Annotated in this window: 56 protein-coding genes, 1 tRNA gene and 1 pseudogene; 38 read left to right on the top strand and 20 right to left on the bottom strand. The window is 34.5% G+C overall.

Going from position 1 to position 48,973, the window contains the following annotated elements; genetic code table 11:
* Nucleotides 1-229: pseudogene (locus tag ACTB0X_RS14910) on the top strand (SIMPL domain-containing protein); the annotation flags it as partial.
* On the opposite strand, the gene ACTB0X_RS14915 reads toward ACTB0X_RS14910, so the two are convergent.
* The 7 genes from ACTB0X_RS14915 to ACTB0X_RS14945 all read right to left on the bottom strand — a co-directional run bounded on the left by ACTB0X_RS14915 (nt 226) and on the right by ACTB0X_RS14945 (nt 6,391).
* Nucleotides 226-1,740: an NAD(P)H-hydrate dehydratase gene (locus ACTB0X_RS14915; RefSeq protein ID WP_463025851.1), complete on the bottom strand. Its 1,515-nt coding sequence runs from the start codon at nt 1,738-1,740 to the stop codon at nt 226-228. The pseudogene ACTB0X_RS14910 and the gene ACTB0X_RS14915 overlap by 4 nt on opposite strands.
* Nucleotides 1,740-2,327: a dephospho-CoA kinase gene (gene coaE, locus ACTB0X_RS14920; RefSeq protein WP_463025852.1), complete on the bottom strand. Its 588-nt coding sequence runs from the start codon at nt 2,325-2,327 to the stop codon at nt 1,740-1,742. Before coaE ends, ACTB0X_RS14915 begins: the two co-directional genes overlap by 1 nt.
* On the bottom strand, nt 2,327-3,313 hold the full coding sequence (locus ACTB0X_RS14925; protein WP_463025853.1) for a CdaR family protein: 987 nt from the start codon (nt 3,311-3,313) through the stop codon (nt 2,327-2,329). Before ACTB0X_RS14925 ends, coaE begins: the two co-directional genes overlap by 1 nt.
* A gap of 177 nt (nt 3,314-3,490) precedes the next feature.
* Nucleotides 3,491-3,814, bottom strand: a complete 324-nt coding sequence (gene yajC / locus ACTB0X_RS14930; protein ID WP_463025854.1) for a preprotein translocase subunit YajC — start codon at nt 3,812-3,814, stop codon at nt 3,491-3,493.
* A gap of 1 nt (nt 3,815) precedes the next feature.
* The gene (locus tag ACTB0X_RS14935; RefSeq protein WP_463025855.1) at nt 3,816-4,289 is read right to left on the bottom strand and encodes a DUF1573 domain-containing protein; all 474 of its coding nucleotides are present in this window, start codon (nt 4,287-4,289) and stop codon (nt 3,816-3,818) included.
* 18 nt (nt 4,290-4,307) lie between these two features.
* Entirely contained in the window at nt 4,308-5,258 is a 951-nt protein-coding gene (locus tag ACTB0X_RS14940) for a transcription antitermination protein NusB (RefSeq protein ID WP_463025856.1), read from the bottom strand.
* A gap of 26 nt (nt 5,259-5,284) precedes the next feature.
* The gene (locus tag ACTB0X_RS14945; protein ID WP_463025857.1) at nt 5,285-6,391 is read right to left on the bottom strand and encodes a Glu/Leu/Phe/Val family dehydrogenase; all 1,107 of its coding nucleotides are present in this window, start codon (nt 6,389-6,391) and stop codon (nt 5,285-5,287) included.
* 137 nt (nt 6,392-6,528) lie between these two features.
* Between ACTB0X_RS14945 and ACTB0X_RS14950 the strand changes: the two genes are divergently transcribed.
* On the top strand, nt 6,529-8,361 hold the full coding sequence (locus ACTB0X_RS14950; RefSeq protein ID WP_463025858.1) for an ABC transporter ATP-binding protein: 1,833 nt from the start codon (nt 6,529-6,531) through the stop codon (nt 8,359-8,361).
* A 161-nt stretch (nt 8,362-8,522) separates the two neighbouring features.
* Complete coding sequence (locus ACTB0X_RS14955) at nt 8,523-8,876, top strand: DUF3276 family protein (protein ID WP_463025859.1); 354 nt, start codon at nt 8,523-8,525, stop codon at nt 8,874-8,876.
* 248 nt (nt 8,877-9,124) lie between these two features.
* Here ACTB0X_RS14955 and ACTB0X_RS14960 read toward each other — a convergent pair whose 3' ends face one another.
* Together ACTB0X_RS14960 and ACTB0X_RS14965 are read right to left on the bottom strand one after the other, a co-directional pair.
* Nucleotides 9,125-9,562: a DoxX family membrane protein gene (locus ACTB0X_RS14960; RefSeq protein WP_463025860.1), complete on the bottom strand. Its 438-nt coding sequence runs from the start codon at nt 9,560-9,562 to the stop codon at nt 9,125-9,127.
* A 4-nt stretch (nt 9,563-9,566) separates the two neighbouring features.
* Entirely contained in the window at nt 9,567-10,088 is a 522-nt protein-coding gene (locus ACTB0X_RS14965) for an NADPH-dependent FMN reductase (RefSeq protein WP_463025861.1), read from the bottom strand.
* Between the two features lie 179 nt (nt 10,089-10,267).
* On the opposite strand from ACTB0X_RS14965, the gene ACTB0X_RS14970 reads away from it, so the two are divergent.
* The 16 genes from ACTB0X_RS14970 (at nt 10,268) to ACTB0X_RS15045 (ending at nt 25,756) form a co-directional block, all read left to right on the top strand.
* Nucleotides 10,268-10,948, top strand: coding sequence for a metal-dependent hydrolase (locus ACTB0X_RS14970; protein ID WP_463025862.1), 681 nt, complete (start codon nt 10,268-10,270; stop codon nt 10,946-10,948).
* A 17-nt stretch (nt 10,949-10,965) separates the two neighbouring features.
* Complete coding sequence (locus ACTB0X_RS14975) at nt 10,966-11,778, top strand: ParA family protein (RefSeq protein ID WP_463025863.1); 813 nt, start codon at nt 10,966-10,968, stop codon at nt 11,776-11,778.
* Nucleotides 11,771-12,664: a ParB/RepB/Spo0J family partition protein gene (locus ACTB0X_RS14980; RefSeq protein WP_463025864.1), complete on the top strand. Its 894-nt coding sequence runs from the start codon at nt 11,771-11,773 to the stop codon at nt 12,662-12,664. The genes ACTB0X_RS14975 and ACTB0X_RS14980 overlap by 8 nt, the downstream gene beginning before the upstream one ends.
* 9 nt (nt 12,665-12,673) lie before the next feature.
* Entirely contained in the window at nt 12,674-13,237 is a 564-nt protein-coding gene (locus ACTB0X_RS14985; protein ID WP_463025865.1) for a DUF5683 domain-containing protein, read from the top strand.
* 78 nt (nt 13,238-13,315) lie between these two features.
* On the top strand, nt 13,316-14,029 hold the full coding sequence (dapB, locus tag ACTB0X_RS14990; protein ID WP_463025866.1) for a 4-hydroxy-tetrahydrodipicolinate reductase: 714 nt from the start codon (nt 13,316-13,318) through the stop codon (nt 14,027-14,029).
* A gap of 5 nt (nt 14,030-14,034) precedes the next feature.
* Nucleotides 14,035-15,567 carry a signal peptidase I gene (gene lepB, locus ACTB0X_RS14995; RefSeq protein WP_463025867.1) on the top strand — a complete coding sequence of 511 codons (1,533 nt, stop codon included), beginning with the start codon at nt 14,035-14,037 and terminating at the stop codon, nt 15,565-15,567.
* Between the two features lie 355 nt (nt 15,568-15,922).
* Nucleotides 15,923-17,500 (top strand): hypothetical protein, encoded by a 1,578-nt coding sequence (locus tag ACTB0X_RS15000; RefSeq protein ID WP_463025868.1) that lies wholly within the window; start codon nt 15,923-15,925, stop codon nt 17,498-17,500.
* Nucleotides 17,501-17,658: 158 nt separating this feature from the next.
* A complete protein-coding gene (locus ACTB0X_RS15005) occupies nt 17,659-18,102 on the top strand; it encodes a hypothetical protein (RefSeq protein WP_463025869.1) in 444 nt (147 codons plus the stop codon).
* Nucleotides 18,103-18,134: 32 nt separating this feature from the next.
* Nucleotides 18,135-18,710 carry a globin family protein gene (locus tag ACTB0X_RS15010; RefSeq protein WP_463025870.1) on the top strand — a complete coding sequence of 192 codons (576 nt, stop codon included), beginning with the start codon at nt 18,135-18,137 and terminating at the stop codon, nt 18,708-18,710.
* Between the two features lie 65 nt (nt 18,711-18,775).
* Nucleotides 18,776-20,032 (top strand): glutamyl-tRNA reductase, encoded by a 1,257-nt coding sequence (gene hemA, locus ACTB0X_RS15015; protein WP_463025871.1) that lies wholly within the window; start codon nt 18,776-18,778, stop codon nt 20,030-20,032.
* A 91-nt stretch (nt 20,033-20,123) separates the two neighbouring features.
* Nucleotides 20,124-20,492, top strand: a complete 369-nt coding sequence (locus ACTB0X_RS15020; protein ID WP_463025872.1) for a hypothetical protein — start codon at nt 20,124-20,126, stop codon at nt 20,490-20,492.
* A gap of 6 nt (nt 20,493-20,498) precedes the next feature.
* Complete coding sequence (locus ACTB0X_RS15025; RefSeq protein ID WP_463025873.1) at nt 20,499-21,353, top strand: DUF5777 family beta-barrel protein; 855 nt, start codon at nt 20,499-20,501, stop codon at nt 21,351-21,353.
* A gap of 1 nt (nt 21,354) precedes the next feature.
* Nucleotides 21,355-22,368 carry a c-type cytochrome gene (locus ACTB0X_RS15030; protein WP_463025874.1) on the top strand — a complete coding sequence of 338 codons (1,014 nt, stop codon included), beginning with the start codon at nt 21,355-21,357 and terminating at the stop codon, nt 22,366-22,368.
* A gap of 90 nt (nt 22,369-22,458) precedes the next feature.
* Entirely contained in the window at nt 22,459-22,923 is a 465-nt protein-coding gene (locus ACTB0X_RS15035) for a hypothetical protein (protein ID WP_463025875.1), read from the top strand.
* Nucleotides 22,924-23,080: 157 nt separating this feature from the next.
* Nucleotides 23,081-24,286 carry an MFS transporter gene (locus ACTB0X_RS15040; protein WP_463025876.1) on the top strand — a complete coding sequence of 402 codons (1,206 nt, stop codon included), beginning with the start codon at nt 23,081-23,083 and terminating at the stop codon, nt 24,284-24,286.
* Nucleotides 24,287-24,340: 54 nt separating this feature from the next.
* Entirely contained in the window at nt 24,341-25,756 is a 1,416-nt protein-coding gene (locus ACTB0X_RS15045) for an ArnT family glycosyltransferase (RefSeq protein WP_463025877.1), read from the top strand.
* Nucleotides 25,757-25,767: 11 nt separating this feature from the next.
* Here ACTB0X_RS15045 and ACTB0X_RS15050 read toward each other — a convergent pair whose 3' ends face one another.
* The 4 genes from ACTB0X_RS15050 to htpG form a co-directional block, all read right to left on the bottom strand.
* Complete coding sequence (locus ACTB0X_RS15050; protein ID WP_463025878.1) at nt 25,768-26,574, bottom strand: TPM domain-containing protein; 807 nt, start codon at nt 26,572-26,574, stop codon at nt 25,768-25,770.
* Between the two features lie 3 nt (nt 26,575-26,577).
* A complete protein-coding gene (locus tag ACTB0X_RS15055) occupies nt 26,578-27,015 on the bottom strand; it encodes a TPM domain-containing protein (RefSeq protein ID WP_463025879.1) in 438 nt (145 codons plus the stop codon).
* Nucleotides 27,016-27,017: 2 nt separating this feature from the next.
* On the bottom strand, nt 27,018-27,596 hold the full coding sequence (locus tag ACTB0X_RS15060) for a LemA family protein (RefSeq protein ID WP_463025880.1): 579 nt from the start codon (nt 27,594-27,596) through the stop codon (nt 27,018-27,020).
* Between the two features lie 76 nt (nt 27,597-27,672).
* Nucleotides 27,673-29,544 (bottom strand): molecular chaperone HtpG, encoded by a 1,872-nt coding sequence (gene htpG / locus ACTB0X_RS15065; RefSeq protein ID WP_463025881.1) that lies wholly within the window; start codon nt 29,542-29,544, stop codon nt 27,673-27,675.
* Between the two features lie 160 nt (nt 29,545-29,704).
* Here htpG and ACTB0X_RS15070 point away from each other — a divergent pair, with 160 nt between their 5' ends.
* From ACTB0X_RS15070 to ACTB0X_RS15080, 3 genes are all read left to right on the top strand, one after another.
* Entirely contained in the window at nt 29,705-30,523 is an 819-nt protein-coding gene (locus ACTB0X_RS15070; protein WP_463025882.1) for an alpha/beta hydrolase, read from the top strand.
* A gap of 19 nt (nt 30,524-30,542) precedes the next feature.
* A complete protein-coding gene (locus tag ACTB0X_RS15075; RefSeq protein WP_463025883.1) occupies nt 30,543-31,046 on the top strand; it encodes a GNAT family N-acetyltransferase in 504 nt (167 codons plus the stop codon).
* Nucleotides 31,047-31,144: 98 nt separating this feature from the next.
* The gene (locus ACTB0X_RS15080) at nt 31,145-31,846 is read left to right on the top strand and encodes a flavodoxin family protein (RefSeq protein ID WP_463025884.1); all 702 of its coding nucleotides are present in this window, start codon (nt 31,145-31,147) and stop codon (nt 31,844-31,846) included.
* A gap of 1 nt (nt 31,847) precedes the next feature.
* Here the strand turns inward: ACTB0X_RS15080 and ACTB0X_RS15085 are convergent, their stop codons facing one another.
* A complete protein-coding gene (locus ACTB0X_RS15085) occupies nt 31,848-32,126 on the bottom strand; it encodes a TIGR03643 family protein (RefSeq protein ID WP_463025885.1) in 279 nt (92 codons plus the stop codon).
* A 220-nt stretch (nt 32,127-32,346) separates the two neighbouring features.
* On the opposite strand from ACTB0X_RS15085, the gene ACTB0X_RS15090 reads away from it, so the two are divergent.
* The 10 genes from ACTB0X_RS15090 (at nt 32,347) to ACTB0X_RS15135 (ending at nt 37,702) form a co-directional block, all read left to right on the top strand.
* Nucleotides 32,347-32,958: an SET domain-containing protein gene (locus ACTB0X_RS15090; protein WP_463025886.1), complete on the top strand. Its 612-nt coding sequence runs from the start codon at nt 32,347-32,349 to the stop codon at nt 32,956-32,958.
* Nucleotides 32,959-32,999: 41 nt separating this feature from the next.
* A complete protein-coding gene (locus ACTB0X_RS15095) occupies nt 33,000-33,941 on the top strand; it encodes a hypothetical protein (protein ID WP_463025887.1) in 942 nt (313 codons plus the stop codon).
* Between the two features lie 170 nt (nt 33,942-34,111).
* A complete protein-coding gene (locus ACTB0X_RS15100; RefSeq protein WP_463025888.1) occupies nt 34,112-34,309 on the top strand; it encodes a CsbD family protein in 198 nt (65 codons plus the stop codon).
* 66 nt (nt 34,310-34,375) lie between these two features.
* Nucleotides 34,376-34,867: a Dps family protein gene (locus ACTB0X_RS15105; RefSeq protein ID WP_463025889.1), complete on the top strand. Its 492-nt coding sequence runs from the start codon at nt 34,376-34,378 to the stop codon at nt 34,865-34,867.
* Between the two features lie 6 nt (nt 34,868-34,873).
* A complete protein-coding gene (locus tag ACTB0X_RS15110; protein ID WP_463025890.1) occupies nt 34,874-35,182 on the top strand; it encodes a phosphoribosylpyrophosphate synthetase in 309 nt (102 codons plus the stop codon).
* Nucleotides 35,183-35,189: 7 nt separating this feature from the next.
* Nucleotides 35,190-35,552, top strand: coding sequence for an arsenate reductase family protein (locus tag ACTB0X_RS15115; RefSeq protein WP_463025891.1), 363 nt, complete (start codon nt 35,190-35,192; stop codon nt 35,550-35,552).
* Between the two features lie 39 nt (nt 35,553-35,591).
* On the top strand, nt 35,592-35,843 hold the full coding sequence (locus tag ACTB0X_RS15120; RefSeq protein WP_463025892.1) for a YtxH domain-containing protein: 252 nt from the start codon (nt 35,592-35,594) through the stop codon (nt 35,841-35,843).
* Nucleotides 35,844-35,909: 66 nt separating this feature from the next.
* Nucleotides 35,910-36,251 carry a phage holin family protein gene (locus tag ACTB0X_RS15125; RefSeq protein ID WP_463025893.1) on the top strand — a complete coding sequence of 114 codons (342 nt, stop codon included), beginning with the start codon at nt 35,910-35,912 and terminating at the stop codon, nt 36,249-36,251.
* A complete protein-coding gene (locus ACTB0X_RS15130; protein ID WP_463025894.1) occupies nt 36,241-36,615 on the top strand; it encodes a hypothetical protein in 375 nt (124 codons plus the stop codon). The genes ACTB0X_RS15125 and ACTB0X_RS15130 overlap by 11 nt, the downstream gene beginning before the upstream one ends.
* Before the next feature lie 7 nt (nt 36,616-36,622).
* On the top strand, nt 36,623-37,702 hold the full coding sequence (locus tag ACTB0X_RS15135) for an AI-2E family transporter (RefSeq protein WP_463025895.1): 1,080 nt from the start codon (nt 36,623-36,625) through the stop codon (nt 37,700-37,702).
* 429 nt (nt 37,703-38,131) lie between these two features.
* On the opposite strand, the gene ACTB0X_RS15140 is transcribed toward ACTB0X_RS15135, so the two are convergent.
* From ACTB0X_RS15140 to ACTB0X_RS15150, 3 genes are all read right to left on the bottom strand, one after another.
* Complete coding sequence (locus ACTB0X_RS15140) at nt 38,132-38,797, bottom strand: porin family protein (protein WP_463025896.1); 666 nt, start codon at nt 38,795-38,797, stop codon at nt 38,132-38,134.
* Nucleotides 38,798-39,106: 309 nt separating this feature from the next.
* Nucleotides 39,107-39,733 carry a hypothetical protein gene (locus ACTB0X_RS15145; RefSeq protein WP_463025897.1) on the bottom strand — a complete coding sequence of 209 codons (627 nt, stop codon included), beginning with the start codon at nt 39,731-39,733 and terminating at the stop codon, nt 39,107-39,109.
* A gap of 354 nt (nt 39,734-40,087) precedes the next feature.
* Nucleotides 40,088-40,172, bottom strand: a tRNA-Ser gene (locus ACTB0X_RS15150).
* A 91-nt stretch (nt 40,173-40,263) separates the two neighbouring features.
* Between ACTB0X_RS15150 and ACTB0X_RS15155 the strand changes: the two genes are divergently transcribed.
* On the top strand, nt 40,264-41,712 hold the full coding sequence (locus ACTB0X_RS15155; protein ID WP_463025898.1) for a GWxTD domain-containing protein: 1,449 nt from the start codon (nt 40,264-40,266) through the stop codon (nt 41,710-41,712).
* 33 nt (nt 41,713-41,745) lie between these two features.
* Nucleotides 41,746-42,771, top strand: coding sequence for a glycosyltransferase family 2 protein (locus ACTB0X_RS15160; RefSeq protein ID WP_463025899.1), 1,026 nt, complete (start codon nt 41,746-41,748; stop codon nt 42,769-42,771).
* Here the strand turns inward: ACTB0X_RS15160 and ACTB0X_RS15165 are convergent.
* Nucleotides 42,726-43,157 (bottom strand): acyl-CoA thioesterase, encoded by a 432-nt coding sequence (locus ACTB0X_RS15165; protein WP_463025900.1) that lies wholly within the window; start codon nt 43,155-43,157, stop codon nt 42,726-42,728. The genes ACTB0X_RS15160 and ACTB0X_RS15165 overlap by 46 nt on opposite strands.
* A 311-nt stretch (nt 43,158-43,468) precedes the next feature.
* Here ACTB0X_RS15165 and dnaA point away from each other — a divergent pair, with 311 nt between their 5' ends.
* The 3 genes from dnaA to ACTB0X_RS15180 all read left to right on the top strand — a co-directional run bounded on the left by dnaA (nt 43,469) and on the right by ACTB0X_RS15180 (nt 46,139).
* Complete coding sequence (dnaA, locus tag ACTB0X_RS15170) at nt 43,469-44,902, top strand: chromosomal replication initiator protein DnaA (RefSeq protein ID WP_463025901.1); 1,434 nt, start codon at nt 43,469-43,471, stop codon at nt 44,900-44,902.
* A 74-nt stretch (nt 44,903-44,976) separates the two neighbouring features.
* A complete protein-coding gene (locus ACTB0X_RS15175) occupies nt 44,977-45,432 on the top strand; it encodes a low molecular weight protein-tyrosine-phosphatase (protein WP_463025902.1) in 456 nt (151 codons plus the stop codon).
* Entirely contained in the window at nt 45,429-46,139 is a 711-nt protein-coding gene (locus ACTB0X_RS15180; protein WP_463025903.1) for an SAM-dependent methyltransferase, read from the top strand. The genes ACTB0X_RS15175 and ACTB0X_RS15180 overlap by 4 nt, the downstream gene beginning before the upstream one ends.
* Here ACTB0X_RS15180 and ACTB0X_RS15185 read toward each other — a convergent pair.
* Together ACTB0X_RS15185 and ACTB0X_RS15190 are read right to left on the bottom strand one after the other, a co-directional pair.
* Entirely contained in the window at nt 46,128-46,982 is an 855-nt protein-coding gene (locus ACTB0X_RS15185) for a hypothetical protein (RefSeq protein WP_463025904.1), read from the bottom strand. The two genes, ACTB0X_RS15180 and ACTB0X_RS15185, sit on opposite strands and share 12 nt — an antisense overlap.
* Before the next feature lie 15 nt (nt 46,983-46,997).
* On the bottom strand, nt 46,998-48,587 hold the full coding sequence (locus ACTB0X_RS15190) for a hypothetical protein (RefSeq protein ID WP_463025905.1): 1,590 nt from the start codon (nt 48,585-48,587) through the stop codon (nt 46,998-47,000).
* Nucleotides 48,588-48,769: 182 nt separating this feature from the next.
* Here ACTB0X_RS15190 and ACTB0X_RS15195 point away from each other — a divergent pair, with 182 nt between their 5' ends.
* Nucleotides 48,770-48,937 carry a hypothetical protein gene (locus ACTB0X_RS15195; protein WP_463025906.1) on the top strand — a complete coding sequence of 56 codons (168 nt, stop codon included), beginning with the start codon at nt 48,770-48,772 and terminating at the stop codon, nt 48,935-48,937.
* Nucleotides 48,938-48,973 lie beyond the last annotated feature (36 nt).

Raw genomic sequence — 48,973 nt, forward strand, 5'->3', positions numbered from 1 at the left:
AAAAATTGAATTGAACAAAAAAGCCACTGAAGAAGCTCGAATAAGAGCAGAAATGATTGCTTCTAACTCTGGAACAGATATGGGAGAATTGAGCAACGCCAATATGGGAATTTTTCAGATTACAGGTCAAAACTCCAACGAAGAATATTCGTGGGGCGGCACTTTTAATACCTCAGATAAAGATAAAACGGCACGGATTACAGTGAAGTTGGAATACGAGATTGATTAATCTTGTAATTGAATAAACGCTTGAGGTAAACAATCAATTATATCCTTCGCATTCATACTGATATTTCCTTTGAATGCTGCAGCCAAATCTCCTGCAATTCCTTGAACCATCATTCCAATCAGAGCAGTAGATTCGGGCGAATAGCCTTGTGCTAATAAAGCGGTTAAAACACCTGTCAACACATCTCCACTTCCACCTTTCGCCATCCCTTCATTACCTGTAGAATTGAAATAAAAGATTCCTTCGGGAGTGCACAAACAAGAATAAGCTCCTTTTAAAAGAATGAAACACTGAGTTTGTTGTGAGAATAACTTCAATTTCTCTAACTTCTCTTCCTCACTACTCCACTCCCCCACTAAACGTTTGAATTCTCCAGGATGTGGCGTTAAAATACTATCGCTTGGAATCAATGACAACCACTCTTTGTTCTCCGCTAATATATTAATTGCATCCGCATCGATTACCATCGGTTGATTGATTTGCTTCAACAAGTCGTGTAACGCCTTCTTCGAATTCTCTGCTTGTCCAAATCCAGGACCTATTCCTATCGCTTGAAACCTTTCAATGGATTGAATTTCAGTGGTGAAATATTGATGCACATCCACGTCTACCATTGCTTGAGGGGTGGTTTGCTGCAGAATCTCTACACCGCATTTAGGCGCATGAATACTCAATAATCCAACGCCTGAACACAAGGCTGCATTTGCAGAAAGAACAGCTGCGCCCATCATTCCATAGCTTCCAGCAATTAACAAAGCGTGACCATTAGATCCTTTATGAGCGAATGCATTTGAAGGCTTCAATAGTTGCTTAATGTCTGTTATTTCAATAAAAAAATATTCGCTTTTCTCTTCCTCAATGGCCATTTCATCCAATCCAATATCTACCAATTGCCAGTCACCTATATATTGAAAATATGTGGGCAAAAACAAGCACAATTTTGGAATTTCTATAGATATGGTATGTCGAGCATTTATGACATGTTTGAAAGAATTTGATCGATTATCAGCAGCCATCAACCCTGAAGGCAAATCAATGGAAATAATGTGTTCACTTTGATTCATCTGATCGATTATCTGACCTGCAAATCCCTCTACAGAGCGGTTTAGTCCAGAACCAAACAATGCATCAATAACCACATCCAAATTTTTTATAAAGGGATTAAAGCGCTGTTCGGCCAGTTCTAAAATTGGAACTTTAAGCTCCCTTAATTGATGCAGGTTTTGGAGAAATTCTTTCGAGTCGTTGTTTGAAAACCGAACATAGTAAACCTTTACGTTCCATTTAGCCAGAAATAAAAATCGTGCAATCGCCACTCCATCACCACCATTATTTCCATTGCCACAAAAAACATGAACTGTGGAAGTTTGATAGGCAGAAAAATGGGTAGTAATGGTTTGAAAAAGTTGGAATGCAGCTATCTCCATCAATTGGATAGAAGAGACATTCTTCCTTTCCAAAGTTTTGGAATCAATTCTTTGAATAGCAGAAGAATTAAGAATATTTTTCATTACTCAATATTTAAAAGGACTTCATGCAACTCCATCACTTGAGGAAGCAATTTATCTTTGTCGTCGTTGATGATAATAAAATCGGCCAATTTATTACGCGTTTCATCCGACCATTGGTTGTTCATTCGTTGTTCCACTTCTTCCGCAGAAGAGCTATCTCTCATTATAATTCGTCTTATCCGTTCTTCTTTTTTGGTATACACCGTAATTATTCGATCTAGATTTTGATAGGCTCCAGATTCAAATAAAATCGCCGCCTCTTTAATAATGTATGGAGCTGAAGAATTCTTCTCACACCAATCATCAAAAGCTTCTCCAACTAATGGGTGAATTATTGAGTTCAATTTTTCTAATTCATCTGGATTGGTAAATACAATTGCAGCCAATTCCTTTCGATCGAGTTCACCAGAATCATATAAATGCTCACCAAAAGTATTCTTAATTTTTTTGATGGCTTTTGAGTTGGTATTCACAATGTTTCTCGCCACCATGTCAGAATTGAAAACCGGCACACCTAAGTTTATAAAAACTTGACTTACGGTAGATTTACCACTTCCAATACCACCTGTTAATCCGACTTTCAACATTATTTCTTAATTAAATATTCAACCTTTTCAGGAGTTAATTTGATGATCTCTGCATTTACTCCTTCTGTTTTCACAGTTACTTTCAATTTATCAACTTCCTTGTTCGTTTGGTTATAATCCACAAAAGCCGTGAAGTCTTCAGCCTTCAACAATTCAAATAAGCTATTAGAAATCAACACTTTTATTTCAACTGTTGCGGGCAGTGTTCTCAACCGAACTTCATCAGGTAAGTTAATCACTTTGATTGGAAGTTCAATAGTTTTTTCAGTAAAACGCTCTGTTTTTATGTCTATCTCTACGGCAGTAGGATGTATTCTAAGGTAAGGCCCAAAATTAGATTCCAATTTTACATTGGTTTTTAAATCCTCTTTTATATCCTTCAATTTTAAAAGTTCGGTTGATATATAACGTATCGTATCCAGCTGATCAGAAGGACCAAAAATTTGAACAAATTTTGGGTTGGGTTCCAAGGAATCTTTTAATCGAATCTGTGGTCCAAATGTTAAATCCTGTATCAATCGAACCATCACTTTTTTGCTTTCTAACGGCTGCATGTGAATGGTCAAAAACTCTGGATAAATACTTTCCACACTAATATTCGACCCTAGTTGATTACTGATTTCATTGGTCAACGTTTTAGTAGGTATTACCTGATTTCCATCTCGATCTAAATCTGATTCATCCACTTCAATGATCAACTCCTTTTTATTACAGAAAAGTGCTTCACCAATCAGGTTAAAACCCGAACCATTGGTGTACACTTTTATCTTTTTAGAAGGCTGATTGGTGATTACATAGGATGAGTCTGTGTTTTTATACACACAACTGTACTCGATCCCCATGGTTAAATCTTTCGAAAGCGCATTCAAAAACCAAAACAAGGAAGCTAGGAATAAACAAAAAAGGAAAATACTTATCTTCTTCTTCAAACGGTTTTTGCCATTTGCGTCGGTTTCGATAAATATTTTCCTTACTGTAATTTTCAATGCCGCTTAATTTTCTTTTTTCAAAGAATGAAGTTATACCAATTAAGTTTTAAAATGACGCATAACTCTAAATTTATGTTCTTTTTAAACGTAGAATTGGTAAATGCCGAATAATTAGATAAGGAGCAAACGAGGAACGCAGTATGCAATATTATATAACTATATCGGTATTAGACATTATTTTGCACCCATTGCAGCACCAGAAAAGTCTGGTGAAACTGCTGCTTTTTCTATCGTCAATCTCAATCCATTTCCGGCGTCAACAATAATTGTAGTTTCTTTAATTTCAGCCACCTTTCCATGAATTCCACCAATTGTCACTACATCTTGACCTTTCGCTAAATTCTCTCTGAAATTACGTTGCTCTTTTTGCTTTTTCATTTGTGGTCTAATCATAAAGAAATAGAACACAATGATGATCAAAATCAAAGGCAAAAATGACATGATTGGGTTTTCTCCTTCTGCTGCTGGAGACATTAATAATATCGTTAATAAATTCATTTTATTTCGTTTCTGGAGTTAATACATTTCCTTTCAAAGCCAATACAGTTGTGTTTGGTTTTGTGTTAGCTACCAATGTTACCGTTTTATTTTGTTGACCCATTTTTCCATTACTGTCGAATACAACTTCGATTTCACCTGTTTCGCCAGGAGCAATTGGGTTCTTTGGGTAAATTGGAACAGTACATCCACAACTTCCTTTTGCATCAGAGATAATTAAATCTGTTTCTCCCGAGTTTGTAAATTTAAAGGTAGTCTGTACTTTTTCACCTTGGGTGATTTCTCCGAATTCGTAAACGATATTTTCAAATTCAAAAGCTGCCAATACTTTGTCAGCCTCTTCATTATCCTCCTCAGAAGGAATATTAATTACATCGGTTGAAATAGCTGGTTCTTCCGGCGTTTTCTCAGCTTGATTACATGCTGAAAATCCAAAAAGTGCAACCACACTTGCTAAATAAATTACTTTTTTCATACTTCTAAAATTTAGGGCTTATTCCATTAAGCCTCGTCCTACTTTTCTTATTTTCTTAGCTACTTTAAAATCAGCAACTAATTTATCTAAAATTCCATTAATAAACACTTTACTTTTCGGTGAACTAAACAATTTAGACACCTCGATGTATTCATTCAATGTTACCTTAATTGGAATACTGGAGAACTCTGTCAATTCAGTAATGGCCATTTTCATGCACAAGACATCCAATACAGCAATTCGTTCTACATCCCAATTCTTTGTTTTTTCTTCAATCAGTTTCGTATTCTCATTGTTATTAATAATGGTCTTACGAAATAGATTTTTTACAAAATCACGATCATCCAAATCATCTTTAAACATCGCCATCAAATTTCCACCACCAGCTTCGGTTGTTTTGATTTTCTTTACGTGTTTTACAGCCATAGAAATAGCAAAATCCACATCATCATGATCCCAATAAATACTGCGCTCATGAAATAGATTTTGAATCATTTCAGACTCAGCAACGATTTCTTTGTAAAAATCCAACAGAAACTTTCGATCTACATCAAAACCTTTTTCTTCTGAATGAATATAGTTCTGAAACAATGGAGTCACTCTTAATTCCTTCAACAATCGTTTCAAATCATCGCGGTCAGCCGCCCAAGAAATCTTGTGGCTTTTCCATGCTGATTGAATGGTTTCGTTTTCGCTTAGCTGACGAATGATGTCGTTCTCAACAAAGGTTCTGTTTGGACTCAAATCTTCATCCGTTGGCAGTGCTTTGTTTTTTGCTTCCATCTGCTGCGCATCGGCTAGCTCAGCTAACTCGATTGGCAATAGTAAGAAATAGAGATAAAGGTCGTACATCCGCTCAATACTCAAAAACAACTCCTTTTCTCCTTTTGATAGCTCAGTGCTACTCGATTGAAAAAAGGCATATAAAGCCTGCATTACTTTTACTCGTAAAATTCGTCTATTCAACATTTAAAGAACGTCTTTGAAAATTTGTGTTACCTAACTTGTTTAATTTTTCCTACCGCTCTTATGCGTTCTTCAGCTAATTTATTTGCTGCTGCATAAGTAGGAATATTTTCTTGTACCGCTCTTTTGAAGATATCTAATGTAGTGTTATAGATATTTTGAGTCAATTCCATGGCTCTATCTTCACCGTAATTAGCTACTTCTCTATTTACATTGATCAATCCACCAGCATTAATTAAAAAATCAGGTGCATATAAAATGCCTTTCTTAATTAATTCAGCTCCGTGAATCACTTCATTTTCCAATTGATTGTTTGCCGCTCCTGCAATGATTGCACACTTCAAACGAGGTATTGTATTTGAGTTTACCGTTGCACCTAAAGCACATGGAGAATAAATGTCAATATCTAAATCATAGATAGAATCACCTAAAACTACTTCTGCACCATATTTATTGGCCACATCCGCTAGTCTATTTTCATTGATGTCAGTGATATAAACCTTCGCATTCTCTTCAGTTAAGTATTTTACCAACACTTCACCTACATGTCCAATTCCTTGAACCAATACTTTTTTTCCAGTCAATGAATCATTGCCGTACATTTCTTTTGCACCTGCTTTGATTCCCATGTATACGCCATAAGCAGTTACTGGAGAAGGATCTCCACTTCCACCTAAAGATACAGGAACTCCCGCTACGTGGTCAGTTTCCATTTTTACCCATTCCATGTCACTTGGACTAATGCCAACATCTTCTGCTGTAATGTATTTACCGCTTAAGCTGTTTACAAATTTTCCAAATCTTCTGAATAAGGCTTCAGATTTTTGAGTGTAAGAATCACCGATGATTACTGCTTTTCCACCACCTAAATTCAATCCAGTAATGGCAGCTTTGTATGTCATCCCTCTTGATAAACGTAAAACATCGTTCAACGCCTCTACTTCATTCTTGTAATTCCACATTCTAGTTCCACCCAAGGCAGGACCTAAAGTTGTATTATGAATGGCAATTATTGCTTTTAAACCAGTTGCGTTGTCTTGACAAAATACAACTTGTTCATGGTCATAAGTAACCATTTTGCTAATCACAGGGTTCTCTGCTAGCTTATTTTCTTTGATATCAATTACTTCATTCATACTATTAAAGTTAACATTATCACTTGCTAATAAACCTAAAAGTATTAGGTACTTTTGCAGACGTTGCCGTCCTCAAAATTTCGATTGCAAAAATAGTATTAAAATTTTGTATTGGACGGGCGTAAAGCGCACAATTTATGAATTCTTTAAAGTATCTAAATAAGTATCTTTTTAAGTATAAATGGCGATTGGGGTTAGGAATTATTTTCGTAGCCATCTCCAACATTTTTGCCATTTATCCTCCTCAAATCATTCGTGAAGCTTTTGATCAAGTGGCTCGATTTATCAGTAAAGAGGAAGTCGTAAACAATGGTGACATGCCTTGGATTGCAGAATTCACAAAAGACATGAACCTTTCTAAAAGCTTAATATTCTTCGCTGTTCTAGTGATGGTGATGGCGCTTCTAAAAGGTTTATTTACCTTTTTCACTCGCCAGACTATTATTATAATGAGTCGGTTAATTGAGTATGATTTAAAAAATGAAGTCTATGCTCATTATCAAGAATTAAGCATGCCATTTTACAAGCGTAACAACACTGGAGATATTATGAATCGGATCAGCGAAGATGTGAGCCGTACTCGGAACTATCTTGGACCAGGTATCATGTATAGCATCAACTTGGTGACGCTTTTCATATTTGTAATTTCTGTAATGTTGAGTATTAATGTAGAGTTAACACTTTATGCTTTAGCACCACTTCCGGTACTTTCCGTTTTGATATATTATGTCAGTAATGTAATCAATAAAAAAAGTGAAGCCGTACAAGCTCAATTGTCTAATTTATCTACCCTTGCTCAAGAAACCTTTTCAGGAATTCGAATTTTAAAGTCTTTTGTAAAAGAGGATTACGCCAATCAAACATTGGATAAAGCGGCAACAAAATACAAAGAGAAAAACTTAGATTTAGTAAAAACAGAAGCCTTGTTTATGCCGATCATGACGCTACTGATTGGCTTGAGTACCATTTTTACCATATATATAGGTTCCAAAATTTACATTGATGCAATCAATGCTGGCGTTACTCCTCCGATTTCTCCTGGAAACATCGCCGAATTTGTGATTTATGTCAATATGTTGACTTGGCCAGTAACAGCATTAGGATGGGTAACTTCCTTAGTGCAAAGAGCTGCAGCTTCTCAACGAAGAATCAACGAATTTTTAGAGACCAAACCAGAAATTGTAAGCGGCACGACTCCTCTAAAAAACATGAAAGGTGAAATTCACTTTCAAAATGTAGGTTTCGTTTATCCCGATTCAGGAACCCGTGCTTTGGATGGCATCAATTTCAAAGTAAGCCCAGGGGAAACACTAGCCATTATTGGTCGGACAGGTTCAGGTAAATCTACTATTGCTGATTTGGTATGTCGATTATATGACCCAACATCAGGAGATGTTTTCATGGATGGAATTAATCTAAAAGAATTAGACCTAAATGCTTTAAGAGGAAACACTGGTTATGTCCCTCAAGAGGTATTCTTGTTTTCAGACAATATCGCAAATAACATTGCATTTGGATACAGCGAAGAAATGCCGGCTTTTGAAAAAATTGAGCAGGCTGCAAAAGATGCAGCCATTTATGAGAACATCATGGATTTTCCGAAACAATTTGAAACCATTCTAGGTGAAAGGGGAATTACTTTATCTGGCGGACAAAAACAGCGGATTTCAATTGCTAGAGCCATTATAAAGCAACCCAAATTGATGATTTTTGACGATTGCTTATCTGCTGTAGATACAGAAACTGAGGAGAAAATACTGAATAGCTTAGACCGCATTGGAGGAGAAAGCACTTGTATTATTATCAGCCATAGGGTATCTTCAGTGAAAAATGCCAACAAAATCATCGTGTTGGATGAAGGAAAAATAGCTGAAGAAGGCACCCACAATCAATTGATTGAAGCCAAAGGTTTATACTTTGATATTTATGAACGACAATTATTAGAAGATCAGAAAAGTGAACTAAATTAAGTTTCGGATTTATTCAACTATTTTGTGCAAAAAGCAGCTGAAATAAATCCCAAAAAAGGTCTAAAAATCTTACTGACATTGGAAGTTAGATTAAATATTTTTTATTTAGTTTTGTTGGGAACACTATAAAATTGTAATTCTAGGAACAAATTGTCAAGAAGATGGAAGGAAAAGAAAATTACGACAACGAGCAGGGACCAAGAGAAGACGAAGTATTTTCAAAAGCAGTAAGAGCAGGAAAAAGAACGTATTTCTTTGACGTAAAATCAACTAAAAATGACGATTATTATTTAACCGTTACTGAGAGTAAAAGAAGGTTTAATGCCGACAATGGAAAGTTTTTCTATGAGAAGCACAAGCTATTTTTATACAAAGAAGATTTCGAGAAATTTACAGATAGCTTAACTGAAGCAATTGACAAAATAAAAGAATTGAAATTAGAGCAAGGTGAAGAAGTGATTGAGAAAGTTCAATCCGATTATACTGACGTGAATTTTGAAGATTTAGACAAGTAATTGTCTTAAACTATATTTACAAAAAAGGTCGATTCCACATGGATTCGACCTTTTTTTGTATCTCATCTTCAATACAATGATTCGATTTTGATATTGGATTTATTGACTTTTTTATATTTAAAATGTCAGGACTACGTCCCTACTTTCATAAATTAGATAGAAATTATCTCTTTCACAATTAGCCATCTATAGTCATAAGCACTATACGCCTAACTTTTCAATTAAGCTTTTTTTTAATGCTTCCTTTTCTAAAAAATCATCATAAACCCCATTCCAACCAACGTTACAATAAAGTAAGGAACTAACCCGCCTGCTCCAGCATAATCTTTCGCTATTCTTTGACCAAAAAACAATGCGATCAACGAACCTGCAGATAGAATCAACCCGACTTCTAAAAAGAAATCGTTCTGAACAATAGAACCATAAACTCCTAATAAACTAAATGCACCTGCTAAAACCTCAAGGATAGTGATTTTTAGCACCATTAAAGGAACTATTTTAGCTAAAGGAGTCTTTTCAAAATGACCTTTCAACCAGTCTAAATTGTCTTTATAATTGAATACCTTATCCAATCCAGATTGAAGGAACAGAATTCCTAAAAATAGTGCCAATGCAATCTTTATGATCATGATGCCGCATTCATCATCCATTCCTGAGAAAAAACTCGTTAAAAGCATATTATTCATCGATTTAATAGTTTATAAATTTTTCTAATTGTTGTATAATGGCCTCTTCTGTATTTTTGTCTTTCAATACGCCATGCTCGCCTAAGATATTATAAATTTTGGAAACAGGTAGCTTCAACGCCATTACCTCCACTTGTAAATAATGTAAAATATCAGTCAGGTGATCCATCCCTCTTAAATTGCCTGCTCTACCTGCTGCAATTCCTAGCAATCCTGCTTTTTTACCTGCATAGAATTCAGGTTTTATGGCATCCATAAATAGCTTCAGGATTCCCGGAATACTTCCATTATACTCAGGTACAACAAAAAACAATTTATCGCTTGGGATAATATAATGTTTCGCAATCTCTGTAAAAATAGAGTTCTCGTAATTGTACACCTCGTCCAAATCTATGCGAGTAGGCAATTCATCTAAACTAAAAATTTTGACCTTCTCCCCTCTTGCTTCCAATTGGGTTTTGCAAAAGTTTGCAAAGAATTGGGTCATATTTCCCTTTCGATTTGAAGCTGAAATTATAGTTATCATCGTTATCTTTTAACAAAAAAGTGTTCAAAAAATGTTGTTAACAATTCGAAATAAACCACCATAAAAATGGTAATTTCGAATAAGCTAATCCAATTATTAAATAGGACGCAAAATAAAGCATTTAAGCGCATTTTAGCTGTTGTTTTTAATTAATTACACGTCCTAAATTCCATCAATCAATGACAATTACTTTTTATGGCCATTCTTGCTTTGGAATTAAAACCAACAATTGCTCTATTTTGTTTGATCCGTTTATCCGACCAAATGAATTGGCAAATGGAATAGACATTGACAGTATTGAAGCAGACTATATCATCGTTTCTCATGGACACATGGATCATGTTGCCGATTTAGAATACATTGCTAAAAAAACAAACGCAAAAGTGATTTCAAATTATGAGATTATTCAATGGTGCAGCAGTTTAGGTATTAAAAATGTGCATTCAATGAATACAGGTGGTAAATTTGCATTTGATTTTGGGACAGTAAAAAGTGTTTTTGCTGCGCATTCTAGTAGTTTGCCAGATGGTAGTTATGGTGGTAATCCGAATGGATACATTATTAAATCTGAAGGAAAAAGCATTTACTATGCTGGCGATACTGCTTTGAGCAATGAAATGAAATTGATTGGAGATCACGATCAAATAGACCTTGCTTTTCTGCCTATCGGTGATAATTTTACCATGGGTGTAAAAGATGCCATTATTGCAGCAGGGTTTATAGGTTGTAATGAAATAATAGGAATGCATTACGATACTTTTCCACCGATTAAACTCGATGCTGAAAAGGCCATTAAAGATTTTAATAGTAAAGGAGTAAATCTTCAATTGATGACAATTGGAGCAACAATAGAAATTTAATTTTTTCAATAGATAGAATGGGTAAAATTATTGCAATTGCCAATCAAAAAGGTGGAGTTGGAAAAACAACCACAGCGATCAATCTTGCAGCTGCATTGGGTGTATTAGAGCGTAAAGTGCTAATCGTTGATGCAGATCCTCAAGCTAATGCTACTTCTGGGGTTGGTTTTGATCCAAAAAATGTAAAGACAAGTATTTACGAATGCTTGATTAATGAGGTAGAAGCTAAAGATATTATCTTGGCTACTAAGTCTCCAAATCTATACCTTTTACCAGGACATATTGATCTGGTAGGTGCTGAGATTGAGATGATCAATCTACCAAATCGAGAAAAGATGATGCGCTTGGCGTTGTCTAAAATTAAAGACGATTACGACTTCATTATTATTGACTGTTCGCCATCTTTGGGGTTGATTACATTAAATGCGTTATCAGCTGCAGACTCTGTAATTATTCCAGTTCAATGTGAATATTTTGCATTGGAAGGTTTAGGAAAATTGTTAAATACCATTAAAATTGTTCAATCTAGATTGAACACTGATTTGGAAATTGAAGGCTTGTTATTGACTATGTACGATATTAGACTAAGACTTTCTAATCAGGTGGTTGAAGAAGTAAAAACACATTTTCAACAAATGGTTTTTGACACGATTATTCAACGAAATACCAAGTTGGGTGAGGCTCCAAGTTATGGAGAAACTATCATCATGCACGATGCGACGTGTAAAGGTGCGGTCAATTATCTTAATTTAGCACGCGAAGTTTTACAGAACAATAATTTGACTAAAATTAGTGAATCCGAAAAGGTAATTAATTTAGAGGATGAGTAAGAAAAGAGTATTGGGTAGAGGCTTAAGCGCTTTACTAGAGAATGATGACACAGATATCACGAATAGCAAAAAGCTAACTCGAGAAGATGTAACTGAAGCTGCGGGTTCCGTGGCTTTATTGTCGATTGGAGTAATTGAAGCTAATCCATTTCAACCGCGTACAAAATTTGAAGAAGAAGCATTAAATGATCTTGCTCAGTCTATTGCTGAATTGGGAATTATCCAGCCAGTAACGGTAAGAAAATTAGGCTACAATAAATACCAGTTGATTTCAGGAGAACGTCGATTTAGAGCGTCTCAACTAGCAGGATTGGAAGAAATTCCAGCCTACATTCGTATTGCCAACGACCAAGAAATGCTAGAGATGGCCTTGGTTGAAAATATTCAGCGTGCAGATTTAGATGCGATTGAGGTAGCGATAAGTTACCAACGATTGGTGGAAGAATGTAACCTGACTCAAGAAGAATTGTCGCAAAGAGTTGGTAAGAAACGAAGTACCGTTGCCAATTACTTAAGATTATTGAAGTTGCCAGCAGAAATTCAAAATGCAATCATCGATCGTACTATAAGTATGGGCCATGCAAGAGCCTTGATCAATTCAAAAGATACAGCTACTCAACTTCACATGTTTAATGAAATTCTTAAAAATGAATTATCAGTAAGACAAACAGAGGAATTGGTGAAGGAAAGAAAACCTTCTGCTCCTGTTAAAAAAGCGGTCAGTGTTCCTTTATCGTTTCACGAACAAAAAATGAAGGCTGATTTATCTGAATTCTTCCAAACGACTGTAAAATTGCAACGACAAGACGAAGAAACAGGGAAGATTGTTATTCCTTTTGAATCTCAAGAACATTTGTTGCGAATTATGGAACTTTTAGATTTGTAAATCCAACCTTTGAAATACATCTTCACATATTTAATTGGCCTCACCCTGCTCTTCTCGACTTTTCAGTCGAAAGCACAAAGTGATACCACTGTTATGGATTCTATGTATTTGAATCATTCGCCAAAGAAAGCTTCTTTATTTTCTGCTGTGATTCCAGGAGCTGGTCAAGTATACAATAAAAAGTACTGGAAAGTTCCTTTGGTATATGGTGCTATTGGGGCTAGTTTGTACTTTGCGCTTGACCAACGGGATCGATTTCGAGATTTTAAATCGGCTTATGTAAGCAGAGTCGACAGTGATTCTAATACTGTTGACTCCAAATATACTGGAGTTTACTCCGATCAGAATCTGCTGACCTTAATCGAGTACCACCGAAAAAATAGAGATTTGTTATTTGTTTTAGCTGGATTCAGTTACATCTTAAACATTGTAGATGCTGCAGTTGATGCGCATTTATACTATTTTGATGTGAGTGATGACCTATCAGCTTCTGTTCGTCCAAGAGTGAATTACGATCCAACTTCACAATCTTATCTACCGGGACTGCAAATCAATCTTCGATTTAAAAAATAACCATTGAAAAGGAATAAGAACCTGTAATGTAAAATCAGTCGTGATTTTTAAAACGCTTCGTCTATATTTACAACCACTATGAAAATTGCGCTATACGGATACGGAAAAATGGGTAAAACCATTGAACGATTGGCAACAGAAAGAGGTCATGAAGTGGTTTTGAGAATCAACTCAGACAATGCTTCTACTATAAATGCAAGTGACTTAAAAGCAGCAGATGTTGCAATTGAGTTTAGTCGTCCTGAATTAGCTCAATCTCATATTAAAAATTGTATTGCTGCACAATTGCCAATAGTGATTGGAACGACTGGTTGGTATGATCAATATGATCAACTAAAAAAAGAGTGCATTGAAAATAACGCTGCATTTTTGGCAGCGACCAACTTTAGTGTTGGTGTCAATCTATTTTTTGCCTTGAATAAACTTTTGGCAAAATTAATGCAGCCGCATGCTGATTACCAAGTTGAAGTGGAAGAAATTCACCACACAGAGAAATTAGATGCTCCAAGTGGTACTGCCATTACAATAGCTGAGGGAATTATTGAAAATTATTCAAATTTCACCAATTGGAAATTGAATGAAGGGAACGAGCACGAGTTAAAAATAACTGCAGTGCGAACTCCGAATGTTCCGGGAACTCATGAGGTAAAATATCAGTCTAAAATAGATGAAATAGCAATCCAACACACGGCACACAGTCGTGATGGATTTGCTTTGGGTGCACTATTGGCTGCAGAATTTATAAATGGTAAACATGGTGTTTTTACCATGAATGATGTATTGAAAATTTAAAAATTATGTTGATAAGCATTGAATTGGCTGGAATATTAGCCCTTATTTATTTTCTAGCAAGCCACGTTGGTTTATACCTTGTTTTTAAGAAAGCAGGTTTAGAACCTTGGAAAGCGTTGGTTCCCTTTTATGGAACTTACTTGGCCATAAAATTGGTTGAAAAACCTTGGTGGTGGCTGATTATCTATTACATCCCTTTTGTAGGATTCATCATCTGGATTGGCATTATTACCGAACTTCTGAAGCGTTTTGGAATTTTTGAATTCCAAAAGCATGTTGCCATGGTTGTAGGTGCTCCAATCTACTTATATCTTCTGGGAAGTAAAGACGAACACAAATGGAGAGGTCACGAAGTCGTGCACCGATGGACAAAGCCAAAAAGTCGAGAATGGGCTGATGCTATTGCATTTGCAGTAATCTTAGCCACTATTATTCGTGCATTTTACATCGAAGCTTTTACCATCCCTACTTCTTCAATGGAAAAATCACTTTTAGTGGGTGATTTTCTATTTGTAAGTAAAGTAAGTTACGGTTCAAGAGTTCCTAACACTCCTATCTTTTTCCCTTTTGCACACCACACCATGCCCGGGACAGAAAAAACAAAGTCTTATTTGGAGTGGATTAAATTTCCATATCATCGGGTTTTTGAATTTGGGAAAGTAGAACGAAACGATGCCGTTGTATTCAACTTTCCGGCAGGAGATACGGTTGTGGTCCAGCACCAAGACCGAACATTTTACCAATTAGAAAGAGATTATGGTCGTCAGACTTTGGAGCAGCAATTTGATATAATAGCTCGACCAGTTGACAAGAGAGAAAACTATATTAAAAGGTGTGTTGGAATTCCAGGCGATAAAATCGAAGTCAGAAATACTCAACTATTTGTAAACGATAAAGAAGCTTATCAAGCTTTTGGTGTTCAATTTAGTTATTTAATTAAGACGGATGGAACTGGATTTGCGCCGAAACAATTGCTCGATTGGGAAATTACGGAATACAGAATGGATGGCCCAGGATTGTACTTTATGCTGTTGACCGACGAAAACAAAGCAAGAATTGAAGCATTGCCTCATGTGAAACAAGTAGAGCCCATCAACAAACCTAAAGGGTATTACTCAGACGGTAAATATGGTAAAAACCTAATTTACCCGAATGCGAAAGGTTACGATTGGACAGAAGATAATTTTGGCCCTTTATCGATTCCAAGAGCGGGAGAAACAATTGAATTAACCGTTCAGAATTTACCGATTTACAGACGAATCATTCAGGTATATGAAGGAAACGACATTCAATTGAAAGGAAATGAAATCTATATTAATGGGGCGGCTGCTACTACTTACACTTTTAAAATGGATTACTATTGGATGATGGGAGACAACAGACACAACTCTCAAGACAGTCGTTTTTGGGGATTTGTTCCGGAAGATCACATCGTAGGAAAAGCAGTTTTTGTGTGGTTGTCACTTGACCCTAATCGTACCGGGTTTGAGAAAGTAAGGTGGAACCGATTGTTTACTAAGATAAAGGGTGAAGAGTAGTTAAGGTTATTATATTAATAAGTAAGCCCAGCTTCCAAAAAGAAGCTGGGCTTTTCTGTATTGAATTTTAATTCAATACCAGTCCTAACATTCATTACTTAAATTCTTTAAATTAAAAAAAGTCGCTCAAATGGTTTGACAATAAAGGACAATTCTAAAAGCACCAACATACAACTATAAAACTTAACTATTCATCATAATATCAAGCAATTAAATCCTTTTAAGAATAATTAGTGCTCAATCCAAAACTTTTCTTTTAAAAAAAATACTCTAGAGTAGTCAACTAATTCTTATAAACTCATTGCTACTAACCTTTTTTTATTTATAATTGAATTTTTAAACCAAAAACCTAAAAATGAAAAAATTACTTTCGCTTGCCATTGTTGGACTTTCTTTTCAATTTACTACAATAGCACAAGTCAACATTTCTAACTTAAAAACCGTTTGGGGCCCAGAAATAAAAAGCTCCAAAAAAAGCTCTTTCGAGGGGATCATTGGTAAAGACTCTAAAAATATCTATGCTTTGCAAGAATATGCCAATCGTGGCGATGCAACAAAGATTGAGCTATTATCTTATGACAAAAATAGCATGAAGCTCAAAAAATCTTCAATCATCAAATTGGATGCTGATATCTCCAATAAATCATTAGAATTACTTACTCAATTAGGAGAAAACTTATACGCCTTTACCTATGTGACTGACAAAAAAACAGACAAGAAAACCCTTTCGGTGCAAGAAGTTGATAAAAATACTCTAACCCTTAAGTCTAAAACAACTCAATTGGCACAAATTGACTTTGGAAATAAAGGTAGAAGAAATCGTGGAAATTTTAATGTAGCAATTTCTAAAAATGATGAATTCATATTAGTGAATTACATCAATCCAAGAGAAGACAAGTACAGCAGACAACAAGTAGGCATAAAAGTGTATGATAAGAATTTCAAATTGCTTTGGGAGAAGTTAGATGAACTAGAGTTTTCTGATGACAATTTTATTTTAAAAAGTATGAGCATTAGTAATTCAGGAAATGTCTTTGTTTTGGGTAATGTAATTCCTGAAAAGAGAGTTAGATCAAGTAGTAAGCAAGAATTCCAGTTATATGCTTACACCAATCTAGGTGACGAAATCGTGCAATACCCTTTAATCATTAAAGATAAGTACATCGATCAGATGACTTTATCGCTTACAGAAACTGATGACATTATTGTTGGTGGATTATATGGCTTAAAAGATATGAGTAAAGTGAGCGGAACCTTTTACCTAAGAATAGATGGAAACACTCAACAAGTGGAAGCTAGCAGTTTTAAAGAATTTCCGCTTAACTTTATTACAGAGGGAATGACCGAAAGACAAGAAAAGAAAACTAAGAAAAAAGCTGAAAAAGGGAAAGATGTTGGTTTATACTCTTATGAATTAAGAAACTTAACCATTGCAACTGACGGAAGTGTTTCGTTTATCGCTGAACAAAGTTATGTTGTTGTGAACACCTACACTGATGCGAATGGAGTGACAAGAACCACGTATACTTATTATGATAATGATATTATTATGGTGAATGTGAACCCTGAAGGTCAGATTGTAGAAAACATCAAGGTTCCTAAATACCAACGGACCTCTACTCCAACTTTCTCTTCCTATTTATTAGGTTTACAAGATGATAAAGCATTCTTCATTTTTAACGATAATGTAAAAAACTTAGCTATTAATGATCGGTCAAAAATGAAACCCTTTGCAGGACAGAAGAAAGCTGTAGCTGTGGTTGTAACCGTTGACGCTAATGGAAAACAAAAAAAATCAGCATTGTTTAATGCTAAGGAAGTAGGCACATTGCTACGACCAAAGGTTTCAAAACAATTTGAATCCGGTGAAGATTTATATCTAGTTGGTCAGAAAGGTAAAAAGCTATCATTGGGAAGAATAAGTCTAGACTAAGTAGACTTTAAATATTTACAACCTTTATAATGAAAGGCCTGAAGAGAAATCTTTAGGCCTTTTTCTTTTTCATAAATCCTGCAACCAAAACAATTTCGATCCAAATCAATCCAAAAGGGAAACGATTACGTAACTAGTTCAACAAAAAAACAGAATTCATGAAAAAGACATTTATTAAAATAGCCATATGGAGTGGTTCAATACTGACTCTATTAGTCATATTACTAGCAGTTCACATTTATATGGTAATTCCACCTAAAGAACAAAATCCTACTGTAAATTGGCAACTTTCTCGCATTGACATTAAAGAGTCATTACCATTGTCAGACGAGCAGGTCAAAGAAATAAACCAATCCATCAAATCAATTGATGGAGTTGAACGAGCGGTTGTAAATAAGGATCATGGAACTATAGTAGTGGCTTACTTTCCAAGTAAAAACAACATAGATGATATTTATACCAGCTTCACTGAAAATACGGTTGTATCGTCTAAACTATTTAAGCCAACAAAAGACCAATTGGCAGCAAGTTGTCCGGTCATCGATAAAAATTCAATCTCCTACAGGATGGGGAGTTTTTTTCAAAACATCTTCCAAAACTAGTATTCACAATTATTAATTAAAACTATATTATCATGAGAAGTCCATTTAAATTAATGTTGGTATTGCTTGCAGTATCAATCAGTTTTGCATCGTGTAAAGACGATGATGACGACCAAGTAGTAACTCCTACCCCGACACCTACGGAAAAGAGTATTTATGAAAAATTAGGCGGAACAGAGTTGGTTCCAGACACTACCAATGGTGGAATGATCGAGAAAGGAAAACTGACTCTTAGATCTGTGGTAGATTCTACCATTTTTGTAATTGCTGGTGATACTTTATTAGCCCCATATTTCACAACATTATTAGGTGAAGTAGGAAACGGAGATTTATCTGGTTTTACTGCTTTAAGTATGTCACTGACCAACTTTTTTAGTGCAGCTACAGGCTCAAAAACAATTACCTACTCCGGTAGAAACATGACAGATGCGCATGATCCAGCGAAGTATTCAAGAATGGCAAAAAAGGCGGATGATGCTGCAATGGATGCCTTTATTGGAGACGTTGTAAAAGGTGCTGGTCAAAATGGTGTTCCTGCTACTGATCCAATTATTGGAGAAATTGGTGCATTATTGGAGACTTTGAGACCACAAGTTGTTCAACGATAAAAATTAACAAACCTAAATTACCAATCCCTTAGCTTCGGCTAGGGGATTTTAAAATCCTTAATCCTATGAAACAATTCAACGCACTTTCTCTTTCTTACAAGCAGTCATCTTTAGAATTTAGAGAATTGTTTTCATTCGATGATGAGAAAATCAATGTATTACTTCATCAATTCAAAGATCTTCTCGGTTTAGAAGATATTTTGATTTTATCTACCTGTAATCGCACAGAAATCTACTTTACTTCAAAGACTAATAAAGTGGACGAAGTTTTTAAATTGTTGGCATTAAAAATCAGACTACCAAAAGATTCAATTGCTAAACATTTCAATTTACACAAAGGAAAAGCGGCGGTCAATCATTTATTTGAAGTTTCATTGGGATTGAATTCAATGATTTTGGGTGATATGCAAATCATTAATCAAGTAAAAAGGGCGTACCAATTATCTGCAGATGCACAAACAGCAGGACCTTTTCTTCATCGATTAATGCATACTATATTCAATACCAATAAACGGGTTACCCACGAAACAAAATTTAAAGAAGGGAACACTTCACTAGCTTCAGCAGCAGTGAGTCGTGCTAAGGAATTTGGCAACCAATTTAGAAAACCAAAAATTGTAATTGTAGGTCTAGGTGAGATTGGACAAACAGTAGCTGAAAATTTAAAAAACTTCGATGGAAAAGTAGTTGTTTTAAACCGTTCATTTGAAAAAGCACAAAAACTAGCACAAAAATATAATTTTGACTGTCAGTTATTTGAACAGCTTAATTCAGAAATTGAAGATGCTTCTGTAATTATTTCAGCAGTGAGAACTCCTGAGCCTATCATTAATAAAGGTTCAATAAGTGACAAAAATCGGCACCAATTGTACATTGATTTATCCGTTCCAAGAAGTATCGATTGCACTCTAAGTGAACATTCGGGAGTAATTATTGCCAATGTAGACGATTTAAAGGAGCAAACAGAGCGTACTATTCAAAAAAGACAAGGAAAGATTGAAGCAGTAAATGCAATCATCAACCAATCAATTAATGAATTAAAAGATTGGCAAAAAGAGATGGAATTCTCTCCTGTTATTAAACAATTTAAAGCCGCATTAGAGGAAATCAGACAACAAGAATTAGCCAGACATTTAAATGGAATGGAAGATTCACAAGCTGAAATTTTAGATCAAGCAACCAAAAATATTCTCCAAAAAATAATTAAGCTTCCTGTACTTCATTTAAAAGCAAATTGTCTCCGAGACGATGCGGATCAGGTTTCACAAACTCTAAGTGAATTATTTAACCTAGACAGAGAGGTCTTAAAAACGACAAATTAATAGGTTGATAAAAATCATCATTAAATCAATTCTTTTTTTGATTATCTTGCCGCCATTATTACGTATTTCAACCTAAGTAACACAATTATTTATGAGAATATTCATTATTTTGATGGTAAGCATCTGCCTTCCAATATTATTCACGGCCTGTGAATCTGAAAACAAAGAAGACCTATTTCCTGTAGATCCAGCAGTGGTATGCAAAACAGACTCCATGTCTTTTAGCATGGATATCAATCCAATAATTGCAAAAAATTGTGCTATTTCAGGCTGCCATGTCAGTGGATTTAATGAAGGAGATTTCACTACTTATCAAGGTATAAAGGATAAAATAGATAATGGCGATTTAATTCGACTGAGAGTAGTTGAAAGAAAAGATATGCCAGCAAGTGGTCCCCTACCTGACTGCGAAATCGCGAAAATTGAATCTTGGTTAAATGCAGGAGCACCAAACAATTAAAAGAATATGAAAAAGATAGGATTTGGAATACTTTTAATATTTCTTGGTGGAGGGATATCAGCGCAAGAAACAACAGCATATGCAAGCGAAACCTTTAAAGATACCCGAATTGTAAATGGGCAATCGGTAGAAACCAATGAATCAGGACAGCTAAAATTTATCATTTCTCACCGTTTTGGTCTACTCTCAAAAGGAATAAATAACTTTTTTGGGTTAGATGAGGCGAGTATTCGGTTGGGATTGGATTATGGATTAACGGACAGATTTACCATCGGTATAGGCCGTAGTTCATTTGAAAAAACGGTGGATGGTTTTGGAAAATACAAATTATTGCGTCAATCTACGGGAGCGAAAGAAATGCCCATTACCGTGACGTGGCAGAGTAATTTTGCAATTAGAACGGCAGATTTTGCAAATAACCCAGGAGAAGAATATGACATAGCCAACCGCATGACCTATGGTCACCAATTAATGATTGCTCGAAAATTTTGTGATGCATTCTCTGGTCAATTAATGCCAACTTTCATTCACCGAAATTTAGTAGATACAAGAGCAGAAAAAAATGATTTGTTTGCAATTGGAGCAGCTACTCGTTACCAACTCACAAAAATTATATCGTTCCAAGCTGAATATTATTATGTCTTACCTGATCAATTGGGGGACCAGTTTACCAACTCACTTTCTTTGGGATTTGACATTCAAACAAAAAGTCATGTATTCCAATTGCATGTTTCCAACTCTCAGGGAATGATTGACAAATTTTTCATTTCAGAAACTCGCCAAGACTTCTTTAAAGGAGACATTTATTTTGGATTTAACATAAGTCGTGATTTTCAATTGAAAGGCAAAAAATACAAGTAACATGAGACACTTTAAAACCGTTGGAATCGCTTGTATTGTCTTCTTATCATTCAGTTGGGTGGGATTTGATTCCAGTATCCCACAAATTTCAAAAGACCATAAACTAAGTGAAGTATTATTGAAACTTAGTGATACACCACAAGCCCACTATCGTCCAAATGCCGATAAAGAGCAGGTTGTAAGAGGGAAGGAATTGGTATTTAATGGAAGAACAATTGGACCAGATGGAAAAATGTCGCCATTTATTAGTAAATATTTTGCTTGTACGAGTTGTCACAATCAAGTCCAAGAAGATCCAATCATTACTAATTTCGATCCACAAGCTAGATTGCTACACGCTGAAAAAAATGATCTAAAATTTTTACCAGCAACTACTTTTTGGGGAATGTATAACCGAGAAAGTTGGTACAATGATGATTATGTTTTGAAGTATGGTGACTTAGTTATTCCAGCGAATAAAAGTTTAGCTGAGGCCACTCAACTGTGCGCTAAGGTCTGTTCCTCAGGTCGGTATTTGGAGGAATGGGAACTAGAAGCCATTTTGGCTTATTATGAGTCTATTCAATTGACTATTGAAGACTTAGACTTGAGTGAACAAGAGTTAAAATCTTTACAATCTGAAGGAAATAATGTTGACAAAATCAAACTTTTAAAATCCAAATATGCCTTAAAAAGTCCTGCTACATTTCCAAAAGCCCCTACCAATAAAATAGAAGGTTATGCAGGGTTAACTGGTGATCCAACAAATGGCAAGAAACTATATGAATTGAGTTGTCAAGCATGTCATCAAGACGGAGGCGTATCCCCTATCTTATTGGATAATGCTAAAGTGACTTTCCAAAAATTCAAACGTAATCTCGATAACAACAGTTATTACAATATCTACGACATTATAATTCATGGGACATATGCTGACAAAGGAAAACCAAGATACATGCCATTGTATCCGGAAGAGCGAATGAGTCCACAACAGATTGAAGATTTAAGAGCTTATATTGTTCAAGAGGCGAAGTAATTAACTTTTTAAAATCCTCGAGAAATTCACAAACCCATTCCCATTAAAAGTCCTACCCGCATTTCACTTAAGTATTTGATAAGAAATTTAATGCTACTGCCATTGTTAATGGGCATTTCAATTCCCATCGCTTATTACTTGAAAGGATTTACTTGGGAAGAATCATTAATTATTGGTCCACTGGTTAATGTATTGGCTTTTTTATTCTTGGGTGCTCTACCAACTTTTCTAATTCATCGTTCTCATTTAAAATATCGTATTGGATCAAACCCCCAAATTGACACCCAAAAGCAGAAAATATTTATGAATGATACTTTATATTCCATTGATAGTTTAGACTTTACCCATCATTTAGCGTGGAATCAGAAGTCAAATCAAGACGGAAAATTTCGGTTAACAACTCCATGGTCAAACTATAGCTATATTGCTGTAAAGACCAATCAAGACCAGATGTTTTATATTAGCTCCACTCAAATTATATTGGATCAATTCTTCGTTAAAATTTCTCAAAAGGAATACCACCTGTTCCCTTATTTGAAACAAAAAAAAATGTAAAGAAGTTTACATCTTAAAAAATCAAAAAATTAGATGTAGGTACATATATTTTCATATAAAAACCACATTTACTCCTTTTTTAATCTCTAATTTTGCGGCTCCAAGAAAACAAAATAAACTTTCGATTAGAAATTGTTTTGTTTTATCAATTACTAGAATGAACAAAGAAAGAGCGCTGCTATTGACTTTAGCAGTCATTCAATTTTCGCACATTACCGATTTCATGATCCTGATGCCATTAGGTCCTACCCTAATGCGTGCATTTGATATACTCCCAAGTCAGTTTGCCTTATTGGTTTCTGCTTATACATTTAGTGCCGGGATTTTTGGATTTGTTGGCGCATTTTTCATCGATAGATTCGACCGTAAAAAAATGCTAATCATAATGGCTACTGGGTTTGCATTGGGGACTATCGCCTGCGGACTTTCAAATAGCTACCATATGTTGCTGTTCACTCGAGCATTTACAGGATCATTTGGAGGAATCTTAAGTGCATTGATTTTATCCATCATTGGAGATGCTGTTCCCAATGAACGACGAGCAGGAGCGATGGGATTAGTGATGGCTTCTTTTTCTCTAGCTTCGGTAGTGGGTGTTCCTTTAGGTTTGTATTTAGCGACATTATCCGATTGGCATTTCCCTTTTATCTCGTTAGGTGTAATTGCATTATTGACGCTAATTCCGATTGCCAAATTTATCCCAACGATGAATGCTCATATAGTGAGTAGAAACGAAAGGGAATCGCCGGTTGCAATTATTAAAAATGTGCTGGAGAATAAAAACCAGCTTTATGCATTACTATTCGGAATAGTGATCATGTTTAGTCATTTTTCTGTAGTTCCTTTTATTAGTCCTTATTTAGTGACGAATGTAGGTTTCTCCGAAAAAGACATCACTTATATTTATTTGATTGGTGGCGGATTAACCATTTTTACCGCTCCACTTATTGGCCGTTTAGCCGATCGTTTTGGTCGACTAAAAGTATTCGTTATTGCAGTAATAGTTGTTTCCTTCCCTATTTTCTTTCTAACAAACTTAACTGAGAAACCAATTGCTATCGTATTATTAATTACTTCCCTATTCTTTGTTTTTGGATCAGGACGAATGATTCCTTCAACAGCCATGATTACCTCTTCGGTTCGACCAAAAAATAGAGGTAGTTTTATGAGTTTCAATTCCGCTTGTCGCCAATTGACCAATGGATTCGCAGCCTATTTTGGCGGATTAATTATTACGCAAGGCGAAGACGGCTTATTGCATCACTATGATTGGGTAGGTTATGTTGCCATTGGAATGGGAGTTCTTTCTATCATCATTGCACGAAAAATTAAAGTAGTGGACGAGGCCGGTTTTGAGAATTAGTATTTTTTAGATATAAAGCATTAGTTTTGGAATCATAATGATGCTGACTTAGTAATGCAAATAGACAACTCTGCTCGTTTTAAAAAATTGCTCTTAGACATCCGATTTTGGATTGTCCTATTTTTTGTTATTCGATTGTTTGGAATTACCAATGCGCCTTTAGAAATTGGACACAATTGGAGGCAATCATTGACTAATATGATATCTCGAAATTTCTTTGAAAATGGTGCAAATCTGCTCTATCCAGCTATTGATATGGCTGGAGAAAAAACAGGTATCATCGGTTCTGAATTTCCGCTTTTCAATTACCTCATCTATTTAGTTTCTGAATTATTTGGCTACGAACATTGGTATGGTAGGTTGATTAATTTAATCGTTTCTAGTACAGGGATTTATTACTTCTATTTATTGGTGAAGAAAACTGTCAATGAGAAAACTGCTTTCAATGCAAGTATTGTTCTCTTGGCTTCCATCTGGTTTGCGTTTTCACGAAAGATAATGCCAGACACATTCAGCGTGTCATTAGTTATCATTGGATTGTATTATGCTTATCAATTTTTAAAGGTTGGAAAATTCCTTAATGTATTCCTTTTCTTTACTTTCTGCACTTTAGGCATGTTATGTAAAATACCAGCATTAAGTCTTTTTAGCTTGCTAGGACTAACTTTATTCATTTCTGAAATCAGTGTAAAACGAAAAATTCAACTGTATACTGCAGCAGCTCTTAGCTTCGGAATTGTTTGTCTGTGGTATTTCTATTGGGTGCCTCATTTATTGGCAACTTATCACTACCAATTGTATTTTCCAAAAGGGTTTATTGAAGGTTTGAATGAAATCAAAGAATACATTCCTGAACTGTTGGAGAAGTTTTACTTTAGTTCATTGAGTTCTTTTGCAGCCACTTTATGCTTGATCGTCGGGATTTATTTTATCGCAAAAAGTAAGCAACGTCTATTGAAAGTTGGAATAACTTTAGTTTCTATTGTGTTCATAGTTTTCATTATAAAGACAGGTTCTGTATTTCCATTGCACAATTACTACATTATTCCTTTCACTCCAATAATGGCACTTATAGCTGGTTTTGCTATTTCTAAATTTTCCAATAAGTATCAATGGATGGTGTTGGCATTAATCGCAATAGAAGGAATCGCCAATCAACAACACGATTTTTTTATCAAAGATTCTAAATTATATAAATTAGAGTTGGAGGAAGTTTCAGCGAACAACATTCCAACCAATGAATTGATTGTAATCAATGGAGGTCAATCTCCACAAGAAATTTACTTCTCGCACCGAAAAGGCTGGACAGCGCATAATCATGACGTCCTTCGACCAGAGTATATTGATTCTTTAAATGTTATTGGAGCCAACTATCTAATCATTGACAAACACCGCTTAGATCAGACATTCAATGAATTGAATTCTATTTATGAAGATGAGAATTATCTGATTTATAATTTAAAGAAGTAATCAAGGTAAAACTACCAGCTTCCACCTGCTCCACCGCCACCAAAACTACCACCGCCGAAGCCGCCAAAACCGCCTCCGCCTCCACCACCGAAGCCACCGCCTCCAGAGTGAAAGTTATTCCAGCTTCCACCATGGCTTCTAGTTGATGAACCCATCAAAAATAATGCAGTCCAAAGTGAAACGTTGTGGCCTAAAGAATATGTTTTAGCACGTTTAACCGCACTAAAAATGAAGATAAAAATGATAAACAGTACAAAAATGAAAGGGAAAACAGGAACTGGTTTAGTGCTTTTCTTTTGATAGGCGTCAGATGAATACTCTCCACCAACGATGTCTATAATAACCGAAACTCCTCGATTAATCCCTTGGTAAATGGCACCTTGCTTAAATAAAGGAATCATCTCGTTTTCTACTATTCTTTTACTGATGGCATCAGGTAAAACACCTTCTAGACCGTATCCCGTCGCAATAAAAATTTGTCCTTTGCTGTCATTGGTTTTAGGCTTGTATAAAACAACAATCCCATTGTCGAACTCAGCATTTCCGACTCCCCACTTTTCACCTAATTTAAAGGCAAAAGATGAAGCATCGTAATCGCACAAATCCATTACGGTAACCACCGCAATTTGGGTAGATGTGGTATCATTGAAGTTAACCAACTTTTCTTCTAGCAAACTAATTTCGTGAGCCGTAAATGCGCCTGCAAAATCATTGACTAAACGCTGCTTAGCTGGTTTTTCAGGAATACAGTTTTGTGCTGAAATACCTATTGAAAAAGTGATTAATACGAAAAGTAAGAATTGTTTTATTCGAGTCATAATTTATTTTTTTCCAAATGAAATCTCATTCGGCAATTCATCCACATCATCTTTTTGATATGGAAAGTGTGCTTTTAATTGTTCACCTGATTCTTTGATTCCATAAGCTAACCCTTCAGTGAATTCTCCTTTCTTAAAGAATTCAACCATGTTATCTCTGATGTCATCCCAAAATCCTTTTGGAACCACTGCATTAATCCCCACATCGCCAAGGATAGCAAATTGCTTGTCCTCAGTTGCTAAATAAAACAGAACCCCATTTCGGAGCTCTGTCTTTTGCATTTCTAATAAGCTAAATAAGTGAGATGCTCTATCCAAAACATCTTCTTTACATCGCTTTTCTATGTGAACACGAATCTCTCCGGAAGTCGCTTTTTCAGCTGTTCCAATAGCAGATTCAATGTAGTTTATTTGCTGGGTGTTAAATAGTTCTTTTGCCATAATTAAAATTGCACCTCCGGTACTTTTTCTGCTCCTGCGTCTGCTTCAAAATAAGGTTTCTTTGCAAAATCAAACCAACCTGAATAGATGTTTCTTGGAAATTGTTTGATGTAAGTATTGTAGTCTCCTGTAGTCTCGTTAAATCGACCTCTTTCTACTGCAATTCTGTTTTCTGTTCCTTCTAATTGAGCTTGTAACTCCAAGAAGTTTTGATTCGCTTTCAATTCTGGATAACGCTCTACTGAAACCAATAAACGACTCAACGCTCCTGACAATTCGCCTTGTGCTGCTTGGAATTTTTTCATTGAACTCTCATCTAATTTAGATGCATCAATATTCATACTCGTTGCTTTTGATCTAGCTTCGATTACTGCTGTTAAAGTTGACTTTTCAAAGTCAGCAGCTCCTTTTACCGTGTTTACTAAATTAGGAACTAAGTCGGCTCTTCGCTGGTAAACATTTTGAACCTGAGCCCATGATTTATCCACATTTTCGCTCTTTTCTACCATGCTATTGTAACCGCACGAAGACATGCTAATGGCAAAAAAAGCCACGAACAATATTTTTATTATTTTTTTCATTTTGTCTTTAGGTTATTTGTTTGATAAAGGTATTTAAAAAATGCCTCCTTAACTCGTCAAGGAGGCATTTGCATTTTTAATTAATCAATTCAATACTTCGTTTGATGAACTTATTCAAGGCTTCTCCTTTCAATAAGTTTTGCGACAACAATGCTAAATCTGTTGCTTGTTTTGCCATGTCCTTCTGCTTGATTTCTTCTTTCTCATTTAAGATTTTAGAAATCAATGGGTGATTAGAATTCACCACCATATTGAACATTTCAGGAAGGTTACCCATTCCCATCATACCACCACCAACAGCATTCATGTCTTTCATTCTTCTCATAAATTCAGACTGTGTAATAGTGAAAGGCTGATCTGTTTCGCTCATGCTTTCAAATACAACTGTATACTTTTCTTTTGGCAGTGCTCCTTCGATAACCGGTTTCAATTTCTTCTCTTCGTCTTCTGATAATTTTGAAGGAATCTCTTCGTCTTTCTTGATTAATTTGTCAATAGTATCAGCATCTACACGAGTAAAAGTAGTGTCCTTAAACTCTTGCTCTAACTTACCTACAAAGTGCGCAGACAATGGAGAATCCATCATCACCACATCATAACCTTTGTCTTTTGCTGCTTGAATGTAAGAATACTGTTCATCTTTATTAGATGAATACAATACCACTACTTTATTGTCCTTATCCGTTTGCAATGGCTTAATGAACTCTAAATACTCTTCCATTGTCTTTGCAACACCTTCTGTGTTTTTCAACAATGCAAAATTCTTCGCTTTTTCTAGGAATTTGTCATCAGATAACATTCCATATTCAATGAAAATCTTGATATCATCCCACTTTTCTTCGAAATCAGCACGATCATTTTTGTATAAATCTTCTAATTTATCCGCTACTTTTCTAGAAATGTATTTTGAAATCTTCTTCACATTCGCATCACTCTGCAAGTATGAACGAGAAACATTCAATGGAATATCTGGAGAATCAATCACACCGTGAAGCATGGTTAAGAAATCAGGAACGATTCCTTCCACTGACTCAGTAACAAACACCTGATTCGAATACAATTGAATCTTATTCTTTTGCATTTCCATATTCCCTTTCAATTTTGGGAAAAATAAGATACCTGTTAAGTTAAATGGATAATCTACATTTAAGTGAATGTGAAACAACGGCTCGTCAAAAGTCATTGGATACAATTCTCTATAAAAGTTTTTATAATCTTCCGGCTTCAAATCGGCCGGCATTTTTGTCCAAGCTGGAGTCGGGTTGTTGATGATGTTATCTTCAACTATTTTTTCCTCTTTCGAATCATCTCCTTCGCCTACTTTCTCAGTTCGCTCATTTGTGCCAAATTTAATTTCGATTGGCATAAACTTGCAATACTTATCCAACAATTGTTGAATCTTAGCTTTGTCTAAATACTCTAAAGAATCTTCAGCAATGTGCAAAACAATGTCAGTTCCTCTCGTTGCTTTTTCTGTTTCTTCTATTGAGAAGTTTGGCGAACCATCACATTCCCATTTCACTGCTTTTGATCCTTCTTTGTGAGAAAGTGTAATAATTTCAACATTTGAAGCTACCATAAAAGCAGAGTAAAATCCTAGTCCAAAATGACCAATTACGCTCGCCTTATCCTTGTATTTCTGTACAAATTCCTCAGCACCAGAAAATGCAATTTGATTAATGTACTTGTCCACTTCTTCTTCTGTCATTCCGATACCATTATCTGAAAATGTCAGTGTTTTAGCTTCCTTGTCCAACCTCACTTCTACTCTCAAATTACTCGCATCAGCTTTAGTCTCTCCTAGAGCTGCCAATGTTTTTAATTTTTGAGTTGCATCCACTGCATTTGAAATCAATTCTCTCAAAAAGATCTCTTGATCTGAGTACAAGAATTGCTTAATGATTGGAAAAATATTCTCGGTTTGAACATTTATCTTTCCTTGTGCCATTTTTATTCTTTTTATAGGTTAATAATTATAAACTTAAGTGGCTCAATAAGCCAAATTAGTTTTGTCAAAGGCTGTACCAAATGCTATTCACTGACAAATTGTCAACTCTTTACGATTTATATAATTTAATTAGTTTTGGTAGAAATCAAAACTTGATTCGATGAAATTAAATATCAAACTACTATTCAGCTCTTTACTATTTTTTGTCTTTCAAATTGCTAATGCGCAGCAACAAGTCGAAAAGTCAGATTTCACCATTGGAGATCGAGTAACGTTGAAATCGAGTATACTAAATGAAGACCGAATTCTGAATATCTATTTACCTGAAGGTTATTCAAAAGATTCCATAAACAATTACCCAGTCATCTATTTACTAGACGGATCCAAGCATGAGGATTTTATTCATATAGCTGGTTTAGTGCAATTCGGATCATATTCATGGATTAATATGGTTCCAAAAAGCATAGTAGTAGGAATAGAAAATGTGGATCGAAAAAGAGACTTCACTTTTCCAAGTGACGTAGCTTATGATTCTACTCGATGGCCTGACAAAGGAGGTTCTTCCAATTTTATTGCTTTCATAGAAAAAGAAGCAATGCCTTATATTAAATCGAATTATTCCAACAATGAAAACACTACTCTAATTGGTCAATCTTTAGGAGGATTGTTGGCGGCTGAAGTATTGATCAAACACACGCCACTTTTTAGAAATTACATCATTGTGAGTCCTAGTATGTGGTGGGACAACAAATCGATGATCAAGATGGATGTTCCAGCTATTATGTCCGATCAACAAGTATACATTGCAGTAGGAAAAGAAGGTTATTTGATGAGAAGTACCGCCTGCAAACTGTATCGCAAAACGCGAAAATCGGCACCTCGACCTAAAGAAGTGTATTTTGAGTTTTTTAGAAAACAAAATCACGCAGACATTCTGCACCAAGCCGTTTATGATGCTTTTGAAACATTTTCAAAATAAACCTAACCTATAAGGTAGAATGAAAATAAACACGAGTAGACTTATCATAGAGGAAGTAACTCTTGAAGATGCCCCATTTTTCTTCCAATTACTGAACAGCCCTAAATGGATCGAATACATAGGTAATCGGAATATTAAAACCATGAAAGATGCGGAGAATTATATTGGAAAAAATCTTATCTCTAACTATCACATCAATGGTTATGGATTGTATAAAGTGAGTATTGCAGCAACCAATACTCCAATTGGAAGCTGTGGCTTTCTTAGACGAGACTTTCTTCCTCATCCTGATTTAGGATTTGCTCTGCTTCCCGACTATGAAGGGAATGGATACATGAGTGAAGCGGCATTAAAACTGATTCAATGGGGCATTGACCAACTCGGTTTTCAAACTATTCAAGCTTTTACAACTCCTATCAATAAGGCATCACAAAAATTATTGGTAAATGTTGGGTTTAAATTAAAAGAAGAATTCACTTCCCCCGAGGGTGAAAAGATGTTGTTATTTGAGATTAAAGCCTAATCCATATTGACACGTTAAAGTGTTATAAAATTTCGTTTCCTGTAAAACGTTTTCCTTTTGAATTCATTAAATTGTGAATTCATCAAATATAGCGCGCCATGAACTTCAATCAGCTTTCTGCACTTTTCATCAATTGCACACTTAAAAAGTCTCCCGAAATGAGTCACACAGATGGATTGATAGAAATTTCGAAATCCATTATGGAGAAAAATGGTGTTTCGGTAGAAACCATCCGATTTGTTGATCAGGATGTTGCTTCAGGCATTTATCCAGATATGACAGAACACGGATGGGAAACAGATGAATGGCCTGAAATATTTAAAAAAGTGATGAAAGCAGATATATTGGTACTCACTACTCCTATATGGTTGGGCGACAAATCTTCACAATGCGCTAAAGCTATAGAGCGGTTGTATGCCATGTCAGGAATGACAAACGCAGATGGACAATACATTTATTATGGGAAAGTTGCCGGTTGTTTAATCACAGGAAATGAAGATGGTGCGAAACATTGCGCCATGAACATACTGTATTCGATGCAGCATTTGGGTTATAGCATTCCACCACAAGCTGACGCTGCTTGGCTAGGAGAAATAGGCCCAGGAAAATCATACAAGGATGAAGGCTCGGGTGGGCCTGAAAATGATTTCACGAATAGAAATACCACTTTCATGACTTATAACTTAATGCACTTGGCTAAAATGCTAAAAGATGCAGGAGGCTTTCCTGTAGGAGGAAATCAACGCACAGAATGGGACAACGGGAATCATTTTGAATTTGAGAACCCAGAGTATAGGTAGACTATCTCTTCGAGACTTTATTATTACTAATTGCGCGTTGTCGGGAACATTTAAAGCGGCCTTTTTCTATAGAATTCAAAGCTGAATGTTTTGTACTTCTACCTTGCACTCTTTTTCGCCACATTCTGAAGCTTGAAGCTTTCATCTCTTTTCGCATGATTTCAATCACCTCTTGTTCTGTCACATTAAACTGAAAAGTTATCGCATCAAAAGGTGTTCGATCTTCCCAAGCCATTTCTACAATTCGATCTATTTGCTGTCCGTCTAATTTATTCTGCATACTTCCACTAACCAATTTCTACCTCTTTTGTTTTCGGTATAAGTTCCAAAATCAGATCAACTCGACGAATTTTTATCTTCTAAAAATGACCACTCCTAAAAATGACTCATATCTACCTAAAAATCAATAGTTAAAATTTATCAACTATCTATACAACGGATTGAAATATGGATTAATATTGGTTAAAATTTAGGCCCTTTTATTAAACTTATTTTAATCGATGATTCACCCCCACACAACCATTCAACACGTCAGTGATACAGTAGGTTACGGCGTTTTTGCAACTCAAGATATTCCTGAAGGAACAATCGTTTATGTAAAAGACAGTATGGAATTAGAAATTAGCCCGATGGAATTTTTAACTCACCAAAAAGAAATTCAAGAAGTGATTGAGAAATACAGCTATATGGACCAAAGAGGTTATCGAATAGTAAGCTGGGATTTTGCAAAATATGTGAATCACTGTTGTAATTACAATACCATAAGCACTGGTTATGGGTTTGAAATAGCAATTAGAGACATCAAAGCAGGTGAGCAAATTACTGATGAATATGGCATTTTTAATTTAGAATATGAAATTGATTTGACTTGCGCTTATGACAATTGCAGACAAGTTTTAAAACCAAAAGATTTTGATTCTTATTACCAGAAATGGGACGAAGTCATTAAAAAGTCATTGACAAAAATGAATGATGTTACTCAGCCTTTATTGGTTTTTGTAGATGAAAATTCAAAAATTGAATTGAATTCATTTTTATCAGATCCAAATCAATACCAATCCGTTTATCGACTAAAATATCAGAAAGACACCGCTACTTTAGGAGAAAAATAATGAGTGGTTGAGATTCTGAAAAAAATAAGGAATTTTAGCTCATGAAAAATGAGTGGCTGTTTGCAAAAACTTATTGGAGTCTTTTCCGAAAAAAGCAATTGCAACAAAAATTTCTATCAGATTATATAGAGAGAGAATTGAGCCATTCATTTGACCAATTCTCTCCTTCGCTGCAGTTTAAAATAAACTATTACGCTTCTTGGGGAATTGTAGCAATTAGTGAGGTTTTTGCAACTTTATACAGCAAATCACTTTCAGAGAAAGAACGGCAACAAGCTACTGAGATGTCATTGCTGTTTGCTTTGGCAGATGAGTTAATTGATGAAGAGGGGCTAGAATTGGGGGGAATTTCAGAATTAACTGAAAAGAATTCTTCCCACTCCATTCGCTATTCGGAAGCACAACGCTTACTTGTAAAATTTCAAAACGAATCGTCCATTTGGCCAACACTGCAAGCTGCAATAAAAGCCCAAATAGCTAGCAAGGCTCAAAAGGAAACGATTAATATTGAGCAAGTCAGAACACTAACTTTTGATAAAGGAAGTTGGACCATGCTCCTTTATCGCCAATTGATAGATGAACAACTTGGAGAACAAGAATCACAAACCATCAAACAATTGGGATATTGCTTACAACTTGCTGATGATCTTTTGGATGCTTTTGACGATACAGCAGAAAATACAGCTACCACTGCTAATTTGATCGATTTACAAAAAGTAGTTTTCCATTATCGAGCACAAGTTGAACTTGCTAAAAACTCATTTTTTACCACCTACGGTAAAAATAATAATTCAATAAAAGCATTCCGAACTTTTCAGATACTTTTCGCTATTTCAGAAATGGCAATGGATCAGTTTACGAAAAATGGACTTCATTCCTTTTACAATACAGATCTTTCCAAATTGAATAGAAGCAATTATATAGTCGATATGGAAAATAGAATGACGGTTCTCCAATCTCTTTCCTACTGCAGCAAGCAATAACCTCTCACTTATTCTACAGCTTTCAACAACTTGTGTAGAGATTTCCCCACCAACTATTCTTCACACAACCTACACCCAACGTATTTATTGACTTTCAGCCATTATTTTACCATTTTATTACTATGGCATAAATTTTCCATTAAAGAAATCAAATTAAAAAATACATAGACATGAACGATTTAAATATAAAAGGCAACTGGAACCAGATTAAGGGAAAATTGCAACAGAAGTATGGAGATCTAACCAATGATGACCTCATGTTCATAGAAGGAAAAGAAAATGAGTTATTGGGTAGACTTCAAGATCGATTAGGTAAGGAAAAAGAAGAGCTGATAGGCGAAATCAAATCTCTGATTAAAGACTTATAGTTCGAAATCCCTAAACTTTACCTACTTAACAATTTCAATAATTCATAAAATAGAAAATCACACAGAATGAAAACTTCAACAAGTTCAATAGAACTAAATACAGGAATAGCAAAAGACAAAAGAGAAAAAATTTCAGAAGGCTTGAGTAGGGTATTGGCAGATAGCTATTACTTAATGATTAAAACTCACAATTACCACTGGAACGTGAAAGGTTTAAACTTTAGACAGATTCACCTTTTACTGGAAGAGCAATACACTGAATTATTTGAAGCAATTGATAATGTTGCAGAAAGAATTAGAGCTTTAGGATTTAATGCGCCTGGTTCTGTTAAAGAATTTGACAAACTGACATCCATTAAACAAGGAGATGGAACCTTGTCTGCAGAGAAAATGTTGGAAGACTTATTAGAAAGCCATGAAAACGTAATACGAACAGCACGAAAAGCATTACCAGCAGCTGCTGATGTATCAGATGAAGCTACAGTAGATTTGCTGACCCATCGATTAGATGTACATGAAAAGACAGCATGGATGCTTAGAAGTATGCTAGAAAAATAAACCGCCATGAATAATCAATTTAGTACACTTTCAATAGCTTGCAATACTTTAAAAGAAATGGGTTACACAGCCAACTTCACTGGTTTAGAATCCAAGCAGATTGCAATAGAAGAAGGTGAAATAAAGTACAATCCAAAAGATGTTACCATCAATGAGTATCATCGATTTGAAGGAGAAAGTAATCCTGCAGACACTTCCATCGTGTATGCTATTGAAGCCAAAGATGGAACCAAAGGATTACTAATTGATTCTTATGGAGCTGAGAGCTCCATTGAAATAGATCAATTTATAAAGAATGTAGAAATTAATAATTAGTATTGTCATGAACAATCCCAATCATAGAACTCTAACTATATTCCTAGGAGCAAATAAGAATAAAGACGATCAAACTCTAGCCTATGCCAAATCTCAAGGTTTAGCTATCCGAGAAGTGGATTTAACGAAAGATAAATTGACAGGCACTCAATTATTGCAATTGGCCAATAAGATGAACATCGAGATTCACGAATTAATCGACACCGATAATGAAAGTTTCAAAGCATTCAATATTGGAGGGAAATTTGATCAAGAAGATTGGCTTAACTTATTAATTAAACATCCGGAGTTTATTAAAACACCGATCGTTCAAGGAGAAAATAAAACAATTTTTATTGAAACTCCATCGGACACACTGAAAGTAAATTAAAATTTAAACTAAATATAAAACAATTAAAAACAGAAAATTATGAATGATTCATCAAAAATATTTTTAGCAGCATTAGTAGGTGCAGCAGCAGGAGCAGTAGCAGGTATTTTATTAGCACCAGCTAGTGGAAAAGAAACAAGAGAAAAAATAGGCGAAAAAGCCGGAGAATTTGGCGACAATGTGAAAGATTTCGCAGAAAAAGGAAAAGAGAAATACAACGAATATAAAGATGCAGGGAAGGAAAAGTTCAATGAATTTAAAGATGCTGCGAAAGAAAAGGTAAACGCCTAATACAAAAATAATGAGCGAGTGTATGTTTGTAAAGCATACACTCATTTTTATACCAAAACTATAATCATGGATTCAAAAGTATACGAAATTTTAGATGATGCAAAGTCATACACTGCGCATCAGATTGAGTTGTTGAAACTACATCTAACCGAGAAGGCATCATTTGGGGCTGCAGAGTTAGCTTCCCATTTAATAATTGGCTTAGTAGGGGTTTTGTTTTTAATCTTTGCTTCCATTAGTCTTGGTTTTTTATTTGGCGATTTACTGAATAATCTGGGATTGGGGTTCCTAATAGTAGCAGGAATATATCTGGTTCTTTTTTTAATATTCATCTTTGGTAAGAAGGCCCTTTTGAAGAAGCCGCTAACCAATTACACCATTAAAAAAATATTTGAAGATGAAGTCTAATTTACCACTCCACATGAAAATTACAGATATTGAGAGCTTGAGAAGAGCACAGCAATACCACCAAGTTAAAATAGTAGAGAAAGAAGCTTTAATCAAAGCCAACGTTGCTATTCTAAAAAGTCAATATGGTTCAAAGGGAATCCTTAAAACATTGTTTCAATCAGGAGCAAAAAGTGTGGGAGCTTCCAACTATGTTAAAATTGGAGCTGATTGGTTAATAGACCTAATGCTAGGTGGTAAAAGTCCATTCATTCGTTTATTCTCAAAAAATATAGTTCGAATATTATCAGCCAATTACAACCAAAAAATTGAGCTTTTTTTCAATCGAATAATGCGTACTTTTAGCAGTGTGATCAATCGTTAAACTCTTCATGAAAAACACTAACAATCGATTAGATCGGATTTATAAACTATCCGTAATAATCCCGGTAGCTATATTGGCATTGATTTATGGAAAATCCATTTTACTCCCATTGGTATTTTCCTTTTTTATTGCATTAGCTTTATATCCTTTAGCAAAATACCTTCAAAAATATGTCAAAAATTTAGCCGTCTCAATTGCAATCACACTTTTGGCGGTTCTTTTAGTTTTTGGCGGAGGCATCTACCTTATTTCATCACAATTTCAAAGTTTAATTTCTGAACTTCCGTCACTTCAAGATCAATTTATTGGAGTAATTAATAATATTGCTGATTACATCGAACAGAATTTTCATTACACCTCTAAAGAACAAATTGTTTATGTGAAAAACGGAGCTGAGAATTTGCTAAAATCTAGTGGGTCTATTTTTAGTGGCGCAGTTAACACCACTTCCTCTATTTTTACGTTTTTGACACTTGTACCTATCTACGTCTTCTTTATCCTACTCTACCAAGATAATTTCAAATTATTTTTTAAAAAAGTAACCCCTCCTAGCGCAGATGAAAATTACCTAAATGTTGTTACTCAAGTGAGAGAAGTAGTTCAAGGTTACATTGGTGGAATGGGTGTAGTTATTTTGATCATTGCTACCTTAAATTGCATTGGTTTATTTGCACTTGGAATTCAATATGCTCTTTTCTTCGGGATTTTTTCTGCAATTCTCACAGTTATTCCATACATAGGAATTGCCATTGGTGCACTCCTACCTACTTTGTTTGCTTTAGTAACAAAAGACTCCCTCGCATATCCATTAGGCGTTATTATCTTGTATGCTGTTGTACAGTTCTTGGAAGGAAACTTCATCACTCCTAAAATAGTTGGAGACAAAGTAAATATCAATCCTCTGGCGGCTATTGTTGCCTTAATCATTGGAGGAAGTTTATGGGGAATCATCGGTATGATTCTAGCTATTCCATTAACGGGAGTGCTTCAAATTTTACTCTATCGTTCTGAGAAAACAAAATCATTTGCCATCCTATTGAGGGCAGAGAACGAAATCCCTGAGAAAGAAACAAAAGAAGTTAAATAGCATTTATTTATTCAGCTTCAATTCTTTCATGACTTTTCACCTGACCTTCCTTTAGACCTCTAATTATATATTGTATAATAAAAAATGCAACTATTGATTAGTTCCAATTTCTATTGACGCGATCTTGAGTAATCTATGTCTTTGATTAATTTATTGACGATTCAGTTTCAACTCTCTGTATTGTCAAATCAGGTCAGAAGTATCTTCGAGTATTCGATAAATACCTCTTATTCTCTAATTGAAATCAAGTAAACCGTTCAAACTATAAAAAAGTACTGTGCTTACATTTTATGATTCTACTATCACCGATAAGGCATTTAAATTTTGAAATTCGTTTAAATAGATTGGATATATTGTATTCCAACAATAGCAAAAGAAAAGGGTGAGGAAAATCCTCACCCTTTTGTAATATATAATAGTCGGCTGTTTCTAGAACGAAAGTCCTATATATAATGACGCCGTAGAGTTTTTAAGGTCACTAAAAGAAACTGAGTTAAATGGTATACCTGATACATTAAAATTTTGATCCTTTCCAATTTGTCTCAAGCCGTAATCATATCTGGCACCAAATCGTATTATATCGAATTCAAAACCTGCACCGACAGCTATACCGTAATCTAATCTTTCGTAATCTGCTTCATTCAAGTCTTCGACAAAATCAGCATTTCCATTACTTGTTTCATTTTCAACTTGCGCCTTTAAAAGGTATGCCACATAAGGCCCGGCGTGTACATTGAAACTTTCTCCTAAATTAATTACTGCCAACAAAGGCACTTCTATATAGTTAAGATGCTGACTAAACTCTGCTTCCCCTGTAAAGAAATTATCGTATTTGGTGGTTGCTCCTTTTGTTGTTAAAAGTACCTCAGGTTGTAAAGCAAAAAAATCAGTTAATGCTGCTTTAAAAAATAAACCAGCATTGTATCCAATTCTCAAGTTCTGGTCGTCTACTTCGTTACTATAAAAATTTGAGAAATTAACTCCCCCTTTAATACCAAATTCACTTTCTCCATCTTGTGCTTTTGCGGGTGTTGAAAAAATGGTACTCAATACTACTGATGATCCTACTAAAATTTGTTTTGCTCTCTTATTCATAATTGTAAGTTTTAAGATTTGATAATTATATTGAAATAGTTGCACCGAAAAATTAAAATATTGATAAATAAAGACTTAAGCAAATATTGCTTTTATAAAAAGTAGAACCAAAGGAGCAAAACGTGGAAATATTTTCTACAAACGGTGATCAATTCAAATTGATTTTTTCTCCAGAATCTTAAAATGAAGCATCTATTCTTTAAAAAATTATTGCATCAATCATTCTAATTCCAACAGCCGATAAAAATCCTGGTGTTGGCAATATTGTTTTAATCCTTAGAATTTAACGTGTTAGATAAATTAAATTTACTATTCAATATTTATAAATGGAGAAGTGACAGTAAATTCTGCGCTATCAGACATTAAAATTTTAAATGTGAATTGATGGTTGACGATTGGATTTATACTGTCTTTGAAAATAAGATAAGTAGTCAATTCCATATAATTTGAATAATACATATTTTCCTTAGGAGGAAAGTCAGCAATTGAATAAAAAGGATATTCAAATCTAGATTGAACATAAAATAATTCGTTCAATTCAGTCTGTGGAAGATATACATCAGATTTAGTTCTAATGGTATCAGAACTTGAAATTTTAATATCACTAATACTTTCTAAAAATCGAGCAGTTTGAATAGGTGGAGTTGCAAATAATTGAGCTCCAAAACCATTAATACTTGCATAAGGATTTGGAATTTTATGAAAACTCCTTTCATCCACATTTAAAATAAAAGTTATTGAGTCCGAAGAACTGTTCTGTTTGTTATCAATTAGATAAATAGAAATAGAATCTCGGAATGAAGTCCCTAAATCAAGCTTAAAACTTTCAGCAACTATATAATATTCCGCATATTCAATACCATCCTTACAGGAAATTGGAAAAGATAAAACCAACACTATTGCAATTACAAAAAAACGAATAGAAATAAGCTTCATAATTCTAACTATTTAAATGACAACAAATCAATTCAAATATAAGTAAAGAGTTTATTGGAATTGTATTATGGGATTTAAAAGTATGTGACCTTAATAACAAGAAATGATTAATTCTAGGCCTAATTCTTTACAATTATTAGATCATATATCTAGATGAAGCTTTAAACTTATTCTCTTTATAGAGAAAGAGGGAGTCACTCCTTTCAGTCGTGCATCCGAGGTAGGGAATCGACTTCAAAAAGTTCAAATCAATGAAAAATTGATTTACTTTTTTTGTTTTAAAACACTTACGAACAAGTTTGACGATTTTGAAAACAAAAAAAGCTCAAAACTTTCGTTTTGAGCTTTTTGAAGCGGAGAAAGAGGGATTCGAACCCCCGGTACCTCACAGTACGTCGGTTTTCAAGACCGGTGCATTAAACCGCTCTGCCATTTCTCCGCGGCAAAAGTACCAAAGCATTTCATTTTATTAACCCTTTTTTTAATTTTTTTTTCATTTTCTTGATTTCGTTTTTTAGTAATTTTATGAAATGAAAAATTTAGTCCTTATTACTACTCTATTTCTATCATTTACGGCAACCACTTTTGCTTCGATAAATGCAGTTTTTAATTATGCACGATTTCAAACTTCTGATGGAACACAATACTTAGAAGCTTATTTGGAAGTAAAAGGAAATAGCCTAGAAAAGGTGAAAACAGAAAACAACACTTTCAAAAGTGAGCTAATGGTTTCGTACATAGTTTTAGACTCAAATAATCAAGTGGTAACTTTTGAAAAATTTATTCTTTCTACTCCTGAATTTGAGAATAAGGAACTATCGCAAAATATAATCGATGTAAAAAGAATGGCCATACCTTTTGGCAATTATACTTTTCAGTTATCAATAGATGATCAAAATACACCTAAAGTGGATTTTGAAACTTCATTTGATTTAGCAATTGACTTAAAATCCGATCAAATTGAATTTAGTGACATCGAACTAATATCAGAGTTTGAAAAAAATGAAGAGGAAGGCACTTTCAACAAAGCAGGTTATCACATTATTCCGAATACTCCTAGCTTCTTTGATTTAGATAAAGAAACATTAGACTTTTACATTGAAATTTACAATGCTAACTACACAATAGCGGATGGTACAAAATATTTATTGGATTATTCTATAGTTGATGCTAGCACAAAGAAAGTATCAAACAATTTAAGAGGCATTTCTAAAATTTCACCTAATGCTAAAGAAATTGCATTGAAGAGTATAGACATCACTAAACTACCGAGTGGCAATTACGAATTGATTGTAAAAGCCATTTCAGATAAAAATGTAGTATTGGCAGAACGATCAGTTGGTTTTAGAAGAAGTAATCCTTTCATAGTTTATGAATTTGATGAATTAGAAAATTCATTTGTGGGAAAGTATACTGATCGAGATACTTTATACCGTTTTATAGATTACCTCTATCCTATTTCAACCGACATACAAAAGCAATTTGTAAAATCTCAACTGGTTAATAAAGATTTAAAATTAATGCAACAGTATTTTTTAACTTTTTGGGTGGAGAGGAATAGCGAAAATCCTGAATTGGCATGGTTAGATTATAAACAACAAGTAAAAAATGCCAATAGTCAATTTGGATTTCAAACACGTCCAGGTTACTTAACAGATCGTGGCCGGATATACTTACAATATGGTAGCCCGTCTGCGATTTCAAAATCTCAATACGAACCGAGCGCCTATCCTTATGAAATTTGGCAATACGATCAATTGAGAAACCTAGGAAATCGGAAGCTCGTTTTTTATAGTCCAGGACTTGGAATGACGGATTACGAATTAATTCATACCAACATTCCTAGTGAAATATACAATGAGCAATGGAAAATGATTGTTTATGGTCGAAACAACCCTATGGGAAACAGTATTGACCAAACAGATCCTGTGAATTCAATTGGTAATAGAGCTGATGAATATTTTAAAAACCCTAGATAACTAGTTACTTTAGCGATCTTTTAATCTCATTTAATGTCAAAAGACCTAGCGATAGTTATTCTAAATTGGAATGGCGCAAATCACCTCCGAACGTTTTTACCATCCGTAGTTCAGCATTCCTCTAATCATCGAATAGTATTGGCTGATAACGCCAGCACAGATGACTCAGTAGATTTTGTGATGGCAAATTATCCTTCAATAGAGATTATAATTAACCAAGAGAACGGTGGATTTGCTAAAGGTTATAATGATGCATTGCAAAAAATAGATGCCAAATACTATTGTCTATTAAATTCAGATGTAGAAGTCACTTCTGGCTGGACAAAATCTCCTTTGGAAATTCTAGAATCTTCACCTGAAATTGCAGTATGCCAGCCTAAAATTCTTGATTACACCAAGCCGGAGTATTTTGAATATGCTGGTGCAGGTGGCGGTTTTATCGATCAATTGGGCTATCCGTTTTGTAGAGGACGAATTTTTAATAGTTTAGAGAAAGACGAGCATCAATATAATGATATAATTGAGATCTTTTGGGCGACTGGAGCCTGTATGTTTATTAAATCAGATGCCTTTAAGAAAATGGGCGGTTTTGATGAAAGCTACTTTGCTCATATGGAAGAAATAGATTTATGTTGGCGGTTAAAGAACAATGGATTAAAAATCTACTACACCGGTGAGTCCTCTGTTTACCACTTAGGTGGAGGAACACTATCCAGCTTAAGTCCTCGAAAAACTTTCTTAAACTTTAGAAACAGTCTTTTGACACTTTACAAAAATGAATATGTCCAATCAGTCAATAAAAAGGTATTTATTCGAATGATATTAGACGGAATTGCATTCTTTAAGTTTCTTATAGAAGGCACACCCTCCCACTCTTTCGCAATTCTAAAAGCACATCGATCTTACTATAAACTTAAAAAAAATCTACCTAGTGCAGGACAAGATTTAATAAAAACACACAATCAAATCTTCCAGATTTATATCATCCAAGAATACTTCTTGAAAAAAGTACACTATTTTTCAAATTTAAAAAATGGACTAAGCGCGTCTAAAAAATAATCAGGCGCTTTAGTTGGTCTATTTTTTTCCATGTTCACAAAAACTAAATCAACCCACCCTTTATTCAACAAAACCTTTTGGTCGTTATAGGTGGCAAATTCAAATTTGAGTTGAGCAGTCGGCATTTCAGTTATTAACGTTTCAATGGTTAATAAGTCATCATAATGAGCCGGTTTATAGTAGCTCATTTTAAATTCTCTAACTGGTAGCATTGTGCCACTATCTTCAAGTGACTTATAGGACAAACCTAGCGCCCTAAGCGCCTCTACTCTTGCCACTTCAAAGTATTGCGCATAGTTCCCATAATAAACGTACCCCATCTTGTCTGTCTCTGAATACCTTACTCTTATCTCGATGTTATGTTGGTACATACTGTATTTTTTCATTAAATTTATAATCGAATTTAAGGCAATTTGGGTATAGTTGAAAATATATTCCAAATTAAAATTACAGAATAGTTTTTTCTGAAAAATCAATAGCAAAATCGTTTTTTTCTTAACTATTTTAATGCAATATTTGCCTAAGTTTTAAACAAGGAATGAACTGGTATTTATTTGACTTTTCAGTTATACATATTCATCCGATTCCTAAAAAACTGTCAATATTATTTGACTAAATAATAATAAAAGATAATAACTTCGGGTTATAACTATCAAACTTTTGTTTTTTAGTATTAACTCATATTGAGTAAAAAGAAATGACGAACAACTATTTAGGAGCTTGGAGCAATTGCTTAGAAATTATTAAGGACAATGTTAGCCTACAAAGCTTTAAAACATGGTTTGAACCCATAAAACCTGTTAAACTTCAAAATAGTGTTTTGACGATTCAAGTGCCTAGTCAATTTTTTTATGAATGGTTAGAAGAGCATTATATCACTTTGCTTAGAAAAACAATAAAAAAAGAATTAGGTACAGAAGGTAAATTAGAATACAGTATCGTAATGGAAAACGGCACTTCTAATTCAAAACCTTATACTGTTAAAATTCCAACTACGAATCGTCAAGCATTAAGAAACGACCCAGTGTCTGTTCCTTTAGATGTAAACAAAGATCACCCGATAAAAAACCCATTCATAATACCTGGTTTAAAAAAGATTCAAATTGATTCTCAACTGAACCCTAATTATTCATTTGATAGCTTTATAGAAGGAGACTGTAACCGCTTAGCTCGTTCTGCTGGTTATGCTGTTGCAAAAAATCCAGGTGGTACAGCTTTCAATCCACTATTAGTTTATGGAGGAGTAGGTTTAGGGAAAACCCACTTGGTGCATTCTATCGGAATTGAAATTAAAAATCAACATCCAACTAAAACGGTATTGTACGTTTCTTCAGAGAAATTTACTCACCAATTTATTGACGCAGTAAGAAACAACAATCAAAACGACTTTATTCACTTCTATCAAATGATAGATGTTTTGATTATTGATGATGTTCAATTTTTCTCTGGTAAGGAAAAAACACAAGACGTATTCTTCCACATTTTCAATCATTTACACCAAACTGGTAAGCAATTAATTTTAACTTCAGATAAAGCGCCAGTTGAAATGCAAGGAATGGAACAGCGATTATTGTCAAGATTTAAATGGGGATTATCTGCAGACTTGCAAAGCCCTAGTTTAGAAACAAGAATTGCTATTTTGGAAAACAAAATGTACAACGAAGGCCTAGAGCTTCCAAAAGAAGTGGTAGAGTATTTAGCATACAGCATCACCACCAACATTCGCGAATTAGAAGGTGCACTAATTTCTTTGCTTGCTCAATCATCGTTGAATAAAAAGGCAATTACTTTGGAGCTTGCCAAACAAATGATTGACAAGTTTGTAAAAAACACTGCTCGTGAAGTATCAATTGATTACATCCAAAAAGTAGTTTGTGATTATTTTGATCTTCCAATTGAGTTACTAAAGTCTAAAACTAGAAAAAGAGAAGTTGTTCAGGCAAGACAAATAGCCATGTTCTTTGCGAAAAGAATGACAAAATCAAGTTTGGCAAATATTGGAATGCATTGTGGAGGAAAAGACCACGCAACAGTTCTTCATGCTTGCAAAACCGTCAACAACTTAATTGATACCGATAAAAGATTTCGAATTTATATCGATGAATTAGAAAAGAAAATTAGCATTCAATAATGCTGTATTATAATTAATTAAATAGGAATTAAAGGTGACTTTAATTCCTATTTTGGTTTAAAAAAGTTTGCACTATGAAAGTACTAATGGTTTGTTTAGGAAATATTTGCCGATCTCCAATAGCAGAAGGAATTCTTCAACACAAAATAAAAACAGAAAACCTCTCAATTTCGGTTGATTCAGCGGGAACCTCAAATTACCACATTGATGAAGCTCCAGACCCTAGAGCAATAGCTGTTGCTAGAAAGAATGGGATAGACATTTCAAGCCTAAGGGGTCGTCAATTTGTGGTTGAAGATTTTGAAAAATTTGATGTCATTTTTGTAATGGATTATAGCAATTATGAGAATGTAATCCGATTGGCTAATTCTGAAGCCGACAAAGAAAAGGTAAAACTTATTTTAAACCAAATTTATCCAAATGAAAACCAATCGGTTCCTGACCCCTACTTTGGAGGAGAAGACGGTTTTGATGATGTATTCAAGATGTTAAATGCTTCCATTTCTAAATTCACAAAAAGTCAATCATGAAAAAAACAAAAGGTGAACTTTTTCTAATACCCAATCTTTTAGGTGGTGGTAATCCTGAGAAATTTTTAGGTCGCGATGTTTTTACAACCATTAAAGGACTTACACACTTTATCGTTGAAAGTGAAAAAAACGCCCGTCGTTATTTATTAAAATTGGGCATTGAAACACCTATTGATGATCTTACCTTTTACTTACTAAACAAACATACAGACCCAAATGAACTAAATTCTTTCATAAACCCCTTAAAGGAAGGCATTTCGATGGGATTAATCTCTGATGCAGGCTGCCCTGGAGTAGCTGATCCAGGAGCTGATGTAGTAGGAATTGCACACCTAAATAGAATACCAGTACGTCCACTTATTGGTCCATCTTCTATTTTATTGGGATTAATGGCAAGTGGTTTTAATGGACAATCTTTTTGTTTTCATGGTTACTTACCTCACGATACCGCAGAACGCAACAAGCAATTGAAGTCAATGGAATTAGCGGCTAAAAAAGAAAAGCAAACGCAGCTTTTTATTGAAACCCCATTTCGAAATGAGAAACTGATAGATGAGCTTATAAAAACACTCGAAAAACAAACCATGCTGTGCGTTGCAACTGACTTAACCCTAGATTCAGAGTTAATTATGACACAAACCATTGAGGCTTGGAGGAAAAGTAGGCCTAATTTTCACAAACGACCAGCTATATTCTTAATCTACTAGCTCTTGGTGATAAAGAGTTAGACCAGCAATAGGCTTTTCAATAACAGAAACTATCTGAATTCCGTAATCCGAAGCCACATCCTTAATTATATCTGAATAATAATAACCAACCGAGCCTACCAACGCCAATGGGAGCGATTTATGATCAGGAATTTTTGTAATAATAGATTCAAATAACTCTTTGAAATTATCCACTAGCAACTTGGCTATAAATGGATGCTCCCGATTATGAAACGCAAATTGGCTAAAACTAGCAATAAACCGATTCGGCAAGGCTTCCTTATAAATACCATCCAAAATCATATCCTGACTCATTAAGTATCTTTTTTCAAAACGTAACCTCAACTCTTGAGGCATGACTCTGTAGAAATACGTTTTAAGAATTTGTTTCCCTATGCTCACTCCGCCCCCCTCGTCTCCTAACACATAACCTAGTGAAGGCAATGGCATTTTTACACCAACTCCATCATAAAAACCAACACTACTGCCAGTTCCTAAGATAGCAATCATTCCAGTTGCCTTATTCAGCGTTGATCTAGCGGCGGCCAATAAGTCATGGTTAATTTCTATAAAAATATCTCCAAATACTTCTAAAAATATTGATTTAAGTTCTTCTTTTTTAAGGTCAGATGAACAACCCGCACCATAAAAAAAAAGCTGACTAACACCAGTTGTTAGATGGGGAACTAAACTAGCTTGAAGTTCCTCTTTAATACTTGAAACAGTATGATGAAATGGATTCAACCCTTTTGTCACTAACTGTTTTATTTCACCGGATTTCGTTTCTATAACTCTCCAGTCTGTTTTTGTTGATCCACTATCAGCAATCAGAATATAATTCATTTTCAAAGTATTACTTTACACTTTACTCTCTATTTCTTGCTCAAGCTCTTTAGCTTCTTTCTCTAGAGTGACTACATGCGCTTTGTAAGGTTCAAAGTTAGCCACATAATTTTCCTTATTCACTTTTGAAAGAAACCATTGATGGTAAATAACTAACTCAGGGGAATCAATTTTCCATCGATACAATTCATCCAATGAGGCTAAATCTCGAAATAACTTAATTTCTCTTTTATAGGTTTTATTAAAATCGAACTGATTTCTCTCTAATGCCAATAACGATTGTAATATTAAACTATCTCGCTCTCTAATGTCTTTTCGCTGACTAGTTCTGACAATGTACTTTCTAAAATTTTCTATATCGTAATCAATTAAACTGAATTTCTCTATCTCTATGTCACATATAATCCGCATAATTCTGATCCAGACATTATACCCCTCTTTATCTTTTTCAATTTCCTTGGTATCATTAAATTCAACCTTAGCTTTCCTGTATTCTCCCTCTACGAAATAAACAATTCCTAAATAATATCGAAGCTTAGTTCTTCTGTAATCAAAATCTCTATAAAAATCTAATTCAGATAATTTTAAAATTGTGTCTATCAATTTCTCTGTTCTTCCTAAATAAAAAGAAGCCTCTATTTCTAATTCTCTTAATAGATAATAATTAAGTGTTTTATTTACAAAAAACTCCAAGCCCTCCTTACAGTAATCCATCAGTTCAATAAAATCATATGTTTTCAATTTATTTTCAGCCAATTGTAAATAAATCAATCCGATTCTATTTTTACCATACAATGCTTCTGATCTTTTAACAAAGTACACAAATTCATTTCCTACTATATCTACTTTTTCAAAATTTTTCAGTTGCTGAAACAACTCCATCTCTAGAAGAAGTTGATACATATAAATATTTGCTGAACGAGTCCTTTGGTATTGAATCTTAAGTTGATTAATGTATTTTTTCAAACGGGAAATGTAATCTTTCCCTTTTAACCCTTTAAAGTCAACCTCTGCATAAAACGATCGATACCAATCTTTTGCATTGTATAATGCTATTCTACATTCTTCATAAACTATTATTTCCTCTGAGATTCGCTCATAATCCTTCAATCCTTTAGACAACCCAATCAATCCTTGTTTTACATAAAGTGCCTCTAATAAATCATCGTATAATTCAAACCGTTTAGCAGCTTTAATAACCTCGTCATATATATCTAACGAAACATCTAGAATACCTCTAGAATGCAATATATAAGCAGAAACTAGCATTTTCTTTAGCTTTAGTTTATATTTAAAAGCCGAATTTGTTGCATTCCCACGATCTATATTTACATCTAAAATTAACGTCTCGAGAATTTTATTCTTCAATTTATAAATTATTCGATTGAAAGACCCATCTGTTGATCTTTTAGAAATTAACGCCTTTGTATCGTAATAATTTAATTCTTGTTTATTCAGTATAAAAAAGAGTAATTTTTTTTGCTTATTGGCAGTATTAAAGTTTGATTTAGCGCCAATTGCCAACTTTTTTATCGTCTCAATTTCAGCTGAAGATAGCTTTTTTACTAGCTTTTGTAATTTAATTAATTCTTCTTCTGCCTTCATTTTTGTATGCACTATTATATGATAGCAATATACTTAATTACAAGACTACAAAAACAACAAATATAAAAAATTAACACTTTTCAATACGCTCGAATTCGTACAAAATGTCCATTAAAACTCCTTTCTTTTGTCGCACCTTTGAACCAACAAAAAAAATAACACTACACTAAACTCTTAAAAAAATGATCAATCTTATTACAATTCTTATTTCTCTTTTAGGTTACGGCTCTCCTGCTGATTTTTCAGACTACTCTGAAGAACAATTAACCACTGAAATTAATCAAGCTCAGAACCAGGAACCAATGGATGAATCTCCTGATGGAAGAGGCGGCGACTGGGACATACCATAGTAGTTTATATTTCTACACTTTAATCTTTTCATAAAA

The sequence above is a fragment of the Acidiluteibacter sp. genome (genome assembly GCF_055129545.1).

Bases quoted from the DNA above. Each gene is read 5' to 3' on its own strand.
- ACTB0X_RS14915 (WP_463025851.1), bottom strand. From the start codon at position 1,740: ATGAAAAATATTCTTAATTCTTCTGCTATTCAAAGAATTGATTCCAAA.
- coaE (WP_463025852.1), bottom strand. From the start codon at position 2,327: ATGTTGAAAGTCGGATTAACAGGTGGTATTGGAAGTGGTAAATCTACC.
- yajC (WP_463025854.1), bottom strand. From the start codon at position 3,814: ATGAATTTATTAACGATATTATTAATGTCTCCAGCAGCAGAAGGAGAA.
- ACTB0X_RS14935 (WP_463025855.1), bottom strand. From the start codon at position 4,289: ATGAAAAAAGTAATTTATTTAGCAAGTGTGGTTGCACTTTTTGGATTT.
- ACTB0X_RS14940 (WP_463025856.1), bottom strand. From the start codon at position 5,258: ATGTTGAATAGACGAATTTTACGAGTAAAAGTAATGCAGGCTTTATAT.
- ACTB0X_RS14945 (WP_463025857.1), bottom strand. From the start codon at position 6,391: ATGAATGAAGTAATTGATATCAAAGAAAATAAGCTAGCAGAGAACCCT.
- ACTB0X_RS14950 (WP_463025858.1), top strand. From the start codon at position 6,529: ATGAATTCTTTAAAGTATCTAAATAAGTATCTTTTTAAGTATAAATGG.
- ACTB0X_RS14955 (WP_463025859.1), top strand. From the start codon at position 8,523: ATGGAAGGAAAAGAAAATTACGACAACGAGCAGGGACCAAGAGAAGAC.
- ACTB0X_RS14960 (WP_463025860.1), bottom strand. From the start codon at position 9,562: ATGAATAATATGCTTTTAACGAGTTTTTTCTCAGGAATGGATGATGAA.
- ACTB0X_RS14965 (WP_463025861.1), bottom strand. From the start codon at position 10,088: ATGATAACTATAATTTCAGCTTCAAATCGAAAGGGAAATATGACCCAA.
- ACTB0X_RS14970 (WP_463025862.1), top strand. From the start codon at position 10,268: ATGACAATTACTTTTTATGGCCATTCTTGCTTTGGAATTAAAACCAAC.
- ACTB0X_RS14975 (WP_463025863.1), top strand. From the start codon at position 10,966: ATGGGTAAAATTATTGCAATTGCCAATCAAAAAGGTGGAGTTGGAAAA.
- ACTB0X_RS14980 (WP_463025864.1), top strand. From the start codon at position 11,771: ATGAGTAAGAAAAGAGTATTGGGTAGAGGCTTAAGCGCTTTACTAGAG.
- dapB (WP_463025866.1), top strand. From the start codon at position 13,316: ATGAAAATTGCGCTATACGGATACGGAAAAATGGGTAAAACCATTGAA.
- lepB (WP_463025867.1), top strand. From the start codon at position 14,035: ATGTTGATAAGCATTGAATTGGCTGGAATATTAGCCCTTATTTATTTT.
- ACTB0X_RS15000 (WP_463025868.1), top strand. From the start codon at position 15,923: ATGAAAAAATTACTTTCGCTTGCCATTGTTGGACTTTCTTTTCAATTT.
- ACTB0X_RS15005 (WP_463025869.1), top strand. From the start codon at position 17,659: ATGAAAAAGACATTTATTAAAATAGCCATATGGAGTGGTTCAATACTG.
- ACTB0X_RS15010 (WP_463025870.1), top strand. From the start codon at position 18,135: ATGAGAAGTCCATTTAAATTAATGTTGGTATTGCTTGCAGTATCAATC.
- hemA (WP_463025871.1), top strand. From the start codon at position 18,776: ATGAAACAATTCAACGCACTTTCTCTTTCTTACAAGCAGTCATCTTTA.
- ACTB0X_RS15020 (WP_463025872.1), top strand. From the start codon at position 20,124: ATGAGAATATTCATTATTTTGATGGTAAGCATCTGCCTTCCAATATTA.
- ACTB0X_RS15025 (WP_463025873.1), top strand. From the start codon at position 20,499: ATGAAAAAGATAGGATTTGGAATACTTTTAATATTTCTTGGTGGAGGG.
- ACTB0X_RS15030 (WP_463025874.1), top strand. From the start codon at position 21,355: ATGAGACACTTTAAAACCGTTGGAATCGCTTGTATTGTCTTCTTATCA.
- ACTB0X_RS15035 (WP_463025875.1), top strand. From the start codon at position 22,459: ATGCTACTGCCATTGTTAATGGGCATTTCAATTCCCATCGCTTATTAC.
- ACTB0X_RS15040 (WP_463025876.1), top strand. From the start codon at position 23,081: ATGAACAAAGAAAGAGCGCTGCTATTGACTTTAGCAGTCATTCAATTT.
- ACTB0X_RS15045 (WP_463025877.1), top strand. From the start codon at position 24,341: ATGCAAATAGACAACTCTGCTCGTTTTAAAAAATTGCTCTTAGACATC.
- ACTB0X_RS15050 (WP_463025878.1), bottom strand. From the start codon at position 26,574: ATGACTCGAATAAAACAATTCTTACTTTTCGTATTAATCACTTTTTCA.
- ACTB0X_RS15055 (WP_463025879.1), bottom strand. From the start codon at position 27,015: ATGGCAAAAGAACTATTTAACACCCAGCAAATAAACTACATTGAATCT.
- ACTB0X_RS15060 (WP_463025880.1), bottom strand. From the start codon at position 27,596: ATGAAAAAAATAATAAAAATATTGTTCGTGGCTTTTTTTGCCATTAGC.
- htpG (WP_463025881.1), bottom strand. From the start codon at position 29,544: ATGGCACAAGGAAAGATAAATGTTCAAACCGAGAATATTTTTCCAATC.
- ACTB0X_RS15070 (WP_463025882.1), top strand. From the start codon at position 29,705: ATGAAATTAAATATCAAACTACTATTCAGCTCTTTACTATTTTTTGTC.
- ACTB0X_RS15075 (WP_463025883.1), top strand. From the start codon at position 30,543: ATGAAAATAAACACGAGTAGACTTATCATAGAGGAAGTAACTCTTGAA.
- ACTB0X_RS15080 (WP_463025884.1), top strand. From the start codon at position 31,145: ATGAACTTCAATCAGCTTTCTGCACTTTTCATCAATTGCACACTTAAA.
- ACTB0X_RS15085 (WP_463025885.1), bottom strand. From the start codon at position 32,126: ATGCAGAATAAATTAGACGGACAGCAAATAGATCGAATTGTAGAAATG.
- ACTB0X_RS15090 (WP_463025886.1), top strand. From the start codon at position 32,347: ATGATTCACCCCCACACAACCATTCAACACGTCAGTGATACAGTAGGT.
- ACTB0X_RS15095 (WP_463025887.1), top strand. From the start codon at position 33,000: ATGAAAAATGAGTGGCTGTTTGCAAAAACTTATTGGAGTCTTTTCCGA.
- ACTB0X_RS15100 (WP_463025888.1), top strand. From the start codon at position 34,112: ATGAACGATTTAAATATAAAAGGCAACTGGAACCAGATTAAGGGAAAA.
- ACTB0X_RS15105 (WP_463025889.1), top strand. From the start codon at position 34,376: ATGAAAACTTCAACAAGTTCAATAGAACTAAATACAGGAATAGCAAAA.
- ACTB0X_RS15110 (WP_463025890.1), top strand. From the start codon at position 34,874: ATGAATAATCAATTTAGTACACTTTCAATAGCTTGCAATACTTTAAAA.
- ACTB0X_RS15115 (WP_463025891.1), top strand. From the start codon at position 35,190: ATGAACAATCCCAATCATAGAACTCTAACTATATTCCTAGGAGCAAAT.
- ACTB0X_RS15120 (WP_463025892.1), top strand. From the start codon at position 35,592: ATGAATGATTCATCAAAAATATTTTTAGCAGCATTAGTAGGTGCAGCA.
- ACTB0X_RS15125 (WP_463025893.1), top strand. From the start codon at position 35,910: ATGGATTCAAAAGTATACGAAATTTTAGATGATGCAAAGTCATACACT.
- ACTB0X_RS15130 (WP_463025894.1), top strand. From the start codon at position 36,241: ATGAAGTCTAATTTACCACTCCACATGAAAATTACAGATATTGAGAGC.
- ACTB0X_RS15135 (WP_463025895.1), top strand. From the start codon at position 36,623: ATGAAAAACACTAACAATCGATTAGATCGGATTTATAAACTATCCGTA.
- ACTB0X_RS15140 (WP_463025896.1), bottom strand. From the start codon at position 38,797: ATGAATAAGAGAGCAAAACAAATTTTAGTAGGATCATCAGTAGTATTG.
- ACTB0X_RS15145 (WP_463025897.1), bottom strand. From the start codon at position 39,733: ATGAAGCTTATTTCTATTCGTTTTTTTGTAATTGCAATAGTGTTGGTT.
- ACTB0X_RS15155 (WP_463025898.1), top strand. From the start codon at position 40,264: ATGAAAAATTTAGTCCTTATTACTACTCTATTTCTATCATTTACGGCA.
- ACTB0X_RS15160 (WP_463025899.1), top strand. From the start codon at position 41,746: ATGTCAAAAGACCTAGCGATAGTTATTCTAAATTGGAATGGCGCAAAT.
- ACTB0X_RS15165 (WP_463025900.1), bottom strand. From the start codon at position 43,157: ATGAAAAAATACAGTATGTACCAACATAACATCGAGATAAGAGTAAGG.
- dnaA (WP_463025901.1), top strand. From the start codon at position 43,469: ATGACGAACAACTATTTAGGAGCTTGGAGCAATTGCTTAGAAATTATT.
- ACTB0X_RS15175 (WP_463025902.1), top strand. From the start codon at position 44,977: ATGAAAGTACTAATGGTTTGTTTAGGAAATATTTGCCGATCTCCAATA.
- ACTB0X_RS15180 (WP_463025903.1), top strand. From the start codon at position 45,429: ATGAAAAAAACAAAAGGTGAACTTTTTCTAATACCCAATCTTTTAGGT.
- ACTB0X_RS15185 (WP_463025904.1), bottom strand. From the start codon at position 46,982: ATGAATTATATTCTGATTGCTGATAGTGGATCAACAAAAACAGACTGG.
- ACTB0X_RS15190 (WP_463025905.1), bottom strand. From the start codon at position 48,587: ATGAAGGCAGAAGAAGAATTAATTAAATTACAAAAGCTAGTAAAAAAG.
- ACTB0X_RS15195 (WP_463025906.1), top strand. From the start codon at position 48,770: ATGATCAATCTTATTACAATTCTTATTTCTCTTTTAGGTTACGGCTCT.